This window comes from Streptococcus cristatus, assembly GCF_003943465.1.
In the GTDB taxonomy this organism is placed as follows: Bacteria; Bacillota; Bacilli; order Lactobacillales; family Streptococcaceae; genus Streptococcus; species Streptococcus cristatus_C.
In genome coordinates this window covers 1-56,857 of sequence record NZ_RJPR01000010.1, presented here as the reverse complement: position 1 = coordinate 56,857, position 56,857 = coordinate 1, and the positions used below count along the sequence as shown (strand labels likewise).

General features: G+C 42.1%; 66 protein-coding genes. 62 read left to right on the top strand and 4 right to left on the bottom strand.

Features of this window, described 5'->3' with window-relative positions; genetic code table 11:
- From D8793_RS09435 to D8793_RS09335, 21 genes are all read left to right on the top strand, one after another.
- Positions 1-423: a low molecular weight protein-tyrosine-phosphatase gene (locus D8793_RS09435; protein ID WP_125371657.1), complete on the top strand. Its 423-nt coding sequence runs from the start codon at positions 1-3 to the stop codon at positions 421-423.
- A 3-nt stretch (positions 424-426) separates the two neighbouring features.
- Positions 427-840, top strand: coding sequence for an MORN repeat-containing protein (locus tag D8793_RS09430; protein WP_125371656.1), 414 nt, complete (start codon positions 427-429; stop codon positions 838-840).
- Complete coding sequence (locus tag D8793_RS09425; protein WP_125371655.1) at positions 830-2,644, top strand: acyltransferase family protein; 1,815 nt, start codon at positions 830-832, stop codon at positions 2,642-2,644. The genes D8793_RS09430 and D8793_RS09425 overlap by 11 nt, the downstream gene beginning before the upstream one ends.
- Before the next feature lie 278 nt (positions 2,645-2,922).
- Positions 2,923-5,577, top strand: a complete 2,655-nt coding sequence (gene adhE / locus D8793_RS09420; protein ID WP_125371654.1) for a bifunctional acetaldehyde-CoA/alcohol dehydrogenase — start codon at positions 2,923-2,925, stop codon at positions 5,575-5,577.
- Positions 5,578-5,864: 287 nt separating this feature from the next.
- Positions 5,865-6,779, top strand: coding sequence for a helix-turn-helix domain-containing protein (locus D8793_RS09415; protein WP_125371653.1), 915 nt, complete (start codon positions 5,865-5,867; stop codon positions 6,777-6,779).
- Between the two features lie 1,775 nt (positions 6,780-8,554).
- Positions 8,555-9,295, top strand: coding sequence for an amino acid transporter (locus D8793_RS09410; protein WP_048766403.1), 741 nt, complete (start codon positions 8,555-8,557; stop codon positions 9,293-9,295).
- 5 nt (positions 9,296-9,300) lie between these two features.
- Positions 9,301-9,873 carry a CPBP family intramembrane glutamic endopeptidase gene (locus tag D8793_RS09405; protein ID WP_048766401.1) on the top strand — a complete coding sequence of 191 codons (573 nt, stop codon included), beginning with the start codon at positions 9,301-9,303 and terminating at the stop codon, positions 9,871-9,873.
- 14 nt (positions 9,874-9,887) lie between these two features.
- On the top strand, positions 9,888-10,307 hold the full coding sequence (locus D8793_RS09400; RefSeq protein ID WP_048766399.1) for an Msa family membrane protein: 420 nt from the start codon (positions 9,888-9,890) through the stop codon (positions 10,305-10,307).
- Positions 10,300-11,172, top strand: coding sequence for an ABC transporter ATP-binding protein (locus D8793_RS09395; RefSeq protein WP_048766396.1), 873 nt, complete (start codon positions 10,300-10,302; stop codon positions 11,170-11,172). The genes D8793_RS09400 and D8793_RS09395 overlap by 8 nt, the downstream gene beginning before the upstream one ends.
- On the top strand, positions 11,172-11,945 hold the full coding sequence (locus D8793_RS09390; protein ID WP_239665880.1) for an ABC-2 transporter permease family protein: 774 nt from the start codon (positions 11,172-11,174) through the stop codon (positions 11,943-11,945). The genes D8793_RS09395 and D8793_RS09390 overlap by 1 nt, the downstream gene beginning before the upstream one ends.
- Positions 11,946-11,947: 2 nt before the next feature.
- Positions 11,948-13,663 carry an ABC transporter ATP-binding protein gene (locus D8793_RS09385; RefSeq protein WP_062004925.1) on the top strand — a complete coding sequence of 572 codons (1,716 nt, stop codon included), beginning with the start codon at positions 11,948-11,950 and terminating at the stop codon, positions 13,661-13,663.
- A gap of 227 nt (positions 13,664-13,890) precedes the next feature.
- Positions 13,891-14,889: an acetylxylan esterase gene (locus D8793_RS09380; RefSeq protein ID WP_125371652.1), complete on the top strand. Its 999-nt coding sequence runs from the start codon at positions 13,891-13,893 to the stop codon at positions 14,887-14,889.
- 258 nt (positions 14,890-15,147) lie between these two features.
- Positions 15,148-15,846: an N-acetylmannosamine-6-phosphate 2-epimerase gene (locus tag D8793_RS09375; RefSeq protein ID WP_125371651.1), complete on the top strand. Its 699-nt coding sequence runs from the start codon at positions 15,148-15,150 to the stop codon at positions 15,844-15,846.
- Between the two features lie 14 nt (positions 15,847-15,860).
- Positions 15,861-16,997, top strand: coding sequence for an ABC transporter ATP-binding protein (locus D8793_RS09370; RefSeq protein WP_015604211.1), 1,137 nt, complete (start codon positions 15,861-15,863; stop codon positions 16,995-16,997).
- Positions 16,998-17,238: 241 nt separating this feature from the next.
- A complete protein-coding gene (locus tag D8793_RS09365; RefSeq protein ID WP_048766387.1) occupies positions 17,239-18,558 on the top strand; it encodes an ABC transporter substrate-binding protein in 1,320 nt (439 codons plus the stop codon).
- Positions 18,559-18,653: 95 nt separating this feature from the next.
- Positions 18,654-19,541, top strand: coding sequence for a carbohydrate ABC transporter permease (locus D8793_RS09360; protein ID WP_045498290.1), 888 nt, complete (start codon positions 18,654-18,656; stop codon positions 19,539-19,541).
- 16 nt (positions 19,542-19,557) lie between these two features.
- Positions 19,558-20,388 carry a carbohydrate ABC transporter permease gene (locus tag D8793_RS09355; RefSeq protein ID WP_045498288.1) on the top strand — a complete coding sequence of 277 codons (831 nt, stop codon included), beginning with the start codon at positions 19,558-19,560 and terminating at the stop codon, positions 20,386-20,388.
- Positions 20,389-20,413: 25 nt separating this feature from the next.
- On the top strand, positions 20,414-20,866 hold the full coding sequence (locus D8793_RS09350) for a NanQ anomerase/TabA/YiaL family protein (protein ID WP_125371650.1): 453 nt from the start codon (positions 20,414-20,416) through the stop codon (positions 20,864-20,866).
- A gap of 55 nt (positions 20,867-20,921) precedes the next feature.
- Positions 20,922-21,572: a DUF624 domain-containing protein gene (locus D8793_RS09345; protein WP_125371649.1), complete on the top strand. Its 651-nt coding sequence runs from the start codon at positions 20,922-20,924 to the stop codon at positions 21,570-21,572.
- A 33-nt stretch (positions 21,573-21,605) separates the two neighbouring features.
- Positions 21,606-22,523 carry a dihydrodipicolinate synthase family protein gene (locus tag D8793_RS09340; protein WP_125371648.1) on the top strand — a complete coding sequence of 306 codons (918 nt, stop codon included), beginning with the start codon at positions 21,606-21,608 and terminating at the stop codon, positions 22,521-22,523.
- 17 nt (positions 22,524-22,540) lie between these two features.
- Entirely contained in the window at positions 22,541-23,425 is an 885-nt protein-coding gene (locus D8793_RS09335; protein ID WP_125371647.1) for an ROK family protein, read from the top strand.
- A gap of 273 nt (positions 23,426-23,698) precedes the next feature.
- On the opposite strand, the gene D8793_RS09330 is transcribed toward D8793_RS09335, so the two are convergent.
- Positions 23,699-24,544, bottom strand: coding sequence for a MurR/RpiR family transcriptional regulator (locus D8793_RS09330; protein ID WP_005591322.1), 846 nt, complete (start codon positions 24,542-24,544; stop codon positions 23,699-23,701).
- 279 nt (positions 24,545-24,823) lie between these two features.
- On the opposite strand from D8793_RS09330, the gene D8793_RS09325 reads away from it, so the two are divergent.
- The 4 genes from D8793_RS09325 (at position 24,824) to D8793_RS09310 (ending at position 29,273) form a co-directional block, all read left to right on the top strand.
- Positions 24,824-25,519, top strand: a complete 696-nt coding sequence (locus tag D8793_RS09325) for a GNAT family N-acetyltransferase (protein ID WP_125371646.1) — start codon at positions 24,824-24,826, stop codon at positions 25,517-25,519.
- A gap of 272 nt (positions 25,520-25,791) precedes the next feature.
- Positions 25,792-27,276, top strand: coding sequence for a threonine synthase (gene thrC / locus D8793_RS09320; protein WP_125371645.1), 1,485 nt, complete (start codon positions 25,792-25,794; stop codon positions 27,274-27,276).
- Positions 27,277-27,384: 108 nt separating this feature from the next.
- A complete protein-coding gene (locus D8793_RS09315) occupies positions 27,385-28,662 on the top strand; it encodes an MATE family efflux transporter (protein ID WP_125371644.1) in 1,278 nt (425 codons plus the stop codon).
- The gene (locus D8793_RS09310; RefSeq protein ID WP_125371643.1) at positions 28,659-29,273 is read left to right on the top strand and encodes an HAD-IA family hydrolase; all 615 of its coding nucleotides are present in this window, start codon (positions 28,659-28,661) and stop codon (positions 29,271-29,273) included. Before D8793_RS09315 ends, D8793_RS09310 begins: the two co-directional genes overlap by 4 nt.
- Before the next feature lie 47 nt (positions 29,274-29,320).
- Here the strand turns inward: D8793_RS09310 and D8793_RS09305 are convergent, their stop codons facing one another.
- Positions 29,321-29,806: a YcxB family protein gene (locus D8793_RS09305; protein ID WP_125371642.1), complete on the bottom strand. Its 486-nt coding sequence runs from the start codon at positions 29,804-29,806 to the stop codon at positions 29,321-29,323.
- Between the two features lie 79 nt (positions 29,807-29,885).
- Positions 29,886-30,428, bottom strand: a complete 543-nt coding sequence (locus D8793_RS09300; protein WP_125371641.1) for a histidine phosphatase family protein — start codon at positions 30,426-30,428, stop codon at positions 29,886-29,888.
- 98 nt (positions 30,429-30,526) lie between these two features.
- Between D8793_RS09300 and polA the strand changes: the two genes are divergently transcribed.
- The 5 genes from polA (at position 30,527) to D8793_RS09270 (ending at position 37,111) form a co-directional block, all read left to right on the top strand.
- Positions 30,527-33,169, top strand: a complete 2,643-nt coding sequence (gene polA / locus D8793_RS09295; RefSeq protein WP_125371640.1) for a DNA polymerase I — start codon at positions 30,527-30,529, stop codon at positions 33,167-33,169.
- Between the two features lie 222 nt (positions 33,170-33,391).
- Positions 33,392-33,829: a CoA-binding protein gene (locus D8793_RS09290; protein WP_125371639.1), complete on the top strand. Its 438-nt coding sequence runs from the start codon at positions 33,392-33,394 to the stop codon at positions 33,827-33,829.
- A complete protein-coding gene (locus D8793_RS09285; RefSeq protein ID WP_125371638.1) occupies positions 33,830-34,327 on the top strand; it encodes a kinase in 498 nt (165 codons plus the stop codon).
- Between the two features lie 413 nt (positions 34,328-34,740).
- Complete coding sequence (locus D8793_RS09275; RefSeq protein WP_125371637.1) at positions 34,741-35,418, top strand: DUF6287 domain-containing protein; 678 nt, start codon at positions 34,741-34,743, stop codon at positions 35,416-35,418.
- A gap of 226 nt (positions 35,419-35,644) precedes the next feature.
- Complete coding sequence (locus D8793_RS09270; RefSeq protein WP_125371636.1) at positions 35,645-37,111, top strand: alpha-L-fucosidase; 1,467 nt, start codon at positions 35,645-35,647, stop codon at positions 37,109-37,111.
- Positions 37,112-37,304: 193 nt separating this feature from the next.
- Here the strand turns inward: D8793_RS09270 and D8793_RS09265 are convergent, their stop codons facing one another.
- Complete coding sequence (locus D8793_RS09265) at positions 37,305-38,138, bottom strand: DUF975 family protein (protein WP_125371635.1); 834 nt, start codon at positions 38,136-38,138, stop codon at positions 37,305-37,307.
- 147 nt (positions 38,139-38,285) lie between these two features.
- Between D8793_RS09265 and tgt the strand changes: the two genes are divergently transcribed.
- The 32 genes from tgt (at position 38,286) to D8793_RS09105 (ending at position 56,497) form a co-directional block, all read left to right on the top strand.
- Complete coding sequence (gene tgt, locus D8793_RS09260) at positions 38,286-39,428, top strand: tRNA guanosine(34) transglycosylase Tgt (protein WP_125371634.1); 1,143 nt, start codon at positions 38,286-38,288, stop codon at positions 39,426-39,428.
- Positions 39,429-39,901: 473 nt separating this feature from the next.
- Positions 39,902-40,315, top strand: coding sequence for a GyrI-like domain-containing protein (locus D8793_RS09255; protein ID WP_005591305.1), 414 nt, complete (start codon positions 39,902-39,904; stop codon positions 40,313-40,315).
- 261 nt (positions 40,316-40,576) lie between these two features.
- Complete coding sequence (gene rpsJ, locus D8793_RS09250; RefSeq protein ID WP_005591304.1) at positions 40,577-40,885, top strand: 30S ribosomal protein S10; 309 nt, start codon at positions 40,577-40,579, stop codon at positions 40,883-40,885.
- Between the two features lie 81 nt (positions 40,886-40,966).
- Entirely contained in the window at positions 40,967-41,593 is a 627-nt protein-coding gene (gene rplC, locus D8793_RS09245; protein ID WP_045498245.1) for a 50S ribosomal protein L3, read from the top strand.
- A gap of 24 nt (positions 41,594-41,617) precedes the next feature.
- A complete protein-coding gene (gene rplD, locus D8793_RS09240; protein ID WP_005591302.1) occupies positions 41,618-42,241 on the top strand; it encodes a 50S ribosomal protein L4 in 624 nt (207 codons plus the stop codon).
- Entirely contained in the window at positions 42,241-42,540 is a 300-nt protein-coding gene (locus D8793_RS09235; RefSeq protein WP_005591301.1) for a 50S ribosomal protein L23, read from the top strand. Before rplD ends, D8793_RS09235 begins: the two co-directional genes overlap by 1 nt.
- Positions 42,541-42,557: 17 nt before the next feature.
- Complete coding sequence (rplB, locus tag D8793_RS09230) at positions 42,558-43,391, top strand: 50S ribosomal protein L2 (protein ID WP_002894482.1); 834 nt, start codon at positions 42,558-42,560, stop codon at positions 43,389-43,391.
- 86 nt (positions 43,392-43,477) lie between these two features.
- Complete coding sequence (rpsS, locus tag D8793_RS09225) at positions 43,478-43,759, top strand: 30S ribosomal protein S19 (protein WP_000533766.1); 282 nt, start codon at positions 43,478-43,480, stop codon at positions 43,757-43,759.
- Positions 43,760-43,770: 11 nt separating this feature from the next.
- Complete coding sequence (gene rplV, locus D8793_RS09220; RefSeq protein WP_005591300.1) at positions 43,771-44,115, top strand: 50S ribosomal protein L22; 345 nt, start codon at positions 43,771-43,773, stop codon at positions 44,113-44,115.
- 12 nt (positions 44,116-44,127) lie between these two features.
- Positions 44,128-44,781: a 30S ribosomal protein S3 gene (gene rpsC, locus D8793_RS09215; protein ID WP_005591299.1), complete on the top strand. Its 654-nt coding sequence runs from the start codon at positions 44,128-44,130 to the stop codon at positions 44,779-44,781.
- 3 nt (positions 44,782-44,784) lie between these two features.
- Complete coding sequence (gene rplP, locus D8793_RS09210; RefSeq protein ID WP_005591298.1) at positions 44,785-45,198, top strand: 50S ribosomal protein L16; 414 nt, start codon at positions 44,785-44,787, stop codon at positions 45,196-45,198.
- Positions 45,199-45,207: 9 nt separating this feature from the next.
- Complete coding sequence (gene rpmC, locus D8793_RS09205) at positions 45,208-45,414, top strand: 50S ribosomal protein L29 (RefSeq protein ID WP_005591297.1); 207 nt, start codon at positions 45,208-45,210, stop codon at positions 45,412-45,414.
- A gap of 27 nt (positions 45,415-45,441) precedes the next feature.
- A complete protein-coding gene (gene rpsQ / locus D8793_RS09200; protein WP_002885836.1) occupies positions 45,442-45,702 on the top strand; it encodes a 30S ribosomal protein S17 in 261 nt (86 codons plus the stop codon).
- Between the two features lie 25 nt (positions 45,703-45,727).
- On the top strand, positions 45,728-46,096 hold the full coding sequence (rplN, locus tag D8793_RS09195; RefSeq protein WP_002894494.1) for a 50S ribosomal protein L14: 369 nt from the start codon (positions 45,728-45,730) through the stop codon (positions 46,094-46,096).
- Between the two features lie 77 nt (positions 46,097-46,173).
- Positions 46,174-46,479: a 50S ribosomal protein L24 gene (gene rplX, locus D8793_RS09190; RefSeq protein WP_005591295.1), complete on the top strand. Its 306-nt coding sequence runs from the start codon at positions 46,174-46,176 to the stop codon at positions 46,477-46,479.
- Positions 46,480-46,502: 23 nt separating this feature from the next.
- Entirely contained in the window at positions 46,503-47,045 is a 543-nt protein-coding gene (gene rplE, locus D8793_RS09185; RefSeq protein ID WP_005591294.1) for a 50S ribosomal protein L5, read from the top strand.
- A 17-nt stretch (positions 47,046-47,062) separates the two neighbouring features.
- On the top strand, positions 47,063-47,248 hold the full coding sequence (locus D8793_RS09180) for a type Z 30S ribosomal protein S14 (protein ID WP_001085697.1): 186 nt from the start codon (positions 47,063-47,065) through the stop codon (positions 47,246-47,248).
- A 189-nt stretch (positions 47,249-47,437) separates the two neighbouring features.
- Positions 47,438-47,836, top strand: a complete 399-nt coding sequence (rpsH, locus tag D8793_RS09175; RefSeq protein ID WP_002899666.1) for a 30S ribosomal protein S8 — start codon at positions 47,438-47,440, stop codon at positions 47,834-47,836.
- A 190-nt stretch (positions 47,837-48,026) separates the two neighbouring features.
- A complete protein-coding gene (rplF, locus tag D8793_RS09170) occupies positions 48,027-48,563 on the top strand; it encodes a 50S ribosomal protein L6 (RefSeq protein ID WP_005591293.1) in 537 nt (178 codons plus the stop codon).
- Positions 48,564-48,648: 85 nt separating this feature from the next.
- Positions 48,649-49,005, top strand: coding sequence for a 50S ribosomal protein L18 (rplR, locus tag D8793_RS09165; RefSeq protein ID WP_009659213.1), 357 nt, complete (start codon positions 48,649-48,651; stop codon positions 49,003-49,005).
- Between the two features lie 18 nt (positions 49,006-49,023).
- On the top strand, positions 49,024-49,518 hold the full coding sequence (gene rpsE, locus D8793_RS09160) for a 30S ribosomal protein S5 (protein WP_005591292.1): 495 nt from the start codon (positions 49,024-49,026) through the stop codon (positions 49,516-49,518).
- 13 nt (positions 49,519-49,531) lie between these two features.
- Positions 49,532-49,714 (top strand): 50S ribosomal protein L30, encoded by a 183-nt coding sequence (rpmD, locus tag D8793_RS09155; RefSeq protein WP_002894509.1) that lies wholly within the window; start codon positions 49,532-49,534, stop codon positions 49,712-49,714.
- A 151-nt stretch (positions 49,715-49,865) separates the two neighbouring features.
- Positions 49,866-50,306, top strand: coding sequence for a 50S ribosomal protein L15 (gene rplO / locus D8793_RS09150; RefSeq protein ID WP_045498220.1), 441 nt, complete (start codon positions 49,866-49,868; stop codon positions 50,304-50,306).
- A gap of 12 nt (positions 50,307-50,318) precedes the next feature.
- The gene (secY, locus tag D8793_RS09145; protein ID WP_005591290.1) at positions 50,319-51,629 is read left to right on the top strand and encodes a preprotein translocase subunit SecY; all 1,311 of its coding nucleotides are present in this window, start codon (positions 50,319-50,321) and stop codon (positions 51,627-51,629) included.
- A gap of 95 nt (positions 51,630-51,724) precedes the next feature.
- A complete protein-coding gene (locus D8793_RS09140) occupies positions 51,725-52,363 on the top strand; it encodes an adenylate kinase (RefSeq protein ID WP_125371633.1) in 639 nt (212 codons plus the stop codon).
- Between the two features lie 116 nt (positions 52,364-52,479).
- Positions 52,480-52,698 (top strand): translation initiation factor IF-1, encoded by a 219-nt coding sequence (gene infA, locus D8793_RS09135; protein ID WP_001029883.1) that lies wholly within the window; start codon positions 52,480-52,482, stop codon positions 52,696-52,698.
- Between the two features lie 24 nt (positions 52,699-52,722).
- Positions 52,723-52,839, top strand: coding sequence for a 50S ribosomal protein L36 (rpmJ, locus tag D8793_RS09130; protein WP_001808836.1), 117 nt, complete (start codon positions 52,723-52,725; stop codon positions 52,837-52,839).
- A gap of 17 nt (positions 52,840-52,856) precedes the next feature.
- Positions 52,857-53,222, top strand: coding sequence for a 30S ribosomal protein S13 (rpsM, locus tag D8793_RS09125; protein ID WP_005591288.1), 366 nt, complete (start codon positions 52,857-52,859; stop codon positions 53,220-53,222).
- A 17-nt stretch (positions 53,223-53,239) separates the two neighbouring features.
- Positions 53,240-53,623, top strand: coding sequence for a 30S ribosomal protein S11 (rpsK, locus tag D8793_RS09120; RefSeq protein ID WP_001118385.1), 384 nt, complete (start codon positions 53,240-53,242; stop codon positions 53,621-53,623).
- 45 nt (positions 53,624-53,668) lie between these two features.
- Complete coding sequence (locus D8793_RS09115; protein ID WP_125371632.1) at positions 53,669-54,607, top strand: DNA-directed RNA polymerase subunit alpha; 939 nt, start codon at positions 53,669-53,671, stop codon at positions 54,605-54,607.
- A gap of 11 nt (positions 54,608-54,618) precedes the next feature.
- Complete coding sequence (gene rplQ / locus D8793_RS09110) at positions 54,619-55,005, top strand: 50S ribosomal protein L17 (protein ID WP_005591286.1); 387 nt, start codon at positions 54,619-54,621, stop codon at positions 55,003-55,005.
- Positions 55,006-55,225: 220 nt separating this feature from the next.
- Complete coding sequence (locus D8793_RS09105) at positions 55,226-56,497, top strand: glutamate-cysteine ligase family protein (RefSeq protein ID WP_125371631.1); 1,272 nt, start codon at positions 55,226-55,228, stop codon at positions 56,495-56,497.
- Positions 56,498-56,857: the final 360 nt, after the last annotated feature.

Sequence of the window (56,857 nt, the reverse complement as noted above, 5' to 3'; positions counted from 1 at the left end):
ATGAAGAAAATTGTATTTGTTTGTTTAGGAAATATCTGTCGCAGTCCGATGGCAGAGTTTATTATGAAAAGTCTGACCGATGACCTACATATTGAGAGTCGTGCGACGTCCAGCTGGGAGCATGGCAACCCTATACATCAGGGGACTCAGGCTATTTTTAAGAAACATGCGATTTCTTATGACAAAGGAAAGACTTCTCAGCAGATTTCAGCGCAAGATTTTGCAGAATTTGACTACATTATCGGCATGGATGAAGCCAATATTCGAGATTTGAAGAAAATGGCGCCAGTGGATTGTCAGGATAAAATCTACCAGTTTGCTGATCTCGGTGTGCCAGATCCTTGGTACACAGGAGATTTCGATGAAACTTATGAACTGGTTTTGGCTGGTTGCCACAAGTGGCTAGAACGCTTAAATGGATGAAAAATGGATAAAATAAAGGAATTTTACGATAAATATAAAATCTATCTGACCCGTCAGAATCTAGAAATCCTAGCGGTGACTGTGATTGCCTTGTCAGCAATTTTAGTGTTTACCTCCAATATCCCTAGTAAGGGTGCGCTAACGCTGGATCAAGGTAAGATAAAATATGAAGGCAGTCTAGTTCACGGAAAGATGAACGGCGAAGGTACCCTTACTTTTAAAAATGGGGATAGCTATAAAGGGCATTTCAAAAATGGCACTTTTGATGGTAAGGGTACTTTTACATCGAAGGCTGGTTGGAAATATGAAGGTGAATTTGCCAACGGTCAGGCCAATGGTAAAGGAAAACTGACGACAGAAAGTAATGTCGTCTATGAAGGAAGGTTCAAGCAAGGAATTTATCAAAATGCGCATTAGATGGTTTTCACTGGTTCGGATTACTGGACTGGTCTTGGTGTTACTCTATCATTACTTTCAGGGAGTTTTTCCTGGAGGTTTTATTGGAGTGGACATCTTTTTCACTTTTTCAGGATTTTTGATTACTTCATTATTGATTGATGAGTTTACAAGAAGTCGGACGATTGATATTATGGGCTTTCTGAAACGGCGCTTTTATCGTATCGTTCCTCCGCTCGTTTTTATGATTTTGATCATCATGCCCTTTACTTTATTGATCCGTCGGGACTTTGTAGCAGGTATCGGGACGCAGATTGCAGCCGCTTTTGGCTTTGTGACCAATTTTTATGAAATGATGTCGGGAGGCAGTTATGAAAGCCAGTTTGTGCCACATTTGCTGATTCACACTTGGAGTTTGGCACTGGAAGTGCATTACTATATCCTTTGGGGCTTGGCTGCTTGGGGCATTAGCAAGATTAGCAAGTCAGTTGCTCAGTATCGGGGGCTGATTTCTCTGACTTCAATTGCTCTGTTTCTGTTCAGTTTCTTGGCTATGTTTATCGGAGCCTTTTTCAGCAAGAATTACTCCAATATTTATTTCTCAAGCCTGACCCATGTCTTTCCTTTCTTTGCTGGGACAGTGCTAGCGACTTTCTCTGGAGTCGGAAATGTGGGCGTTCAGATGAAGAAACTGGAAGAAAAGGTCGAAATCAAGCAAGTCTTGATCGCTTTAGCTGGCAGTTTTGTTCTTCTTCTTTTGCTCAGCTTTATTTTGAAATTTGACAGCTTGTGGACTTATTTATTTGGTTTCTTGATTTCAACACTTCTGGCTTGTGTCATGATAGCAGCAACCCGCATCTTGCACGATAAATTGCCAAATATTAAGGAGCCTAGTCCTCTCAACTTTATTGCAGACACTAGCTATGGAGTTTACCTCTTCCATTGGCCTTTCTATATTATTTTTACTCAGTTGATGAGCAATGGTTGGGCTGTGCTTTTGACTACAATCTTGAGTTTTGGTTTTGCGGCTCTTTCCTTCTATATCTTAGAGCCGACTTTAGCTGGACGGAAGCCTCGGATTTTTGGCAAGGAGATGAATGTAACATCCATCACCAAGCCGATTTTCTACAGTTTCATTCCGCTGACTTTTATCTTGCTTATTATCACCATCACAGCTCCGTCTGTGGGTGCCTTTGAGGAAAGCCTGATTGTCAATTCTTTGAACCAAGCCGATACGAAAATGCAGACAACCCGTAAGCACGCAGACCAAAAAACTGCGACAAATTATAACGTGGCAGAGGGAACAACTGTTATTGGTGATTCTGTCACTTTGCGCTCCGCTGAATGGATCCAAGAGGCTATACCTGACGCTCAAGTCGATGCAGTTGTTAGTCGTAATTTAGTGTCTGGTCTGGAATTTTTCAAGAACGATATTGCTAACCAAACACTGCTTCAAAACGTCGTCTTGGCATTGGGAACCAATCCGGTTGACAATTATGAAGAATTGCTGGATCAGTATATCGAGCTCTTGCCAAAAGGCCATCGCTTGATTTTAGTCACGCCATATGATGGCCGAACAGCCAATGATCCAAGTAGTATTCCTGTTAAGATGCGACAATACGAACTTGAACTTGCTAAGAAATACGATTTTGTATATGTAGCAGACTGGTATCAAGTAGCGATTAATAATCCGCAGATTTGGATTGGAACAGACTATGTCCATTATGGAGCAGATTCAGAGTCTATGGCAGAGGGAGGTAAACTCTACTCTAACATGATAAAAGAGGCTTTGGCTGCCGCTTCAAATGGCAGTGTTAAGCCATAGAACTAGCTCGGTTATTTAGCCGAGCTCATTTTATAACAAAAAAGAAAGCGCTAACACGTTTTTAGAGAAAAGTATGTGAAATTTTCGAAAATAATATAGAGACTTTTGTAAAAAAGCCTGAAATATCAGTGTTTAAAAAATAATCCCTAAAAAGTTTGTGAACTTTTGTTGAAAGTGTTTACAAATTTGTAGGAATAGAGTATAATTATATTGTGAAATAATTAACAAAGGTTAAAGTCTTCATTTAACCTTTTGGCAGAAACCATTGGAGGACTATAATGGCTGATAAGAAGAAAACTGTTGAACAAGAAGATAAAGTGCTAGCGGCTGAAAAGCATGTTGACGAGCTTGTGCAAAAAGGTCTCCTAGCTCTTGAAGAAATGAGAAAACTAAATCAAGAGCAAGTAGATTACATCGTAGCAAAAGCTTCAGTTGCAGCTCTTGATGCACACGGGATCCTTGCTCAACATGCGGTTGAAGAAACTGGTCGTGGTGTATTTGAAGACAAGGCAACGAAAAATCTCTTTGCCTGTGAACACGTTGTCAACAACATGCGTGGTGTGAAGACTGTTGGTGTTATCGAAGATGATCCTGTTACTGGATTGACAAAAATTGCGGAGCCTGTCGGAGTTATTTGTGGTATCACTCCAACAACGAACCCAACATCAACAGCAATTTTTAAAGCATTGATTGCCTTGAAGACACGTAACCCAATCGTTTTTGCCTTCCACCCATCTGCTCAAGAGTCATCTGCTCACGCAGCGCAAATCGTTCGTGACGCAGCAATCGCAGCTGGCGCACCTGAAAACTGTGTGCAATGGATTACTCAACCATCTATGGAAGCAACAGCAGCTTTGATGAACCACGATGGTATTGCAACAATTCTTGCAACAGGTGGTAACGCGATGGTTAAGGCTGCCTACTCTTGCGGAAAACCAGCTCTTGGGGTAGGTGCCGGAAACGTACCAGCTTACATCGAAAAATCTGCTGACCTTCGCCAAGCAGCTCATGATATCGTAATGTCTAAATCATTTGACAATGGTATGGTCTGCGCATCTGAGCAAGCGGTTATCATTGACAAGGAAGTTTATGACGAATTTGTAGAAGAATTCAAGTCATACCACACTTACTTTGTAAACAAAAAAGAAAAAGCCCTTCTTGAAGAATTCTGCTTTGGTGCTAAAGCAAACAGCAAGAACTGTGCTGGTGCTAAACTGAATGCAAACATCGTTGGTAAACCAGCTACATGGATTGCAGAACAAGCAGGCTTTAAAGTACCAGAAGGTACCAACATTTTGGCTGCAGAATGTGCTGAAGTAGGTCCAAATGAGCCATTGACTCGCGAAAAATTGTCACCAGTGATCGCTGTCTTGAAAGCTGAAGATAGAGAAGACGGCCTTACAAAAGCTCGTCAAATGGTTGAATTTAACGGACTTGGTCACTCAGCAGCTATCCATACAAAAGACGAAGAATTGGCTAAACGCTTTGGTACTGAAATCAAAGCGATGCGGATTATCTGGAACTCTCCATCTACTTTCGGTGGTATCGGGGACGTATATAATGCCTTCATTCCATCCTTGACACTTGGATGTGGTTCATACGGACGTAACTCAGTTGGTGATAACGTGAGCGCTATTAACCTTCTAAACATCAAGAAAGTAGGGAAACGTAGAAATAATATGCAATGGTTTAAAGTTCCTTCAAAAATTTACTTCGAGCGCAACTCTATCCAATACCTTCAAACATGTGAAGATATTGAACGCGTTATGATCGTTACTGACAAATCTATCGAAAAACTTGGCTTTGTTCAACGTGTGATCGATCAATTGAACGCCCGTAGCAACCGTGTAACGATCCAAGTCTTCTCAGGTGTTGAACCAGATCCAGACATTACAACTGTAGAACGTGGTGCGGAAGTGATGAAAGCATTTGAACCAGATACAATCATCGCTCTTGGTGGTGGTTCTCCAATGGACGCGGCCAAAGTAATGTGGCTCTTCTACGAGCAACCAGAAATCGACTTCCGTGACTTGGTTCAAAAATTCATGGATATCCGTAAACGTGCTTTCCGCTTCCCATCACTTGGTAAGAAAGCGAAGTACATCGGTATCCCAACGACTTCAGGTACAGGTTCAGAAGTAACACCATTTGCTGTTATCTCTGATAAGAAAAACAACCGCAAATACCCATTGGCTGACTACTCATTGACACCAACTATTGCCATTGTTGACCCTGCTTTGGTTGAGTCCGTTCCAGACTTTATCGCTGCTGATACAGGTATGGACGTCTTGACTCACGCGACTGAAGCCTATACTTCAAACTTCGCTAACGACTACACAGACGGTATTGCACTTCAAACGATCAAGCTTGTCTTTGAATGGTTGGAAAAATCTGTTAAGACAGCTGACCCAGAAGCTCGCGAAAAAATGCATAATGCGTCTACAATGGCTGGTATGGCCTTCGCCAATGCCTTCCTTGGTATGAGTCACTCAATGGCCCACAAGATTGGTGGTGTTCACCATACTGTTCACGGACGTACAAATGCAATCTTGCTTCCATACGTCATCCGTTACAATGGTACTCGTCCATCTAAGACAACTACATGGCCTAAGTACAATTACTGGAAAGCTGATGAGAAATTCCAAGACATCGCGAAAATGCTTGGTTTGCCTCACTCAACTCCAGAAGAAGCAGTTGAAGCATACGCTAAAGCTGTTTACGAACTTGGTGTTGCAGTAGGTATCAAGATGAACTTCAAAGACCAAGGAATCGATGAAAAAGCTTGGAAAGACAGCTTGCATGAAATCGCATTGCTTGCTTATGAAGACCAATGTTCACCTGCAAACCCACGCTTGCCAATGGTAGCTGACATGGAAGAAATCATGGCAGATGCCTACTATGGTTACGGAGAACGTCCAGGACGTCGTAAATAATATAGTTATCAACAACAGAGAGTGGGACAGAAATCGGTAATTCGTCAGAATTCGATTTCGTCGTCCCACCTCCGCACAGTTGAGTAGGGCTGTAAAAGCTGATGAAATCAGCCTAGTAGAGCCCACTCAACCACTGCGTCTTGCTCGATAATCCAAAGACAATTGAGAGGCTAGGACTTTTGTCCTAGACTCTTTTTGGGCGTGATTGGAGGAATTCTGATATAATAAAAACAGAAAACTTTGATAATTAGATTATTTTTTTCAAATAATAATGAGGGTTTTGGTTGATGAATGATGTTGGTAAAAGAATAGAGGAGTTACGCAAAAAGAAAGGTTTGAGCCGTCCGGCCTTTTGTGATGATGAGTCTGGTTTGTCTGTCCGCCAGTTGGCACGTATCGAAAAAGGAGAGTTTCATCCCACTCTGAAAACTCTGGAGCATATTGCAGAAAAATTGGAGATTCCAGCCTATATCCTCATGCCTGACTATCAAGAGTTGCCAGAGCGTTATAAGGAAATCAAGTATTTTCTGCTTCATCACCCTGACTATGGGGATAAGGAATTGCAAGAACAAAAAGATGCGTATTTTGATGAAATCTTTGAGGACTTTTATGACAATCTTCCAAGAGATGAGCAGATAATGATCGATTGCTTGCAGGCGATTGACCAGGTGCGGGCAGGCCAAAATTCATTATATGGTCAAGGTGTGTTGGAGAATAGTTTTGACAGTCTAGTCGACGTAGAACCGTTTCATACTAGTACATTATTGAAATCAAGACTTTATTTTCTCTGTGCATTAATGGATGGATTGAATTCAGGATTTATAAAAGAAACTACGCAAGAAGAAATTGTTCTTCTATTTAAAAAGCTATGTCATCAAATAGAAGAAACTGAATTAGAAGATTTATATTTATTGCGGGATGCTCTGTTTGCAGCACTGTGCTGTTTGGAGCTTGTTGGAGAGTTCTCCTATTTCAAGATGGCAGTAGATAAGTTAAATTATATTATGAATAGAACCCGAGATTTCCAAAAGAAACCATTAATTTTAATGGTTGAGTGGAAATATTATATTCAGTGTGATTTTAATGAGGCAAATCGTAAGTATCAAGAGGCGAAAATGGTTGCTCAAATATTTGGAAATGAGGAATTGATAACGAGTCTTGATATAGAATGGCAGGAAGATATAAAAAAATATATTCGATAATTTGTGAATAGTGACATCAATGTCTTGACAAAATAAAACTTTTGGCATTTTTATTAATAATTGCCAAAAGTTTTTTGTTTTGTTCGGATTTTACTATCTATTTGTTAAAAAAAGAGTGACATTTCTGTCATTGGTGATTTTTTGTTGCGCTGATATAATTATTTTTGTAAGTAAGACATCAGAGAGGAAAAACAAATGTTTAAATTTTTTAATTTGCTGGGTTTTATCGGTGGTTGGTGGGGGTAAATACAAAAAGTTACTGCACATTAATATTCGAACGATTCAATAATATACCAAATTTGTACAGAGTTGGCGTACGAGATGTATTAGTCATTCGACAGTCATATGATACCCTAATACAAGTGGAGATAAGAATCAATGGTTACTTGTTAGACTTGATTACGGTTAAAAGAAATATTCTTAGAGTTTATACTTTGAAAAATATCTCTCCTACTGCACGAATTACAGTATCAGATATCACAGAAGGACTTGATATGACTCTGAAATACAATCGTACATTTAGGGATTTTGATTTTTTTGAAAAATTAAAATAGGTTTGAAAAAGGAGAAGAGGCATGAGGCAGACAATTTATACACCAGTGTATAAAAAACGGTCATTCAAATGTAAGCATCCGTGTTTTGCATTTATCGTTAAATGATAGTAATTCACATAACATAAAGAACTTGGAGAACAAAATGCATGAAACATCAGTTAGCTAATCATTGGATTTTGGAAGACAGTGACTTCATAACGAAACAATCTTATCCAAAGCCATGGTTAAAAAGAACAAAATAGATTAAAGGAGACATAAAATGGCAAAACAAATTAAAAAAGCACCGAAACGCAATACCATTAACCTTGGTATTATCAGTTATACCTATACCCGTGGCCGTCATTCAATTTAAGGAGGAATATAAAATGGCAAAACAAATTAAAAAAGCACCGAAACGCAATACCATCAACCTTGGTATTATCAGTTATACCTATACCCGTGGCCGTCATTCAATTTAAGGAGGAATATAAAATGGCAAAACAAATTAAAAAAGTATCAAAACGTAATACCATTAACCTCGGTATTATCAGCTATACCTATACCCGTGGCCGTCATTCAATTTAAGGAGGAATATAAAATGGCAAAACAAATTAAAAAAGCACCAAAACGTAATACCATTAACCTCGGTATTATCAGCTACACCTATACCCGTGGCCGTCATTCAATTTAAGGAGGAATATAAAATGGCAAAACAAATTAAAAAAGCACCAAAACGTAATACCATTAACCTCGGTATTATCAGCTACACCTATACCCGTGGCCGTCATTCAATTTAAGGAGGAACATAAAATGGCAAAACAAATTAAAAAAGCACCAAAACGTAATACCATTAACCTCGGTATTATCAGCTACACCTATACCCGTGGCCGTCATTCAATTTAAGGAGGAATATAAAATGGCAAAACAAATTAAAAAAGTATCAAAACGTAATACCATTAACCTCGGTATTATCAGTTATACCTATACCCGTGGCCGTCATTCAATTTAAGGAGGAACATAAAATGGCAAAACAAATTAAAAAAGCATCGAAACGCAACACCATCAACCTTGGTATTATCAGTTATACCTATACCCGTGGCCGTCACGCAATTTAAGTAAGTAGCATACAATTGAAGGTCTTAGTTTTATTAATAGTTAATTTTATATTAACTATTAATAAAATGGAGCTTAATGTAAGTTATTTAAGCTCTATTTTATTAATAAGTGAATCAGGAGATGACAATGACACTATTTAAAGCAATATTTAAATCTGTTTTTAACAGAAGGGATGTTAAGATATTTTTAATTTTTATACTTCTTCCTTTATTAGTTCCACTTTTAACAGAATTTATGGACGGGACGAGCACAGGTTTGGCAGGGAATTTTTCAGAGTTTCTTGCTACAACCATTAGCACTCAATATCGTTTGATATTGCCTAACTTATTATTCTCACTCGTTATATCCTCTGTTTTTAAAGATGAAATTGATTCGGGGATTCTATTTCTATACAAAGACATCAATCGCTCACAGATTTTTAAAGCGAAGTTAGGCAGTTTATTAGTTGTATATGTTTTATTTCTACTAGGAACGGTTATGACAAGTGTGCTATCTTACTACGGTATATTATTCTCACAAGGGGCTGTTCCTGCTAATTTTATTTCTGAAAAAGTTCCAGATATTTTTTCGACAATTTTTTCATTGTTATCTACTATTAGTTTGAATCTGATTACACTACTATTAGTAGTAATGATTTCGGTGACTTCAAAAACGGTTCAAACAGTTTTAACGGGAGTGTTCTTTTCGCTAGCTGCCTCAGTTGCTCCTGTGTTGATTGGGATTAACTATTTGTTTCCAAACGGCTATGCAGACTTGTCCCAAGAGAATTTTCCACTAGCTTGCTTAGTTGCGGTAGGAATATCAGTTCTTTATATACTCTTCTTTTACATCAAAGGAAAACAGAAATTTAAACATATAGAATTTTAGGAAACATGATGAAATATAATCTTCTATCTTTAATGACACCAATCAGTTTAATTGGTATAGCATTTCTAGTCTATTCATTAGGAACTTCTATCGTATTTATAAGTTTTAGCCAACAGCTACAGTTGTCTTATCTTATTGCCCTCATTTGTTTTATGCCAATTGGATTTATGCTTATTCCTCATACTTTATCATTGAAATATGGTCTCTACTCAAAGGAAACAGATGTAGTTTTTCACTGGCAGTCCTATTTATGTCTTGCCTTGCTTATCTTTCTAGTCAATCATTATTTTTTAAAAAGCGATGAGTATTTTCATCAAATGGTGATTTCTATGTGCGAGGAGTTTCTATTTCGATTTGTCATCTATAAAGTGTTGAGAAACAATTATTCCCGCCTTTGGTCAATCATTATTGCGTCATTGTTATTCGGTATTTTACTTCATCTAAACTATCCTATGATAGACAATCTACTCATCAGAACCCCACTGGGTATTCTATTTTCAATTTTGGCGACAAAATTTGGTTTGGAGTACGCTATCGGTGGACATTGGATTTACAATCTTTATCAATCAATTATTTAATCTAAGGAGAAAAAATGTTATTACTTTTATTTGCTGTTGTGATTTATGCAGTGTTGGCACTTGCTACAAGTTACCTACTACCTTTTTTATCAGTACCTTTAGTTTTATTAGTTATTTATGCACTTCCTTTACTCTTGAATTTTATCGTTTATAAAGTTCAAAAAGGAGAATGGAAATTTTGGACAGCTCTTGTTTTACCAACTGTATCAGTGGCTGCGTATCTTTTATTTGCTTACCTGACCTCATCAAATGGTACTTGGATAGAGTTTGCTCAGATGAATATGATATCAGATGAAGATATGCAACTAGATATTGCACTGAACTTATTTGATGGTTCACAGATTTTGTTTATTAGTTTGCTATTTTACGGAGTGTCATTAGCATCGCATTTTATTTCAAATAAGGTTTCCAGTAAGGGGGTAAAACATGCTTAAAATTGAAAATCTGTCAAAAAAGTTTAAAGGAAATGATTTTTATTCTCTATCAGACGTCTCTCTTGAAATTGGGAAAGGAGAAATTGTTGGTTTAATTGGTAAGAATGGAGCCGGAAAATCGACTTTGATGAAAATGATGGCAAAATCTCAACGACCAACATCTGGGACAATAACCTATAGAGGTATTGATATTAATAGCAAAGATAATGTATTGGAAGATTTTGGGATTATGATTGATCCAGTTTTCTACCCAGAAATGTCTGTGATGGATAATTTAAAATTTTATCTCAAATTACACGGGAAGCAGGAATGGTACTCAAATATCGAAAAAACACTTCGTTTAGTAGAACTTTGGGAAGCTCGCAACCGTAAACCGAAAGGTTTCTCGTTTGGGATGAAACAACGGACAGCTTTAGCGATTGCTTTAGTAGCAGAACCTGATTTTCTGATTCTAGATGAGCCGTTTGTTGGCTTAGATCCTATTGGTGTTCAAAAATTAATTGATATTTTGAAACAGTGGTCAAGTGAACGTCAGATTTCTATGTTGATTTCAAGTCATCAGTTAGGTGAGTTAGAGGCCTTGTGTAATCGATATGTATATATTGAAGGTGGGAAATTGGTGGATTCGTTTGAAGGGAAAGAGCAGCCAAGTGTAGTTGTTCACCTACATCCTAGCGCAAATACTGCATTACTAGACAGTTACTTATCATCTGATGTGATGCTTGAGGGTAGGCTATTGGACATTTCTACAGCTAGTAGTCGCTCTACTTTAAATGAAATCTTTAAGGTTCTTGCGGAGAATGATATGATTGAATCGATTGATGTCAAAGAAAATCATCTCAAGGAAGTATTTATGAAAGGATAATGATGAAGAATATTTTTTCGGCAGTATTTGAATCGGTCTGGAAGCGAAAAGAAACGAAAATTTTTCTTGCTTTTAGTTTTTATCCACTCGTTTATTTAGCGGCTTCTTTCTTTGGAGAGTCTAATTTTATGCAAATTGCAAATGCGGATGGTAGTAAGGTTGCCTACATTGACTTTGCAGATATGATGCTTAATTCGATGGATATGATGATTTTGCCGACTTTAGCCCTATACTTTTTGACAATTTCTGTTTTCAGGAGAGAAACGGATGATCATACGATGTTTCTCTACAAGGATATTGATAGAAAATCTATTTACTTCTCAAAATATTTCAGTCTTCTCCTTATTCTTTCTATTTATTTTGCATTATTTTTTGCTTCTTCTTTGCTTGTTCATTACACACGAGTCGTACATATGGAGTTTGGGACAACTCAAATTGTATCGGATACACTTTACTATACTTTGTTAGAGATGGTTAGTATTTTCACAGTATTCTTAAAAGGAGTTTTAGCTATTTCTGTAGCATCCTTTGCCTCTTTACGTTTTGGGACTGGGACAACTATGACAATTGCCATTGTATTGACAGTAACAATGATGATTCTATCAGCGATAGGGGGCCCAATTGCAGCACTCTTGCCAACAGGTTACCAGCAGTTTATGCAGACAGTTGAAAACATCTGGATTGGATTGGTTGGGCCAGTGACGGTAACGGCAGTCTATGGTCTTGTTTTGAACACCTTAAGTATAAAAAAATTTAAAAGTCTGGAGTTTTAAGGATGGACAAAAAACTCTTAAAGTTGATTATCAAGTACCTCAATAAGCCAAAATTTCTTTTTGGCTTAGGATTGAGCTTTATTGGAACGATTATGAGTTTATTTATTCCACAATTTATGGGGAACTTACTGAATGAAGAATTTTTAATCACGCTCATATCTAACCCAATAACAATAGCGGTCTCCATCGCATCGCTCTTGCTCGTGTTTTCTGTCCAAGCTTTGTCACGCTATGTGATCGGCTTGTGTGGCAGTCAAGCTGTAAACAAGCTCCAAAAGCATATATATGCCTCCCTGTTAGTAACCTCTGTCAAGGAACTAGAAAATCATCCATCGGGTGATGTAGCTAGTCGGCTAACAAATGATATGTCTGTTATTTTGAACTTTATCACATCGGTATTGCCAAATCTTATTTTAAATGGGATTGTGATTATGGGTTCTCTCTATTTTCTAGTAAATATCAGTCTGCCCTTGACGTTACTGTCTTTCTTGCTATTTCCGATTTTATTATTTGTAATCATTCCGATAAATCATCGGCTAGAAAGTCACTACACAAACTATCAAGAAGGGCTGGGAGACATTTCTGGTCGAATTAGTCATCGTTTCACTCATATCCGTTTGATGAAATCCTTCAATGGCGAAAAGAGTGAAGAAGAATCCATGGCTCACTTTTTTAATCAATTAACCCACAACTTTAAAAAGATTATCGGCTTGTCCTCTATTCAGAATACCTTATCAAATGGGCTGACCATGACCTTTATCATTTTACTATTGGTGGTAGCTGGTTTGGAAGTCTCTAAAGACAATATGACCATGAGTACTCTGATGACTTTTGTTCTTTATCTGACACGGTTGATTGACCCCATCACAGATATCTCTGAATCTATGACGGATTGGACAGAGTTTCAGAGTGTTTCAAATCGTCTCATGGAGATGGTAGAGTTAGACAAAGAAGTAGGAGGAGAAAAAGGATTAGAACTATCTGGATCGAGTATCATCATGAAGAATGTTAATTTTTCTTATGATCAGGAAAATGTCTTAAACGATTTATCCGTCAATATTCAAGCGGGACAGCATACTGCAATTGTTGGACCAAGTGGTGCAGGGAAATCGACTATTTTTGCTCTATTGATGAAATTCTATCAAGATTATAAGGGAGAGATTCTCATTGGAAGTCAGAACTTAGCAGACTTATCTGAGGAGCAGCTGAGAAATATGGTAGCTTATATTCCTCAAGATAATACCTTGTTTCATGGAACGATCAGGGAAAATCTTCTCTATGGGAAAAATAAAATCGTCTCAGAAGAACGGATGAATGAAGTCTTAGAAGAATTGGGTTTGGTATCTTTGATAAGGGATTTAGACAAAGGTTTAGATACGGAAATTTCTGATAGTGGTACTGGGTTGTCCGAGGGGCAAAAGCAACGTTTTAATATTGCGAGGGCTTTATTGCTGGAGCATCCAATATATCTATTAGATGAAGTAACAGCCAGTTTAGACAGTGTGACAGAACAAAGAATCAGTAAAGCAATTGATAAGTTGACAGCAGGTAAAACACGCATGACGATTGCACATCGTTTGCATACAGTCAAGAAAGCAGATTCGATTCTTGTTTTGGATAAAACTGGACAGATTGTGGATCAAGGAACTCATCATCAGTTGCTACTTAGAAATCAACTCTATCAAGAATTTTTATCAAATGTACAAAGAGCAGGTTGAAAGGTGTGATTCTTTGTTCACCTCGCTTTCTTTGTTTTTAATAATGTAATCTCAAAAAAGAGGTCAGGGAACTTCTCCGACCTATTTTTGAAACTAGTTTCAAAAAGAAAAAGAATCACAGCAAAAACAGAAATTAAATTCTTAATATTGCAAAGGATTGAAAAAGGGAAGGCACTGTGCTATTATTTTTGTAAGGGTTTACAAAAATAATAGTGTTGGAGGATGAGATGCGCAATCCAGATTTATTAGCAGAAGCAAAGGCTTACAAAGGCAGAGATGAAGTTCCAGCGGATTTTGATGCTTTTTGGGATCGTCAGATTAGCAGTTTGAGTGGCTTGCCGGACTATCAGCTGATTGAAAAAGACTTTCAAATCGCTGGGGTGACCTGCCATGAGCTAGTTTTTGAGGGGACGAATCAAGGGCGAACCTATGCTCGTATAGTCCTTCCCAAATCGAGTAAAAAAGTTCCGATTATCTTTCATTTCCACGGTTATATGGGGCGTGGCTGGGATTGGTCCGATATGCTAGCTTATACGGTTGCTGGCTATGGTGTTGTATCTATGGATGTACGCGGCCAGTCAGGCTATTCTTTGGATGGAGGGGTGCCTGTAAGGGGCAATACGGTCAAGGGTCAGATTATCCGTGGGGCAGTGGATGGACCAGAGCGTCTCTTTTATAAAGATGTCTATCTAGATATTTACAGCTTGGTTGAGATTGTGGCGAGTTTGGACCTTGTGGACGAGGAGCATCTATCCAGTTATGGTGCTTCTCAGGGCGGAGCCTTGGCTTTGGTGGCAGCGGCTCTCAATCCGCGCATTAAGCAGATAGTAGCTATCTATCCTTTCTTGTCAGACTTCCGGAGGGTACTGGAGATTGGCAATACCAGCGAGGCCTATGATGAGCTCTTTCGTTATTTTAAGTTCCACGATCCTTTCCACGAAACGGAGGATGAGATTATTCAGACCTTGTCCTATATCGATGTGAAAAATATGGCTCACCGCATTCAAGGGAGCGTGCGGATGATAACAGGACTGGCTGACGATGTTTGTTATCCGATTACCCAGTTTGCGATTTACAACCGGCTGGAGTGTACTAAGGAGCACCATCTCATGCCAGAGTACGAGCATGAAGCCATGAATGTCTATGTCAATGATAGGGTCTTCAACTGGCTTTGTGGTTCAAAGATTGACCATCCTTCTTTGCTGGAAGCTTTTAAAGATTGGTAAAAATAGATAGTAGCAAGAAAGAAACCAAGCCTGAGGTTAGTATAATCTCAGGCTTTTTATGATAAATATTCAAAAATCTATAGTAACTTTTTTGTAGAAACACTTCTAATCCTGAAAGTAGTTTCAGCTTTTAAGAAAGGAAGTCGGTTTTTAGAAACTAAAATCTAAATCTCAAAACTTATTGAAAGCGCTTTATTTTTTGTATATAATGACATTATAAAAAGAACGGAGAAAACATAGAAAAAGGAGAGATTATTTATGTCACAGATTAGCAAAGATCAATTAATTGCAAAAATCAAAGATGGCATTATCGTTTCCTGTCAAGCTCTGCCTCATGAGCCCCTCTATACGGAGGCTGGCGGTGTCATTCCTCTCTTGGTCAAGGCGGCTGAAGAGGGCGGGGCAGTTGGTATTCGAGCCAACAGCGTGCGAGACATCAAGGAGATTAAGGAAGTAACCAAGCTCCCGATTATCGGGATTATCAAACGGGACTATCCACCACAGGAGCCTTTTATCACTGCGACCATGCGGGAAGTGGATGAGCTGGCTGCCCTTGATATCGAGGTCATCGCTCTGGACTGCACCCAGCGGGAACGCTATGATGGTTTGAAGATTGAGGACTTTATCCGCCAAGTCAAGAAGAAATATCCGCAGCAACTGCTGATGGCTGACATCAGTACCTTTGAGGAAGGCCTGGCAGCTGTAGCAGCTGGGGTTGACTTTGTCGGTACAACCTTATCAGGCTACACTTCCTACAGTCCTAAGGTAGACGGACCAGACTTTGAACTGGTCAAGAAGCTCTGTGATGCGGAGGTAGATGTGATTGCTGAGGGCAAGATTCATTATCCAGATCAAGCCAAGCAAATCCATGATTTAGGTGTCCGCGGTATTGTAGTAGGCGGAGCCATTACTCGACCAAAGGAAATCACCGAGCGTTTCGTTGCAGCAGTAAAATAAAGTGAGGTAAAGCAATGACGACCTTAAAGTTAAATAAGCTCTACAAAAAATATCCTAATAGTGATTTCTACTCTGTAGAAAATTTCGACTTGCAAATCAAAGACAAAGAATTTATCGTCTTTGTTGGCCCTTCTGGATGTGGGAAATCCACAACGCTGCGTATGATTGCGGGACTGGAGGACATCACTGAGGGCGAGCTCTACATTGATGAGACATTAGTCAATGATATTGCTCCCAAGGATCGTGATATTGCCATGGTTTTCCAGAACTATGCCCTCTATCCACACATGACAGTCTATGACAACATGGCGTTCGGATTGAAACTGCGCAAGTACAGCAAGGAAGATATCGACAAACGGGTGCAAGAAGCAGCTGAAATCCTTGGTTTGAAAGAGTTTCTAGACCGCAAACCAGCGGACTTGTCTGGTGGTCAACGTCAACGGGTAGCTATGGGACGGGCCATCGTCCGAGATGCCAAGGTTTTCCTGATGGATGAACCTTTGTCAAACTTGGATGCGAAACTGCGGGTGTCCATGCGTGCTGAGATTGCCAAAATCCACCGCCGTATCGGAGCAACAACCATCTACGTTACCCACGACCAAACCGAGGCAATGACCTTGGCCGACCGCATTGTTATCATGTCAGCGACGAAAAATGAAGCGGGCACGGGAACTATCGGTCGTATCGAGCAAGTCGGAACTCCGCAAGAGCTTTACAATGAACCAGCGAATAAGTTTGTTGCGGGCTTTATCGGCAGTCCAGCTATGAACTTCTTTGAAGTGATGGTATCTGGTCATCAACTGACTGATGGTGATCAACTCAATCTTACCCTGACAGGTGGTCAAGAGAAGCTTTTGACAGAAAAGGGCTACCAAGGTAAGAAAGTTATCTTGGGTATCCGACCAGAGGATATCTCAGCCGACTTGATTGTAGAAGATACTTTCCCTGGTGATGTGGTCGATGCGGAAGTTGTCGTGTCAGAGTTGCTGGGTAGTGACTCAGTGCTCTACTGTAAGGTGGGCAGCCAAGAGTTTTCAGCCAAGGTAGATGCTTCCAATTATCTGGAGCCAGGTTCGAAGCTTCGCTTCACCTTCAAACTACCTAAGAGTCATCTGTTTGATAGTGAGACTCAAAAACGAATTACTTTGTAAAACAACCTAAAATGAACTGACTGACTTTATTTTAGGATAAAAGAAAGGTCACAGAGAAGGAGTGATTGTACTTTTAAAAGTTTAGGATTTTAATCAAATATAGGTGGACGCTTGTCCAGAGGAATAACACAGGAAAAACGAGGCTGGGGCGCCTAATGAAATAGGTCCGTCCCACTCTCCAATAGGCAGGTAAAAGCTGTTTAGGTCAGCTTGGAATCTTAATTTTAAAGGAGAAAAACAAATGAAAATGAAGAAATTGCTTTGTTCATTGGTAGCGGGAGCCGCAGTTCTTACGTTAGCAGCTTGTAGCGGTGGTGGTAGCTCAAATAAAGCAGCTAGCTCTGGTGATAAATCTGGTAAGACAGAGATTACTTGGTGGGCATTCCCTGTCTTCACTCAAGAAAATGCCAGCGATGGTGTTGGAACTTATGAGAAATCCATCATTGAAGCATTTGAAAAAGCAAATCCAGACATTCATGTCAACTTGGAAACAATCGACTTCAAGTCAGGTCCAGAAAAAATTACGACAGCTATCGAAGCTGGAACAGCGCCAGACGTGCTCTTTGATGCACCAGGACGGATTATTCAATACGGTAAAAATGGTAAGTTGGCAGACTTGAACGACCTCTTCACAGATGATTTCGTCAAAGATGTTAACAACGATAACATTATCCAAGCCAGCAAGGCTGGAGACAAAGCTTATATGTATCCAATCAGCTCTGCTCCATTCTACATGGCAATGAATAAGAAAATGTTGGAAGATGCTGGTGTCCTCAACCTAGTTAAAGAAGGCTGGACAACAGATGACTTTGAAAAAGTTTTGAAAGCGCTTAAAGATAAAGGTTATACACCTGGCTCTCTCTTCAGTAACGGTCAAGGTGGTGACCAAGGAACTCGTGCCTTCATCGCTAACCTCTATGGTGGATCTGTTACAGACGAAAAAGTAACTAAATATACAACTGATGATCCGAAATTTGTCAAAGGTCTTGAAAAAGCAGTGAGCTGGATCAACAATGGCCTTATGATGAACGGTTCTCAATATGATGGTGGAGCAGACATCCAAAACTTCGCTAACGGCCAAACTTCTTATACTGTTCTTTGGGCACCAGCACAAAATGGTATCCAAGCTAAATTGTTGGAAGCAAGTAAAGTAGAAGTAGTAGAAGTACCATTCCCATCAGACTCAGGCAAACCAGCCCTTGAATACCTTGTAAATGGTTTTGCAGTCTTTAACAACAAAGACGACAAGAAAGTAGAAGCAGCTAAGAAATTTGTGAAATTCATCGCTGATGACAAAGAATGGGGACCTAAGAACGTTGTTCGTACAGGTGCTTTCCCAGTTCGTACATCATTTGGTAAACTCTATGATGACAAGCGTATGGAAACAATCAGTGGCTGGACTAAATACTACTCACCATACTACAACACCATTGATGGATTTGCAGAAATGAGAACACTCTGGTTCCCAATGTTGCAATCTGTATCTAATGGAGATGAAAAAGTTGAACCTGCTTTGAAGACATTTACTGAAAAAGCAAACGAAACGATTACTAAAAAATAAGCAAGTTTAAAATCCGCCCCTTTTTCTGTTGTCAGTCTCTAAAAATGGAAAAAGGGGTATTTTGTTAGAAAATCTTGAAAGAGGGGTACCTCATTGTGAAAGTCAATAAAATCAGAATGAAAGAAACCCTAATATCATATGCGTTTTTAGCTCCAATTCTTATATTCTTTACAGTATTTGTTTTAGCGCCTATGATAATGGGATTTATCACTAGTTTCTTTAATTATACAATGACCTCATTTACATTCGTTGGGTTTGATAACTACATTCGGATGTTCAATGATCCAGTTTTTGTTAAGTCACTCATTAATACAGTTATTATTGTAATCGGCTCTGTGCCAGTAGTTGTGCTCTTCTCTTTGTTTGTAGCTTCACAAACCTATGAGATGAATGCTGTTTCTCGCTCTTTCTACCGTTTTGTCTTCTTCCTACCGGTTGTTACAGGTAGTGTTGCCGTGACAGTCGTGTGGAAGTGGATCTACGATCCGTTGTCTGGTATTTTGAACTTTGTTTTGAAATCTGGCCATATCATCAACCAAAACATTTCTTGGTTGGGAGACAAACAGTGGGCCTTGGCTGCTATCATTGTTATTTTGCTGACAACATCTGTCGGTCAGCCGATCATTCTCTACATTGCAGCTATGGGAAATATCGATAATTCTCTAGTTGAGGCCGCGCGTGTGGATGGGGCGACAGAGATGCAAGTTTTTTGGAAAATCAAATGGCCGAGTCTCTTGCCAACGACACTTTATATCGCTATTATCACCACTATTAACTCATTCCAATGTTTCGCCTTGATTCAGCTGTTGACATCAGGTGGACCAAACTACTCAACTAGTACGCTTATGTACTATCTATATGAAAAAGCCTTCAAGCTATCTGAATATGGCTATGCAAACACTATGGGAGTCTTTCTGGCGATTATGATTGCGATTATCAGTTTCGCCCAGTTCAAGATCCTCGGTAATGATGTGGAATATTAAAGAAAGGAGCAGGAATATGAAACCAAAAAAATTTAATTCATTTAAAGTGTTCTCATCTGTTATTTTAGCACTTTTGACCGTGCTCTTTGTCTTTCCATTCTATTGGATTCTGACTGGCGCTTTTAAATCTCAGCCGGATACAATTATGATTCCGCCTCAATGGTGGCCACAAAACCCGACAACAGAGAACTTCCAGCAATTAGCCGTTCAAAACCCAGCTTTACAATGGATGTGGAACAGTGTCTTCATTTCTCTTGCGACCATGTTCTTGGTTTGTGCGACGTCATCCCTAGCTGGTTATGTTTTGGCTAAGAAACGCTTTTATGGGCAACGGATTCTCTTTGCTATCTTTATCGCGGCTATGGCCTTGCCTAAGCAGGTTGTCCTAGTACCTCTAGTGCGGATTGTCAATTTCATGGGAATCCACGATACCCTTTGGGCGGTTATTTTGCCTTTAGTTGGCTGGCCGTTCGGGGTCTTCCTCATGAAGCAGTTTAGTGAAAATATCCCGACAGAGCTTCTGGAATCAGCTAAGATCGACGGTTGTGGTGAAATCCGAACCTTCTGGAGTGTAGCCTTTCCTATCGTCAAACCCGGCTTTGCTGCTCTAGCTATCTTTACCTTTATCAATACTTGGAATGACTATTTCATGCAGCTCGTAATGTTGACCTCGCGGAACAATCTGACGATTTCGTTAGGGGTTGCGACTATGCAGGCTGAGATGGCAACCAACTATGGTTTGATTATGGCCGGTGCTGCTTTGGCGGCGGTGCCAATCGTAGCAGTCTTCCTCATCTTCCAAAAATCCTTTACCCAAGGGATTACTATGGGAGCTGTCAAAGGATAAGGCACTCAATAGAGGAAATAAAACTATGATTTTTGATGATTTAAAAAATGTGACTCGTTACAAGGGCCTTCATCCAAATCTGGATAAAGCGATTGATTATCTCTATGAGCACCGCAAAGACAGCTTTGACTTGGGACGCCATGAAGTGGATGGAGATAAGGTCTTTCTCTTGGTTCAGGAAAACACGCTCAATCAAGAGGCCAATGATCAATTTGAATATCATAAAAAATATGCAGATTTTCATCTGCTAGTAGCAGGGCATGAGTATTCTGCCTATGGTAGCCAGATAGTCGATGAGGCAGTGGCTTTTGATGAAGAGGCGGATATCGGCTTTGTTCATTGTCAAAATCGTTATCCTCTCTTGTTGGATTACCATAATTTTGCGATTTTCTTTCCAGGAGAAGCCCATCAGCCGAATGGCTATGCGGGTCTGGAAGAAAATGTCAGAAAGTATCTTTTTAAAGTGTTAATAGACTAGCCCTAGGTGAGCGAGATTTTTGAGGGTGCAAGGCTAGTAGAGAAAGGAGAAACTTATGTCAGATAAGGGAACAGGACTCATCAGAGCTATATTTGATACGGATAATTTCTTCATGCAAATCTGTGAGAAAATCCTAGATTTGATGACGGTCAATCTTCTCTTTCTCTTGTCTTGCCTGCCCTTGGTGACCATTGGGATTGCCAAGATCAGCCTCTATCAGACACTTTTTGAAATCAAGGGAAACCGTCGGGTAAAAGTAATCAGAACTTACACTCGAATCTTTCGAGAAAATTGGAAGCAAGGGCTCAAACTGGGCTTGCTGGAATTGGCTTTAGTCGGTATCAGTCTCTTTGACCTCCTGCTTTTTCGGACGCAGGAAGCTCTGCCTTTCCAAGTTTTAAAGGCGGTTTGTTTTGGAATTATTATTTTTACAATCCTGCTTTCTCTTTGCGTTTATCCCTTGGCTGGTAAGTTTCTCATGTCTTTTAGAGACCTTTTACAGACCAGCCTAGTGATTGTAAGTCTGAATTTTCCTTGGTTCTTTGTTATGATGGCGGTTATAGCCGCGATCCTTGTCATTATCTATAGTTCAGGCTTGGTGTTGCTGTTAGGATTTTCCCTCTTTGCCTTTATCGGTTTTGCAGGTCTGGCTTTTTTACAGCTTCCTATTTTGGAAAAAATCTTCGCTAAATATAGCAGTCTATAATCTACAATTAGTACATTTGGAGAAAATTTGAAAATGAAAGATTTAAAGAAATATCACGGTGTCATCCCAGCTTTTTATGCCTGTTATGACGAGGAGGGTGAAATCAGCCCGGAGCGGACTCGCGCTTTGGTGGAGTATTTCATCGACAAGGGCGTGCAAGGTCTCTATGTCAACGGCTCGTCAGGAGAATGTATCTACCAGAGCGTGGCCGACAGAAAAGTAATTTTGGAAGAAGTAATGAAAGTTGCTAAGGGCAAACTGACTATTATTGCTCACGTAGCCTGCAACAATACTAAGGACAGTATCGAGTTGGCAAAACATGCGGAAGCTCTAGGAGTTGATGCCATTGCGGCTATTCCGCCGATTTATTTCCGTCTGCCAGAATATTCTGTCGCTCAGTACTGGAATGATATCAGTGTGGCTGCCCCACATACTGATTTTGTGATTTATAATATTCCACAATTGGCTGGTGCAGCGCTGACTCCGAGTCTTTATAAGGAAATGCTGAAAAATGAGCGCGTGATTGGGGTGAAAAATTCCTCCATGCCAGTTCAGGACATCCAGACATTTGCAGCACTTGGTGGCAGTGACCATTTGGTCTTTAACGGTCCAGATGAGCAATTCTTAGGTGGCCGTCTTATGGGTGCTGCAGCTGGAATTGGTGGTACCTATGGAGCTATGCCAGAGCTCTTCCTCAAACTCAATCAACTGATTGCTGACAAGGAATTGGAAAGAGCTAAAGAGCTGCAGTTTGCCATTAACGACATTATCGGCAAGCTAACCAGTGCTCACGGCAATATGTATGCTGTTATCAAAGAAGTTCTCAAGCTCAACGAAGGACTGGCTATCGGCTCTGTCCGTGCTCCTCTGACACCAGTCGTAGAAGCAGACCGTCCAGTCGTAGAAGCAGCAGCGGCCTTGATCCAAGAAACTAAGGAGCGCTTCCTCTAAAAGAAAGAAGGATGCTTATGGGAAATTATGTTACGATTGACATTGGCGGCACCAATATCAAATACGGCCTGATCGACGACCAAGAAACGCTAGTAGAAGCCCATGAAATACCTACGGAAGCCCATAAGGGTGGTCCAGAGATTATGCAGAAAGTTGAAGGAATTGTTGCAGCCTATTTAGAAAAAGGAGCTCTGGCTGGGATTTGTATATCCTCAGCTGGCATGGTCGATCCAGACAAGGGAGAGATCTTTTATGCTGGTCCTCAGATTCCTAATTATGCTGGGACGCAATTTAAGAAGGTCTTGGAGGAGGAATTTTCTATTCCTTGCGAGATTGAGAACGACGTCAATTGTGCCGGTCTGGCTGAGGTCATGTCTGGCCATGGTAAGGGAGCAAAAATTGCGGTCTGTCTAACGATTGGGACAGGGATTGGTGGCTGTCTAGTAGCGGATGGGCAAGTTTTTCACGGCTTTAGCAACTCAGCCTGCGAAGTAGGCTATCTGCACCTGCCTGACGGAGCCTTTCAGGATGTGGCTTCGACCACAGCCTTGGTTCAATATGTCGCTGAATTGCACGGAGAAGATCCCTCTCTCTGGAATGGTCGCAGGATTTTCAAAGAAGCGACCGAAGGCAATAAACTCTGTATTGAGGGCATCGATCGCATGGTTGGCTATCTGGGTCAAGGCATTGCCAATATCTGCTATGTCGTCAATCCGGAAATCGTCGTCTTGGGCGGTGGTATTATGGGGCAAGAGGCCATTCTTCGACCGCGTATCCAAGCGGCTCTCAAGGATGCTCTGGTGCCGAGCATGGCTGAGAAGACCAAACTAGCCTTTGCCTATCACCAAAATACGGCAGGCATGTTCGGAGCCTACTACCACTTTAAAAATAAACATCAGTAATCTAAGAAAACCTGGGGAGTGACCTCAGGTTTCTTGCTTTTAGACAAACTGCTTCTGTAGACGGCTAGACGATATTTTAGAAGGAATTGAAATGACAGGAAAAATTCGGTGGATAGAGCTAAATTTTCAAAAAATTTAACTTTGCCCACTTGTCTTTAGGAGTAGATTTAAAAGGTTGCCCAAGCCTTTTAAGAAGTACCAGCCCTTTGAGGTTGAGCAATCAGTAACCCATCAAGGAGTTAAAAATAAGGCCAGGATTTTTGTCCTAGCCTTTTATTGATGCCTACGGTAATAGCCGTTAAGTTTGTGATTTTCCCAGTAACTATTGAAGATTTTTTCCTTTCTCTCTCGGTCAATTTCTAGGAAAAAGGCATAAAGTATGTCAATCATCAGCAACATTGGGAACTGAGCTGAGATTCGTTGGATGAACTGAGGTTTACTTTGCATTGCAACTGGGATGATTTCTGAAAAGTCTTCTTTAATCAAATCAGGCTGGCCAGTGATTAATACGGTCTTGGCTCCCATGCCCTTAGCATCAATCAGGCTGTCAATAATGGATGGGGTTTGGCCTGAAAGAGAAAAGCCGATAACTAGGCAGTTTTTGTCTAAAATGCTCGTTGTCCAAGCAAAGCCATCCGCATCTGTCAGAGCTTCACAAATAACCCCTAAGCGCATGAAGCGCAGTTTCATATCGCGAGCGACGAGCCCCGAGCTTCCCGTGCCAAAAAAATAGACACGATCCGCTTTTTCAATCAGCTGAGCAACGCGCTCCAATCTTTTTTCGTCAATCAAGTCCTCGGTTTGTTGCCGAATTTGAATATAGTTGCGTAGCACCTGGCGGGACGAATCATTTTTAAGATTTGTATGCTCCGTTTTGCTGATTTTCAGCTGTTGGAGATATTGGAAGTTGAACTCCCTATAGCCCTTAAAGCCACATTTTTTTGCAAAACGGGTCAAGGCCGCCTGTGAGATGTGTAAAGTTTGGGCTACTTCAAGGGAGGACAGATCACCTTCTATCTCTGTCGGAGTCAAAAAATAGTCGGCAATCTGTTTTTCGACATCGGTCATAATGTCGTAACAGCTTTCGATGATGGCCAAGATATTTTGCTGGTGTCTCATGATGGGTCACTTTCTTTGGTCAAAATAATAAAACATAATTTCATTATAACATAGTTTAGAGGGAATAAAGTGTTTTCACAGTCAAGAATTATCAGACCTCACTTTCCATTGGAGTATGAGCGATCAGTAGTCTCAATATTTCTAGATAATATGACCTCCTTTTTCTGAAGAGGTATTTCCTAAAGTTTGCGCCGAATGAAAAAAAAGTGCTATAATTTACACAAGTAATGTTCCAAGTCTTATTTTGGAGATCAGTAAAGTTATATTGTGAGGTTTTTTATGCGAATCAATGAACTAGGCCAGCCTATTGGAGAGGCTCTGTCGGACTTTAAGCCGGGGGATCTGCCCAAGCTGGAGCGAAAAGAAGGTCAGTATGTTGTCATTGAGCGGTTGTCCAAAGACAAGCATGGAGCAGATTTATACGAAGTATATGGTCCGGATTCACCCGCTGACATGTGGACCTATCTCTTTCAAAATGCTGCTCAGAGTCAGGAGGAGTGGGATAGTTTGCTAGATCGGATGCTGGCGGCTCAGGATCGTTTCCACTATGCCATTGTGGACAAGGAGAGCGGCAAGGCGCTGGGAACTTTCGCATTAATGAGAATTGACCGAGGCAATCGTGTGATTGAAGTAGGTGCTGTGACCTATTCGCCCAAGTTGAAGCGAACTAGACTGGCTACAGAAGCCCAGTACTTACTGGCACGCTATGTCTTTGAAGAGCTGGAGTATCGCCGTTACGAATGGAAATGCGATGCACTCAATCAGCCCTCAAGGCGGGCAGCAGAGAGACTTGGTTTCACCTATGAAGGCAGGTTTCGCAAGGCGGTCGTCTATAAGGGGCGCAACCGAGACACGGACTGGCTCTCCATGATTGACAGCGATTGGCCTGCCGTTAAGAATCGTTTGGAGAAATGGCTGAGCTCAGACAATTTCGACGAAAAGGGCCAGCAAATAAAAGCCTTGTCTGAGTTTTGATATTTGATTGAGTCTGGGACAAAAGTCCTAGCCTCTCAATTGTCTTTGGATTGTCGAGCAAGACGCAGTGGTTGAGTGGGCTCTACTACGCTGATTTCATCAGCTTTTACAGCCCTACTCAACTGTGCGGAGGTGGGACGACGAAATCGAATTCTAACGAATTACCGATTTCTGTCCCACTCTCTTTTTGTTTTTTAATTTTGATGAAAATGAAGAATTTTCTGATAAATTTTGATATAATAAAACGAACTACAGATAAAGGATGAGAGAGAATGACTTTAGTTTATCAATCAACGCGTGACGAAAAGAATAGAGTAACAGCCAGCCAGGCGATTCTGCAAGGTTTGGCAACAGACGGCGGGCTCTTTACGCCCATTACCTATCCGCAGGTCGATTTGGACTTTGCCAAGCTTAAAGACGCTTCTTATCAGGAAGTAGCCAAGCTGGTGTTGTCTGCTTTTTTGGATGATTTTTCTGAAGCAGAGCTGGATCATTGTATTACCAATGCTTACGACAGCAAGTTTGATGATGCGGCGATTGCTCCCTTGGTCAAGCTGGATGGTCAGTACAATCTAGAACTTTTCCACGGAGCGACCATTGCCTTCAAGGATATGGCTTTGTCTATCCTGCCTCATCTGATGACAACCGCAGCCAAAAAGCACGGCTTGGAAAACAAAATTGTCATTTTGACGGCGACTTCTGGTGACACGGGCAAGGCGGCTATGGCAGGCTTTGCGGATGTTCCGGGGACTGAAATCATCGTCTTTTATCCCAAAGATGGTGTCAGCAAGGTCCAAGAGCTGCAAATGACGACCCAGACAGGTGCCAATACGCATGTCGTTGCCATTGATGGCAACTTTGACGATGCCCAGACTAATGTCAAGCACATGTTCAATGACACAGATCTACGAGCTCGTCTCTTGGAGCACAAACTCCAGTTTTCATCAGCTAATTCCATGAATATCGGCCGTTTAGTGCCTCAGATTGTCTACTATGTCTATGCTTATGCTCAGCTGGTGAAGACGGGAGAAATCACAGCAGGAGACAAGGTCAACTTTACCGTTCCGACTGGGAACTTTGGTAATATCCTAGCGGCCTACTATGCCAAGCAAATCGGTCTGCCGGTTGGCAAGCTAATCTGCGCTTCGAATGAGAACAATGTCCTGACAGACTTCTTCAAGACTCAGGTTTATGACAAGAAGCGGAGCTTCAAGGTGACGTCTAGTCCGTCCATGGATATTCTGGTTTCCTCTAACTTGGAGCGTTTGATTTTCCATCTGTCTGGTAACAGCGCTGAGAAAACAGCTGCCTTGATGGCGGCTCTGAATGATCATGGACAGTATGAACTGACGGACTTTGATGCTGAGATTTTAGAGCTCTTTGCGGCTGACTATGCGACAGAAGAAGAAACAGCTGCTGAAATCAAGCGAGTCTATCAAGTCTCTAACTACATCGAAGACCCTCATACGGCTGTCGCGTCTGCTGTCTATCAAAAATACTTGGCAGAAACAGGTGATCAGCGCAAGACTGTTATCGCGTCTACCGCTAGTCCCTATAAATTCCCAGTTGTGGCTGTTGAGGCTGTGACTGGTCAAACAGGACTTAGTGACTTTGAGGCTTTGGACCAACTGCACGAACTTTCTGGCGTAGCCCTTCCACCAGCTGTGGACGGCTTAGAAATTGCCCCTGTTCGTCACAAAACGACGGTTGCTGCAGACCAAATGCAGGTAGCAGTCGAGGATTACTTGGAATTGTAAAAATGGCTTAGAAAGCCTAAAATCAGCTGGATATCTGGCTGATTTTTTCTTAGGATGCCCAATGAAAGAAAGAGAAGTAGCTTATGCTTAAGAGGGAGAATTTTCTCTATGACGACTTATAAAAAAATCATGAATATCGCCTTGCCAGCTATGGCAGAGAACTTTTTGCAGATGCTCATGGGCATGGTCGACAGCTATCTGGTGGCCAGTCTTGGGCTGATTGCGATCTCTGGTGTATCGGTGGCCGGCAATATCATTACCATTTATCAGGCAATTTTTATCGCGCTGGGGGCTGCTGTTTCCAGTCTCATCTCCAAGACTCTGGCTCAGGGAGACAAGGAGCGTTTGGCCTATCACACAGCTGAGGCTATCAAGCTGACGCTCCTTCTGAGTCTTCTGCTAGGTCTCCTTTCTCTGCTTTTTGGTAGGCAGATGCTGGATCTGCTGGGGACGGAAAAAGCGGTGGCTGAAGCAGGCGGTCTGTATCTGGCTCTGGTTGGTGGAACAATTGTCCTACTAGGCTTGATGACTTCCTTTGGAGCTCTGGTGCGGGTCACGCGCAATCCTAGATTCCCCATGTATGTTAGTCTTCTGACCAATGTCCTCAATGCCCTCTTTTCTGGTCTGGGGATTTACGTCTTTCGGCTTGGTATTGTCGGCGTAGCGCTGGGGACGGTGCTGGCTCGTTTGGTCGGTGTGCTCATTCTCTGGCGGGAGCTGGATTTGTCCACGATCCGCTGGCGCTGGGGTTTAGATGGCGAGCTCTTGCGCCTGTCTCTGCCGGCTGCTGGAGAGCGGCTCATGATGCGGGCGGGCGATGTAGTGATTATCGCCATTGTGGTCGTCTTTGGAACGGATGCAGTAGCGGGGAATGCCATCGGCGAAGTCCTGACCCAGTTTAACTACATGCCGGCTTTCGGGGTCGCGACAGCAACAGTCATGTTGGTCGCCCATGCGGTTGGCGAGGGCGATATGCAAGCGGTTGGTCTGATTCGTCAGCGGGCCTTCTGGCTCTCTTTTGCTTGCATGCTGCCCTTGGCTTTAGGGATTTTCGCCCTTGGTCGACCGCTGACCTTGCTCTATACGGACAATAGCGGAGCGATCACAGCCAGTCTTTCGGTCATCCTCTTTTCTCTGCTGGGCACTCCCATGGCAGCTGGGACCGTGATTTACACAGCGGTTTGGCAGGGTCTGGGCAATGCCAGACTGCCCTTTTATGCCACGACTATTGGTATGTGGCTGATTCGCATCGTCTCAGGATATTTACTAGGTGTGACCTTTGGCTTGGGTCTGCCGGGAGTCTGGGCTGGGACTCTCTTGGACAATGGCTTCCGCTGGTTATTTTTAAAGGTTTTATTTGACAGAAAAATGAGGGAAATCACATGACAATAGCGTTTATTTGGGATTTGGACGGCACCTTGCTGGACTCCTACGATGCTATTTTGGCAGGAATTGAGGAGACCTACGCTCACTATGGTCTGGACTTTGACAGGGCGAGTATTCACAGCTATATCCTAAAGCACTCTGTCCAGAAACTTTTGGAGGAAGTAGCATCTGAGAAAGGTCTGGACGCTGCCGAGATGAATGCCTTCCGTGGAGCAAGCCTAAAGGAGAAAAATGCTCAGGTTCACCTGATGGAAGGAGCAGCGGAGATACTGGCCTGGGCTGAGGAGCAGGGCATTGCCCAGTTTGTCTATACTCACAAGGGACTCAATGCCCATCAAATCTTGCAAGACTTGGGCATTCATGATTATTTTACAGAAATCATCACAACGGCCAACGGCTTTAAGCGCAAGCCCCACCCAGAAGGTGTAGACTATCTGCTCGAGAAATATGGCCTGGATAAGCAGGAAACTTACTATATCGGCGACCGGACGCTGGATGTGGATGTTGCCGGCAACAGTGGCATCCAGAGCATTAACTTCTGTGACTACCGACCAGAAATCAATCAGAAAATAGAGAAGCTGATGGACATCAAGCAATTATTTACAAGATAAAAAGCAGACCAGAACTGATCTACTGTCAGTCTAGCCTGCTTTTTCTTTTACATATGCTCAATGTGAAGTTCTAGCAAGAACTCAAGAGCCTCGGGCGTACAGTTCTTTTTTTCAATAGGGAAACCGTCAATTGGTCCCAACATGATATAAAAATCTTCCTTAGTATGAAAAACTTTGACGATGTCATCATAGCTATAAAGAAACTCTCCTCGTTTGCTTTTCACAGAGAATTTATCTTTCTCAAATATAAGAGTTTGCTCCATATCCTTCCAGAAAGGAGTTTTTTGATAGGCTTTCTTTATCTGAAAGTCCATGCCAAAGTATATTGCTGAGAATGTAATCAAAGATGCAAATAGCACGGTAAACACAGAAAATCGCTTCAGTTGCTCAGGTATAAAGGTCAGATAGAGCGACATGATTCCTATAAAGATGAGAATATTTAGTAAAAATCCTTTTCCACGTAAGAAAACAGACCAAGCAAATCGTTGATACACTTCCTCAGTCACAAGAGTTGGAATGGTTATTGGGAACATGCTTCACCTCCTAGTTTTTATTATTATACCATAGAAGAGAGATAAGATATAGCTGGCTCTTGCTAGGCGATACCATCTTTTATAGGAGGTGAGTGATTTTTTCGTTTTTATCTAAAACCAGCACATCTGGCATGCTTAGGCTGCGCCAGAAGTCATAATCAATGCTGGAGTCAAATGCGCTCAGCAAGATGCAAATCAGATTGCCGTGGGAACTGATGATAATTTCTTCGTTTTGATGTTTGCTTTCTAGCTCATGAAGAAGAGCTAAAGCACGCTGTTGAGCTTGCTGATTGGATTCACCATCAACAAGTGAAAATGTTGGCCGTGACCAAAGTTTCATGAGGGATTTTTCAAAGTCTTGATCCGTAATTACTTGACTGCTTAGCTTTCGCTCTATTAGCCGTTTGTCGGTTTGAATAGCGAGTTTCAGACTCTGAGCCAAAGGCTCAACCGTCTGAATGGCTCTTCGGTAAGGACTGGAATAAATGGCGGTAATGGGTTTGTCTGCTAAAAAGTCAAGCTGCGCCAAGGATTCTTGCCCTTTGTCTGATAATGGTCGGTTGATTTCATCAGGTGTATAGTTAGAATGCGCATGACGGATAAAATAGTAGGTGTTCTTCATAAGATGATTATAGCAAAATTTAAATCTCCATTCATTTTCTACCTATTTTCCACGCCGCCTTTTCTGTCTTTGTCCGCCTTTCGTGTTATAATAAACCTATGGAAAAAAAGAATAAGTTATTATTAATCGACGGTTCGTCCGTTGCTTTTCGCGCTTTTTTTGCGCTTTATAATCAAATTGATCGTTTCAAGAGTCCATCAGGCCTGCATACTAATGCTATTTATGGATTCCACCTCATGCTCAATCATCTCTTGGAGCGCGTGCAGCCGACTCATGTCCTAGTCGCTTTTGATGCTGGAAAGACGACCTTCCGGACCGAGATGTATGCTGACTATAAGGCAGGTCGGGCCAAGACACCGGATGAATTTCGGGAGCAGCTGCCCTTTATCCGAGAAATGCTGGACTACTTAGGCATTCACTACTACGACTTGGCTCAGTACGAGGCGGATGACATCATCGGAACCTTGGACAAGATGGCTGAAAAGACAGCTGTGCCTTACGATGTGACCATTGTCAGTGGCGATAAAGACTTGATTCAGCTGACCGATGATAATACCGTTGTGGAGATTTCCAAGAAAGGCGTGGCCGAGTTTGAGGAATTTACCCCAGCCTACCTCATGGAAAAGATGGGCATCACGCCAGAGCAGTTCATTGACCTCAAGGCGCTGATGGGCGATCAGTCGGACAATATCCCCGGCGTGACCAAGATCGGCGAGAAGACTGGCCTCAAGCTCCTCTTGGAGTATGGTTCTTTGGAAAATCTCTATGAAAACATTGACCAGCTCAAGGCTTCTAAGATGAAGGAAAACCTGATTAATGACAAGGACAAGGCTTTCTTATCTAAAACCCTAGCTACCATCAATACTCAGGCTCCGATTGAAATCGGGCTGGATGATTTGGTTTATAAGGGTCCGCAGATAGAGGCCCTGAGCAAGTTCTACGACGAGATGGGCTTCAAGCAGCTCAAGGCTCAGCTAGGAACTGGTCAAGAGCCGGTAGAAGTCAAACCAATTGAATTTACCAAAGTGACTGAGGTGACAGCAGATATGCTGGCACCAGAGCAATTCTTCTATTTTGAAATCTTGGGTGACAACTACCACAAGGAAGAGATTGTTGGTCTTGCCTGGGGCGATAGCCGTCAGATTTATGTCGGCACCAGCGATTTACTGCAGCAGCCTCTCTTTCAGGAGTTTTTGACAAAAATAGCTCTAAAAACCTACGATCTCAAGCGGACCAAGGTACTGCTCAGTCATTACGGCATTGAACTGCCAGCAGCAGCCTTTGATGCGCGCCTAGCCAAGTATCTGCTTTCGACGGTCGAGGATAATGAGCTGGCGACTATTGCTCGCCTCTACGGCCAAACGATCCTGCCAACGGATGACGAGGTGTATGGCAAGGGAGCCAAGCGTGCTCTGCCAGAGCAAGAGCAGCTCTTTGAGCATCTAGCTCGTAAGGTCCAAGTACTGCTGGAAACGGAGGAGCCGATGCAAGAACAGCTTCGCGCCCACGATCAGCTGGATTTGTTGCTTGAAATGGAGCAGCCGCTGGCCTTTGTCCTAGCCAAGATGGAGATTGCGGGAATCAAGGTTGAGCGGGAAACACTGCAGGGCATGCAGGCGGAAAATGAAAAGACGCTGGAAAGTCTGACTCAGGAGATTTATGATCTGGCTGGTCAGGAGTTCAATATCAACTCGCCGAAACAGCTGGGAACCATTCTCTTTGAGGATATGGGGTTGCCACTGGAGTACACCAAAAAGACCAAGACAGGTTACTCAACAGCGGTGGATGTGCTGGAACGTTTAGCACCGATAGCACCGATTGTGTCTAAGATTCTGGAATACCGTCAAATCAGCAAGCTCCAGTCCACTTATATCATCGGCCTGCAGGAGGCGATAGCGTCTGACGGCAAGATTCACACTCGCTATGTTCAGGATTTGACCCAGACTGGCCGCCTGTCCTCGGTCGACCCTAACCTGCAGAATATCCCTGTTCGCCTGGAGCAAGGGCGCCTGATTCGCAAGGCTTTCGTGCCAGAGTGGGCAGACAGCGTGCTTCTCAGTTCGGATTATTCCCAGATTGAGCTGCGGGTGCTGGCTCATATTTCGCAGGACGAGCATTTGATTGCTGCCTTCCAGCATGGAGAAGACATTCACACGGCCACAGCCATGCGGGTCTTTGGTATTGAAAAGGCAGAGGATGTGACGCCTAATGACCGCCGCAATGCCAAGGCTGTCAACTTTGGAGTGGTCTATGGCATTTCCGACTTCGGACTGGCCAATAATTTGGGCATTTCCCGCAAGGCTGCCAAGGACCACATTGAGACCTATTTTGAGCGTTTCCCTGGTATCAAGAATTATATGGAAACCATCGTTCGCGAAGCGCGTGATAAAGGCTACGTAGAGACCATTTACCATCGTCGTCGCTCTTTGCCGGACATCAATTCCCGAAACTTTAACATCCGAAATTTTGCGGAGCGCACAGCTATTAACAGCCCGATCCAAGGCTCCGCCGCAGACATTCTCAAAGTCGCTATGATTAATCTGGACCGAGCACTAACAGAGAAGAATTTCAAGTCTCGCATGCTCTTGCAGGTTCACGATGAAATCGTGCTGGAAGTGCCAAATGACGAGCTAACAGCCGTCCGCCAGCTAGTCAAAGAAACCATGGAAGCCGCGATTGAGCTAGCCGTTCCACTAGTGGCTGATGAAAATGCCGGCCAAACTTGGTACGAGGCGAAGTAAGACAAGATAGAAAGAGCGTCAAAAAACGACTGAAAATCAGGAATCTGGCCGAAGGAGTCATGCTCCCAGAACGGAATATCTATTTCCAAGGTTTTAGCTCGTATTCAGTTAGGCTTGCAAGATTTTGGAGAATTTATCTATTTTCCGAAGTTTTAGCTCATGTTCAGCTAATATATCATTGTTAAAAAAGTTAAAAATTATTTATAAAACAGGAGGAGCATTATGACTTACTATTTTCAAAATCCCAGTGACGGCGTTGTCAAGCGCTATCTGGAAAACAGCAAGGTGATTGCTGTTGTCGGTCTATCAGACCGTGAGGAAACGACCAGTAACCGTGTGTCCAAGGAGATGAAGGAGCGAGGCTATCGCATTATTCCAGTCAATCCGCGGGCAGCGGGCAGTCAGATTTTTGGTGAGACTGTTTATGCCAGCCTCAAAGATATTCCTTTCCCAGTGGATATTGTCGATGTTTACCGCCGCAGTGAGTTTTTGCCCGATGTGGCGCGTGATTTTCTGGAAGCAGATGCCAAGATTTTCTGGGCTCAGTTGGGCTTGGAAAATGAAGAAGCTGAGCAGATTTTGCGGGAGGCTGGTCGTGAAGATATCATTATGGATCGCTGCATCAAACGCGAGCATACACGCTTGATTCTAAGCGAATAAATGGCCAAGTTAGTCATCATTCGAGGCAATTCCGGCTCTGGCAAATCGAGTCTGGCTAAGAAACTGCAGGCACACTATGGTCAAGGGACTCTTTTGATTGCGCAGGACACAGTTAGACGGGACATGCTCAAGGAAAAAGTAGAGCCGGGAAATTTGTCTATTGACCTGACGGAGACACTGGCTTACTTCGGCTACGAACATGATTTGCTGGTCTTGGTAGAAGGTTTCTATGAGACAGATATTTATGGCCACATGCTGGAGCGGTTGCGGACTTTGTTTGGTCCTCAGACCCTAGCCTATTACTATGATTTGACTTTTGAAGAAACCGTCCGCCGCCATCAGACCAGAGCGAGGCAAGAAGAATTTACCCCAGCCGATATGAAGCGCTGGTGGAAAGACAGAGACTTCTTAGGCTGGGAAGAGGAATCATTCTTTAGAGACGAAGATTCCTTGGAGGCAGCCTTTGAGCGGATCGTTCATGATTTAGAGAAAATTTGAAACGAAGCGAGAGTGGGACAGAAATCGGTAATTGGTTAGAATTCGATTTCGTCGTCCCACCTCCGCACAGTTGAGTAGGGCTGTAAAAGCTGATGAAATCAGCGTAGTAGAGCCCACTCAACCACTGAGTCTTGCTCGACAATCCAAAGACAATTGAGAGGCTAGGACTTTTGTCCCAGCCTCGTTTTTGCATTAAAAAAGTATTTCATAAATTGCAGATAAATTTTGAGAAAAATATCACACAAAATATTGACAAAATTATTTCACAGGATTACAATTAGATTACAAAATATTTCTTTTGTTACAAAAAGTTTTAAAGAATATATTTTAGTGGGGTAAGATGTCCCCTATGCAAGCCAACATCGCTACTATCGTTTAGCAAATTGATGATAAACTGACAAGGAGATTTCATTATGAAACGTAGTAAACTTATTTTATTGACAGCTACTGCCTTGTGCTCTGCTTTCCTGCTCGCCGCCTGTAGCTCTAAGCCTTCCACGAAGGTGAACAGCAGTTCCACTTCCCAGACTTCTCAGATATCTAAGACTAGTAGCTCAGGCGAGTCCTCCACCAAACCATCAGCTAAGCAAAGTTCTGCTTCCAACGAAGCAAAAGCATCCTCTACTACTAAGCTTTCTAGCGACCAGAGTGTTTCCAATCAAGTTGAGAAACCTGTGGACAACAAGACTTCAGCAGATTCGAATGCGTCACCAACTCCAGCTGCCCCAGTGGCTCCAACAATTTCCGGTATGGATGTCAATGCTCTAGCAAATGGTGATTTCTCTAGCATTGCAGGTACTTGGCAGGATGATTTGGGTAATCAATTAGTCTTTGATGCAAATGGTTTGGTGTCCCATACTTACAGAGGAAATGAATCAAGCGACTACACTTTGACAAATAGTCAAGTATATGAAGGTAAGTTTGGAGCGTTTTTAGCTCATAAATCAGGGAATCAAGTGGCCTCCTTCACAGCCATTCCTAAAGGAGCTCGTCTTTATGATACTGGAAGTGAAAATCCGAAAGAACGCATTTTAGTGGGGCAAGATTTCACTTACGCATCTCAACATCCCTACTATCGCGTAGCGAATTGATGTGTTGAATGATGAGAATCGTGGTGCGAGTGGCTTTCCGAGGTGCTCGCCATGCTGACAATATAAAAACAAGGAACAGAGTTGATTGCTGTTCTTTTTCTTTGCTTTATTGGGAAAGTTTGCTCGTAGGGCTTTTTTGGATTATTATTTTGTAAAATGGCTCTTTCTTCTCCAAAAATTGGTACAATAAAAGAAAGCGTTTTAATCGAATGATGAGGTAGTAACGATGAAAATATCTTTAGAAGAAATTCAAAGAGTTGCCAACCAAGGTCCTTTCTATCCAGACTGGGACTCTCTTGCGACCTATCACGTTCCCCACTGGTTCAAAAGGACTAAGTTTGGGATTTTTATCCACTGGGGACTTTACAGCCTTCCTGCCTTTGGGAGCGAGTGGTACTCTCGAAATATGTACATACAGGGCACGGCAGAGTTTGACCATCATATCAAAACTTACGGGCCTCACAAAGATTTCGGCTACAAGGATTTTATCCCACTTTTTACTGCCGAAAATTTTCATGCGGACGAATGGCTGCGCCTCTTTAAAGAAGCGGGAGCCCAATACATGTTTCCAGTGGCAGAGCATCACGACGGCTTCCAGCTTTATGCTAGCCAGCTCTCTCCTTTTAATAGTGTAGAAATGGGGCCAAAGCGTGACATCTTGGGGGAATTGAGTCAGGCAGCCCAAAGAGAGCAAGTACATTTTTGTACCTCTTCCCATCGGGCGGAGCATCATTTTTTCTTTTCGCATGGAAAGGAGTTTGCCAGTGACATTGCCAGCGAAGTCAGTCGCGAGGAACTCTACTGGCCGGCTATGCCAGAGCCGGACCACCATGATTTGTTTGGTCAGCCTTATCCGAGTCAGGAGTTTCTAGATGATTGGCTCCTGCGTACCTGTGAGCTGGTTCGAGATTACCAGCCTGAGATTTTGTATTTCGATTGGTGGATTCAGCATGCAGCTTTTAAAGAGTATATAAAGCTTTTTGCGGCCTATTATTATAATTTAGGAGCAGCTTCTGGGAAGCCGACTAGCATCTGCTACAAGCATGATGCGCTGGCTTTTGGTGCGGGGATTGTGGAAGTGGAACGCGGTGGTTTCGCAGAGATCCAGCCTTTCACTTGGCAGACGGATACAGCTATTGCGCGAAATTCTTGGGGCTACACAGAGAATCTCGACTATAAGTCAGCTAAGGAAATCATCCAGACCTTGATTGATGTCGTGTCCAAAAATGGGAATTTACTACTGAATATTGGGCCAAAAGGAGACGGGGCGATTCCAGAAAAAGATCAAGAAATCTTGAGAGAAATCGGGGCTTGGCTCCAAGTGAACGGTCAAGCGATCTATGATTCACGCGCGTGGAGGCAATTTGGAGAAGGTCCGACACAAGTAGATAGTGGGCCATTTTCGGATGGAAAAAACATCCCGTATACAAACCAGGATTTCCGTTTCACGGCCAAGGGCGGAGCGGTGTATGCCTTTTTGATGGAGCCTGCAGTAAATCAGTGGCTGACGATTCAGGCCTTGGCTGACGAAAGAAAAAATCCCGCGTCTCGCTTTCATGGCATCATAGAGGAGGTGTCCTTACTAGGCTATGAGGAACCGCTTGAATGGGAGCAAACACCTCAAGGTTTGCGTCTCTTCATGCCGAGTGTGGCAGGCGACTTACCCTTGGTACTGAAAGTCCAACTGCGTTAAATCTAGACGAAAAATGAGGCTGGGACAAAAGTCCTAGCCTCTCAATTGTCTTTAGATTGTCGAGCAAGACGCAGTGGTTGAGTGGGCTCTACTACGCTGATTTCATCAGCTTTTACAGCCCTACTCAACTGTGCGGAGGTGGGACGACGAAATCGAATTCTAACGAATTACCGATTTCTGTCCCACCCTCATTTTACTTACCTAGTGATTTTAAATTTTCATAAAAGAGCACCCGAGCTGTTGTGATGTAAGGATAGGCCACAACTCCAGCGATTCCCAGTGTGATACCAATCAGGATATACCAGCCAATAAAGCTCAGATCCAGCAAGAAACGTTTCCATTTATAGCCTTTCATCATGCGTCTACTTTGCACAAGAACTTGCCAAGGACCTTGGTAGGTGCCTGTACTCAGCTGATCATAAAGGATGAAGTCGGTCTGAGAGTAAGCATAGTTGGCCATCAGGAAGACTGCCGTACCAGCCAAGACAATGAGAGTGCCGAGAAACATCATGGGCGCATAGCTGACGATTTGCTCCACCTCAGGACTAGCAGCTGTCAATTGGGACACATCGGATATTTTCCTATAAATAGCTAGCACCTTGTAACTGCTGAAAATAAGGAAAAATGAACCGACAAGGCTGATAGAATTCCACAACAAGAGGAGAATACTTTTAGTCAGTTGTGTGATAAAAATCGGTGAGAAAAGCTCGGCAGAAAAGATTCGGCCAATATCTGCAAAGCCAACCGTATCGCGTTTTTTCCGAACGACTTCTATCATGCTGAAGCTAGCAGATAAAAAGAGCAGGGCGATGATAAATTCTACGATTTGTGGAAAAATTTGACGGCCAAAAATCAAAACAAAGGCCTGATTGATCTCCAACTGGGGAACAATCTCCTCCAGATGACGGTTAGGTGACAGATAGGTAGATAAGATAGTTACTAGAGTTGGAATGGCAAAGAGCGAGAAAATGCCGTTGGTTTGATTTCGAATGGTTCGTGCTTGTGCACGGATTTCGCTTAAATTCATACAGACCTCCATTTCATGATTTTTATTATACCACATATCGTGACAGACAAGACTTTTTTTGGTAAAATCATACGGTATCTTATGAGCGCTTGGCGCTTGTTTTATAGAAGAAAATAGCTGGGACTGTCTTTCCCAGCAGGAGGAAACATGTCAGATTCACCGATTCAGTATCGTTTGATCAAAAAAGAAAAGCACACAGGTGCTCGTCTAGGAGAAATCATCACCCCGCATGGCACCTTTCCAACGCCTATGTTTATGCCGGTCGGCACTCAGGCTACGGTCAAGACCCAGTCACCAGAAGAGCTCAAGCAAATGGGTTCGGGTATCATCTTGGCCAATACCTACCACCTCTGGTTGCGGCCGGGAGATGAGCTGATTGCCCGTGCAGGTGGCCTGCACAAGTTCATGAACTGGGACCAACCTATTCTGACCGATAGTGGTGGTTTTCAGGTCTATTCTCTAGCTGATAGCCGCAATATTACAGAAGAAGGAGTAACTTTCAAGAACCACCTCAATGGTTCTAAGATGTTCCTTTCGCCAGAAAAGGCTATCTCCATCCAGAACAACCTAGGTAGCGACATCATGATGTCCTTTGATGAATGCCCGCAGTTCTACCAGCCTTATGACTATGTCAAGAAGTCTATCGAGCGGACTAGCCGTTGGGCAGAGCGCGGACTCAAGGCCCACACTCGTCCACACGATCAAGGTCTCTTTGGGATTGTTCAGGGAGCTGGCTTTGAAGATTTGCGCCGCCAGTCTGCTCAAGATTTGGTCAGCATGGATTTCCCAGGCTACTCTATCGGAGGACTGGCTGTTGGTGAGTCTCATGAGGAGATGAATGCGGTGCTGGACTTCACAACGCCTCTACTGCCTGAAAATAAGCCCCGCTATCTTATGGGAGTTGGGGCGCCAGATAGCTTGATTGACGGTGTTATCCGTGGGGTCGATATGTTTGACTGCGTCCTGCCGACTCGGATTGCCCGAAACGGCACCTGCATGACCAGCGAGGGACGTCTGGTTGTCAAAAATGCCCAGTTTGAGGAAGATTTCACGCCACTGGATCACGACTGTGATTGCTACACTTGTACAAACTACACGCGGGCCTATATCCGCCACCTGCTCAAGGCTGATGAAACCTTTGGCCTCCGCTTGACAAGTTACCACAATCTTTACTTCTTGGTAAACCTTATGAAGAAAGTTCGCCAAGCTATTATGGATGATAACTTGTTAGAATTCCGTGAAGATTTTATGGAACGCTACGGCTACAACCGCTCCAAGAGAAATTTCTAAGAGTCCTCATTTGAAATCGCAGGGGCTTTGTGCTATTCTACCGTGGTGCTGTAAATCACAGCGTTAGCTGTGATGCAAGAGGTTGCGACATAATCGATTACATTGCCACGAAACGCGCGTCGGTTTCCTATTTTTGCTTTGAGTTTGAATCCCTTTGTATCTTAGACTTGAGCATAAAAAACGCTCGTTAAAAACTTTCCAAACTATATCAATAAGAATTGGAAGGCTGGTCTTGGTCGAAGCCTACATGTTTTTCGTCTCTGGTTGAGACTGGTAAATTTAACGTTTTGTTTACTATGGGTGCCATTCTCTCTAGGAAAGAGGAGTTGATAGTGAACGGCGTGATATATCCTATACGCAAAGAGCGCTAATTCATTTTGTTGAGTGAAGTAGTAGCTTGGTAGTTAGAAGGTTTAGAGCTGAGGTCGATTGTTAGTCAGTCACCTTAGAAGTGAAAGTAAAAGGAGCAAAATATGTTTTTAAAAATAATCAGTAGTATCTCTACCAATAATTTTCAAGATCCAAACATGATGGAAAAAATTAACCATCTATGGCAGGAACACCAGAAAGAAGTAGAGGAGGCATTTGCCCAAGGGCTTCCGATTTATGCAGTTTATCATGATTATGCCAGCGACTACAAGGGTGATTACAGCTTGTCGCTCTGTAGTCTGTCTGATAAAGAAGACTGGGACTTTGACACTTCAGAGCAAACTTACCAAGTATTTGAGGTGGATACAAGTGATTCAAAAGGTTGCCTTCATACCTGGCAGCAAATTTGGCGGGCAGAAGAAGCAAGAGAACTGCAACGTCAGTATAGTATTGATTTTGAAAAATATGATCCAGATCAGACAGTATCTATCTTTATCGCTACCCCCAACAATGGGTAAGTTGTCAAACTGAGTTCTAGTTACATAAGAGGATCAGAACTTACTCCAAGAACTTAGGCTAGTAAAAAAGATTAAAAAAATTACTCAAATCCCTTGCAATGCTTGGTTCTTTGTGTTAAGATACTATGGTGCTGTAAAAAACAGCGTGTAGCTTTGATGCAAGAGGTTGCGACACGCTCGGTTGCATTGCCACGCAATCGCCTGTCGGTTTTCTTGTGGAGCTAGCCTATTATCTTAAATAGACGAAAAAAGGAGAAAAAGATGGCAAACAAAAAAATCCGCATCCGTTTGAAAGCTTACGAACATCGTACACTTGACACAGCGGCTGCAAAAATCGTAGAAACTGCTGCACGTACAGGTGCTGAAGTTGCGGGACCAATCCCACTTCCAACTGAACGTAGCCTCTACACAATCATTCGTGCGACTCACAAATACAAAGATTCTCGCGAACAATTTGAAATGCGTACTCACAAACGCTTGATCGACATCATCAACCCAACTCAAAAAACAGTTGACGCTTTGATGAAGTTGGACCTTCCAAGTGGTGTGAACGTAGAAATCAAACTTTAATCTAAAGCTTGGTATCTTGAGCATGAAAAACGCTCGTTAAAAACTTTTTGAAAAAAATTATAGAAAAGGAAACATTTTCTCATGACAAAAGGAATCTTAGGGAAAAAAGTGGGAATGACTCAAATCTTCACTGAAGCTGGCGAATTAATCCCTGTAACTGTTGTTGAAGCAACTCCAAACGTTGTTCTTCAAGTGAAAACAGTTGAAACAGACGGTTACAACGCAGTTCAAGTTGGTTTTGATGACCTTCGTGATGTATTGAGCAACAAACCTGCTAAAGGACATGTAGCGAAAGCTAACACGGCTCCTAAGCGCTTCATTCGTGAATTCAAAAACATTGAAGGCTTGGAAGTTGGTGCGGAAATCACAGTTGATACATTCGAAGCTGGTGATGTTGTTGATGTAACAGGAACTTCAAAAGGTAAAGGTTTCCAAGGTGTAATCAAACGCCACGGCCAATCTCGTGGTCCAATGGCTCACGGTTCACGTTACCACCGTCGTCCTGGTTCAATGGGACCAGTTGCGCCAAACCGTGTTTTCAAAAACAAACACTTGGCTGGACGTATGGGTGGCAACCGTGTAACGATTCAAAACCTTGAAATCGTACAAGTTGTTCCAGAGAAAAACGTTATCTTGATCAAAGGAAACGTACCTGGTGCTAAGAAATCTCTTATCACTATCAAATCAGCAGTTAAAGCTGGTAAATAATAAAGAAAGGGGAAATCAGTCACAATGGCAAACGTAAAATTATTTGACCAAACTGGTAAAGAAGCTGGTGAAGTAGTTCTTAACGACGCAATCTTTGGTATTGAACCAAACGAATCAGTTGTCTTCGACGTGATCATCAGCCAACGCGCTAGCCTCCGTCAAGGAACTCACGCTGTTAAAAACCGTTCTGCAGTATCAGGCGGCGGACGCAAACCATGGCGTCAAAAAGGAACTGGACGTGCTCGTCAAGGTTCTATCCGCTCTCCACAATGGCGTGGTGGTGGTATCGTCTTCGGTCCAACTCCTCGTTCATATGCCTACAAACTTCCACAAAAAGTTCGCAGATTAGCATTGAAATCAGTTTACTCTGAAAAAGTTGCTGAAAACAAATTCGTAGCTGTAGACAGCCTTTCATTTACAGCTCCAAAAACTGCTGAGTTTGCAAAAGTGCTTGCAGCATTAAGCATTGACACAAAAGTACTTGTTATTCTTGAAGAAGGAAATGAATTTGCTGCACTTTCAGCACGTAACCTTCCAAATGTTAAAGTTGCAACAGCAACAACAGCAAGTGTTCTTGACATCGCAAACAGCGACAAACTTCTTGTTACTCAAGCAGCTATCTCTAAAATTGAGGAGGTTCTTGCATAATGAATTTGTATGACGTTATCAAAAAGCCTGTCATCACTGAAAGCTCAATGGCTCAGCTTGAAGCAGGCAAATACGTATTTGAAGTAGACACTCGCGCTCACAAACTTTTGATCAAGCAAGCTGTTGAAGCTGCTTTTGAAGGAGTTAAAGTTGCTAATGTCAACACTATCAACGTAAAACCTAAAGCAAAACGCGTTGGACGTTACACTGGTTTTACTAACAAAACTAAAAAAGCTATCATCACTCTGACAGCAGATTCAAAAGCAATCGAGTTGTTCGGAGCTGCTGAAGCAGAATAATCTAAGGAGGAAATATCGTGGGAATTCGTGTTTATAAACCAACAACAAACGGTCGCCGTAATATGACTTCTTTGGATTTCGCTGAAATCACTACTAGCACTCCAGAAAAATCTTTGCTCGTTTCTCTTAAGAGCAAAGCTGGTCGTAACAACAACGGACGCATCACTGTTCGTCACCAAGGTGGCGGTCACAAACGTCACTACCGTTTGATTGACTTCAAACGTAACAAAGATGCTGTTGAAGCAGTAGTTAAAACTATCGAGTACGATCCAAACCGTTCAGCAAACATCGCTTTGGTTCACTATACTGACGGTGTGAAGGCATACATCATCGCTCCTAAAGGTCTTGAAGTAGGTCAACGTATTGTTTCAGGTCCTGAAGCAGATATCAAAGTCGGTAACGCACTTCCACTTGCTAACATCCCAGTTGGTACTTTGGTTCACAACATTGAGTTGAAACCAGGTCGTGGTGGTGAATTGGTTCGTGCCGCTGGAGCTTCTGCTCAAGTATTGGGTCAAGAAGGTAAATACACTCTTGTTCGCCTTCAATCAGGCGAAGTTCGTATGATCCTTGGCACTTGCCGTGCTACAGTTGGTGTTGTCGGAAATGAACAACATGGCTTGGTTAACCTTGGTAAAGCAGGTCGTAGCCGTTGGAAAGGTATCCGTCCAACAGTTCGCGGTTCTGTAATGAACCCTAACGATCACCCACACGGTGGTGGTGAAGGTAAAGCACCAGTTGGTCGTAAAGCGCCATCTACTCCATGGGGCAAACCTGCTCTTGGTCTTAAAACTCGTAACAAGAAAGCGAAATCTGACAAACTTATCGTTCGTCGTCGCAACGAGAAATAATCTAAAACAATCTATCCGCCAGCTCGGTAGCGCTGCCTAGCAGCGCAGGCCGCTGTGGTACTTATTTTAAAGGAGAAAACATAAAAATGGGACGCAGTCTTAAAAAAGGACCTTTCGTCGATGAGCATTTGATGAAAAAAGTTGAAGCTCAAGCTAACGACGAAAAGAAAAAAGTTATCAAAACTTGGTCACGTCGTTCAACGATTTTCCCAAGTTTCATCGGTTACACAATCGCAGTCTATGACGGACGTAAACACGTGCCTGTTTACATCCAAGAAGACATGGTAGGTCACAAACTTGGTGAATTTGCACCAACTCGTACTTACAAAGGTCACGCTGCAGACGACAAGAAAACACGTAGAAAATAAGGAGAACATAAATGGCAGAAATTACTTCAGCTAAAGCAATGGCTCGTACAGTGCGTGTTTCACCTCGTAAAACTCGTCTAGTTCTTGACAATATCCGTGGTAAAAACGTCGCTGACGCAATCGCAATCTTGAAATTCACTCCAAACAAAGCTGCTGGCATTATCGAAAAAGTATTGATCTCTGCAATCGCTAATGCTGAAAACAACTTTGGTTTGGAAAAAGCTAACTTGGTAGTATCTGAAGCTTTCGCAAACGAAGGACCAACTATGAAACGTTTCCGTCCACGCGCTAAAGGTTCAGCTTCACCAATCAACAAACGCACAAGCCACATCACTGTGGTTGTTGCAGAAAAATAAGGAGGTAACATCGTGGGTCAAAAAGTACATCCAATTGGTATGCGTGTCGGCATCATCCGTGATTGGGATGCCAAATGGTATGCTGAAAAAGAATACGCGGATTACCTTCATGAAGATCTTGCAATCCGTAAATTCGTTCAAAAAGAATTGGCTGACGCAGCTGTTTCAACTATTGAAATCGAACGCGCAGTAAACAAAGTTAACGTTTCACTTCACACTGCTAAACCAGGTATGGTTATCGGTAAAGGTGGAGCAAACGTTGATGCACTTCGTGCAAAACTCAACAAATTAACTGGAAAACAAGTACACATCAACATCATCGAGATCAAATCTCCAGATTTGGATGCTCACCTTGTTGGTGAAGGAATTGCTCGTCAATTGGAGCAACGTGTTGCTTTCCGTCGTGCTCAAAAACAAGCAATCCAACGTGCAATGCGTGCAGGAGCTAAAGGAATCAAAACTCAAGTATCAGGTCGTTTGAACGGTGCAGATATCGCTCGTAGCGAAGGATACTCTGAAGGAACTGTTCCACTTCACACCCTTCGTGCGGATATCGATTACGCTTGGGAAGAAGCTGATACTACTTACGGTAAACTTGGTGTTAAAGTATGGATCTACCGTGGTGAAGTTCTTCCAGCTCGTAAAAACACTAAAGGAGGTAAATAACCAATGTTAGTACCTAAACGTGTTAAACACCGTCGCGAATTCCGCGGAAAAATGCGTGGTGAAGCTAAAGGTGGTAAAGAAGTAACTTTTGGAGAATATGGTCTTCAAGCAACTACTAGCCACTGGATCACTAACCGTCAAATCGAAGCTGCCCGTATCGCTATGACTCGTTACATGAAACGTGGTGGTAAAGTTTGGATCAAAATCTTCCCACACAAATCATACACTGCAAAAGCAATCGGTGTACGGATGGGATCTGGTAAAGGGGCTCCAGAAGGTTGGGTAGCACCAGTTAAACGTGGTAAAGTGATGTTTGAAATCGCTGGCGTATCAGAAGAAATCGCTCGTGAAGCTCTTCGTCTTGCAAGCCACAAATTGCCAGTTAAATGTAAATTCGTAAAGCGTGAAGCAGAATAAGGAGAAAGCATGAAACTTAAAGAAATTCAAGATTTTGTTAAAGAACTTCGTGGTCTTTCTCAAGAAGAACTCGCGAAGCGTGAAAATGAATTGAAGAAAGAATTGTTTGACCTTCGTTTCCAAGCCGCTACTGGTCAATTGGAGCAGACAGCGCGTTTGAAAGAAGTGAAAAAACAAATCGCACGTATCAAAACTGTTCAATCAGAAGTTAAATAATAGACTTGGGAAAGGAGAAATTCTAAAATGGAACGTAATCAACGTAAAACCCTCGTCGGACGCGTCGTTTCTGACAAGATGGATAAGACAATCACAGTTGTAGTTGAAACAAAACGTAACCACCCAGTCTATGGTAAGCGTATTAACTACTCTAAGAAGTACAAAGCACATGATGAAAACAATGTTGCCAAAGAAGGCGATATCGTTCGTATCATGGAAACTCGTCCGCTTTCAGCTACAAAACGCTTCCGTCTTGTAGAAGTTGTTGAAGAAGCGGTTATCATCTAATCAAACCAGAAAGGAGAAAACTTAAATGATTCAAACAGAAACTCGTTTGAAAGTTGCTGACAACAGCGGTGCTCGCGAAATCCTGACAATCAAAGTTCTTGGTGGTTCAGGACGTAAGTTCGCCAACATCGGTGATGTCATCGTTGCATCTGTAAAACAAGCTACTCCTGGTGGTGCGGTTAAAAAAGGTGACGTTGTAAAAGCGGTTATCGTTCGTACTAAATCAGGTGCTCGTCGTAAAGATGGTTCATACATCAAATTCGACGAAAACGCTGCAGTCATCATCCGTGAAGACAAAACTCCTCGCGGAACTCGTATCTTCGGCCCAGTTGCTCGCGAATTGCGTGACGGCGGCTTCATGAAGATCGTATCATTGGCTCCAGAAGTACTTTAATCTAAAATCAAACAAGTCCCCTGGAAGTTTTCCAGGGTGCCCTCATGGGCGTAAGAAATTAAAGGAGAAACCTAATAATGTTTGTAAAAAAAGGCGACAAAGTTCGCGTAATTGCTGGTAAGGACAAGGGTGTTGAAGCACTTGTTGTTGCAGCTCTTCCAAAAGTAAACAAAGTTGTTGTTGAAGGTGTTAACCTTGTTAAGAAGCACCAAAAACCAAATAGCGAAAACCCTCAAGGTGCTATCGTAGAAAAAGAAGCACCAATCCATGCGTCAAACGTTCAAGTTCTTGACAAGAATGGTGTTGCAGGACGCGTTGGTTACAAGTTTGTAGACGGCAAAAAAGTTCGTTACAACAAAAAATCAGGCGAAGTGCTTGACTAATCACGAAGGAAAGGAGAAGTATAATGGCAAATCGTTTAAAAGAAAAATATCTTAATGAAGTAGTACCTGCTTTGACTGAAAAGTTCAACTACTCATCTGTTATGGCTGTGCCAAAAGTGGATAAAATCGTTTTGAACATGGGTGTCGGTGATGCTGTATCAAACGCTAAAAACCTTGAAAAAGCTGCTGAAGAATTGGCTCTTATCTCAGGTCAAAAACCACTTATCACTAAAGCTAAAAAATCAATCGCCGGCTTCCGTCTTCGTGAAGGTGTAGCGATCGGTGCTAAAGTAACCCTTCGTGGCGAACGTATGTATGAGTTCTTGGATAAATTGGTTACTGTATCACTTCCACGTGTGCGTGACTTCCATGGTGTTCCAACAAAATCATTTGATGGACGCGGAAACTACACACTTGGTGTGAAAGAACAACTGATCTTCCCAGAAATCAACTTTGATGACGTTGATAAGACTCGCGGTCTTGATATCGTTATCGTAACAACTGCTAACACTGACGAAGAGTCACGTGCATTGCTTACAGGCCTTGGAATGCCTTTTGCAAAATAATATAGGAGGTAAAACAAATGGCTAAAAAATCAATGATTGCTAAGAACAAACGCCCAGCGAAGTTCTCTACGCAAGCTTATACTCGTTGTGAAAAATGTGGCCGTCCACATTCAGTTTACCGCAAGTTTAAACTTTGCCGTGTTTGCTTCCGTGAATTAGCATACAAAGGACAAATCCCAGGCGTTACCAAAGCATCTTGGTAATTCCAGCTTCCAATTCCGTCATGATTCTTCGTTATCGGCTTTTTCCTAACTTTAGTTATGCCTACTATGCCTACAAGCCGATGCCTAGACTCACTTAGGAATTGAAACCTAGGAACATATTCTGAGCCTAGCTCAATCATTAACTAGCAAGTGCAGCTTGCAAACTACTAGTAAGAGGAGAAATATAAAATGGTTATGACTGACCCAATTGCAGACTTTTTGACTCGTATCCGTAACGCTAATCAAGCGAACCACGAAGTACTTGAAGTACCTGCATCAAACATCAAAAAAGGGATTGCTGAAATCCTGAAGCGTGAAGGTTTTGTAAAAAACGTTGAAATCATCGAAGATGACAAACAAGGCATCATCCGTGTATTCCTTAAGTACGGACAAAATGGTGAAAAAGTTATCACTGGTTTGAAACGTGTTTCAAAACCAGGTCTACGTGTTTACAAGAAACGCGAAGACCTTCCAAAAGTCTTGAACGGACTTGGAATTGCTATCCTTTCAACATCTGAAGGTTTGCTGACTGATAAAGAAGCACGCCAAAAGAACGTTGGTGGGGAAGTTATCGCTTACGTTTGGTAATATTTAGCTCCCAATTTCTTTGTGACTCTTCGTTATCGTCTCTTGCCTAACTCAAAAGTTATGCTTGCGAGACGAAGCATAGATTCACTTTGAAATTGAAACCTAAATGTTCCTTTAAATCGAGAAATCGATTTAAGCCCCGTGAAAACTGGTCGCTTGCGGCCTGACAATTTAACAGGAGAAAATAAACATGTCACGTATTGGTAATAAGGTTATCGTGTTGCCTGCTGGTGTTGAAATCACTAACAATGACAACGTTGTAACTGTAAAAGGACCTAAAGGAGAACTGACTCGTGAGTTCTCAAAAGATATTGAAATCCGTGTGGAAGGAACTGAAGTAACTCTTCACCGTCCAAACGATTCAAAAGAAATGAAAACAATCCACGGAACTACTCGTGCCCTTTTGAACAACATGGTTGTTGGAGTATCAGAAGGATTCAAGAAAGAACTTGAAATGCGTGGGGTCGGTTACCGTGCACAACTTCAAGGATCAAAACTTGTCTTGGCTGTAGGTAAATCTCACCCAGACGAAGTTGAAGCTCCAGAAGGAATTACTTTTGAACTTCCAAACCCAACAACAATCGTTGTTAGCGGAATTTCAAAAGAAGCAGTTGGACAAACAGCTGCTTATGTACGTAGCCTTCGTGCACCAGAACCATATAAAGGTAAAGGTATCCGTTACGTTGGTGAATTCGTTCGCCGCAAAGAAGGTAAAACTGGTAAATAATATTGATTGGCTGATCTTTTCAGCCAGCCAATTTATTTTCCGATTTTGTGCTAAGGCACGTCAATAAAAATAAGAGGTGAAAATTGTGATTACGAAACCAGATAAAAATAAAATCCGCCAAAAACGCCACCGTCGCGTTCGCGGAAAACTCTCTGGAACTGCTGATCGCCCACGTTTGAACGTATTCCGTTCTAATACAGGCATCTACGCTCAAGTGATTGATGACGTAGCGGGTGTAACGCTCGCAAGCGCTTCAACTCTTGACAAAGAAGTTTCAAAAGGAACTAAAACTGAACAAGCCGTTGTTGTAGGTAAACTCGTTGCAGAACGTGCAGTTGCTAAAGGTATTTCTGAAGTGGTGTTTGACCGCGGTGGATATCTCTATCACGGACGTGTAAAAGCTTTGGCTGATGCAGCTCGTGAAAACGGATTGAAATTCTAATAGGGAGGACACTAGAAAATGGCATTTAAAGACAATGCAGTTGAACTTGAAGAACGCTTAGTTGCAGTCAACCGTGTTACTAAAGTTGTTAAAGGTGGACGTCGTCTTCGTTTTGCAGCTCTTGTAGTAGTTGGTGACCGCAACGGTCGTGTTGGTTTCGGTACTGGTAAAGCTCAAGAAGTACCAGAAGCTATCCGTAAAGCAGTTGAAGATGCGAAGAAAAACTTGATCGAAGTTCCAATGGTTGGTACAACTATTCCTCACGAAGTTCTTTCAGAATTTGGTGGAGCGAAAGTATTGCTTAAGCCAGCTGTTGAAGGTTCTGGAGTTGCTGCTGGTGGTGCTGTCCGTGCCGTCATCGAATTGGCAGGTGTGGCAGATGTTACATCTAAATCACTTGGTTCAAACACTCCAATCAACATCGTTCGCGCAACTGTTGAAGGCTTGAAACAATTGAAACGCGCTGAAGAAGTTGCTGCCCTTCGTGGTATTTCAGTTTCTGACTTGGCTTAAGAAAGGGGAACTCATGGCTCAAATTAAAATTACTTTGACTAAGTCTCCAATCGGACGCATCCCGTCACAACGTAAAACTGTTGTAGCACTTGGACTTGGCAAATTGAACAGCTCAGTTATCAAAGAAGACAATCCAGCGGTACGCGGTATGATCACTGCTGTATCTCACTTGGTAACTGTTGAAGAAGTTAAGTAAGCCTTAGCTGAAAGACTTTTATTAAGATACATTAGGGGATTTGAGAATTTTCTCAGCCCCTAAAACTAAATATATGTATAGGCGAGTTTGTATCAGAGACACCTTTTCTCTGGTACGAGCGCTAGCATTTTACAAAAGAGGAGAAAAAATAATGAAACTTCATGAATTACAACCTGCTGCAGGTTCACGTAAAGTTCGCAACCGTGTTGGTCGCGGTACTTCATCAGGTAACGGTAAAACTTCTGGTCGCGGTCAAAAAGGTCAAAAAGCACGTAGCGGTGGCGGTGTTCGTCTTGGTTTTGAAGGTGGACAAACTCCATTGTTCCGTCGTGTACCAAAACGTGGTTTCTTGAATGTAAACCGTAAAGAATACGCGATTGTTAACCTTGACCAATTAAATGTCTTTGAAGATGGTGCAGAAGTAACTCCAGTGGTTCTCATCGAAGCAGGTATTGTAAAAGCTGAAAAATCTGGTGTTAAGATTCTTGGTAACGGAGAATTGACTAAGAAGTTGACTGTTAAAGCAGCTAAATTCTCTAAATCAGCTGAAGAAGCTATCACTGCTAAAGGTGGTTCAGTCGAAGTCATCTAAGAGAGGTGACCTATGTTTTTCAAGCTATTAAAAGACGCACTTAAAATAAAACAAGTACGGTCTAAGATTTTGTTCACACTATTCATCATCTTAGTTTTCCGTATTGGTACAACTATAACCGTTCCAGGAATTAATGCGAAAGCATTGAATAGTTTAAGCGATTTACCTTTCTTAAACATGCTTAGCTTGGTTTCAGGGAATGCCATGCGTAACTTCTCTGTTTTTGCTCTCGGAGTTAGCCCTTACATCACGGCTTCGATCGTGGTTCAGCTCTTGCAAATGGATTTGCTTCCAAAATTTGTAGAGTGGGGCAAGCAAGGGGAAGTCGGACGGAGAAAGCTGAATCAGGCAACTCGCTATATTTCTCTGGTATTGGCCTTTGTCCAATCCATCGGGATTACAGCTGGGTTTGCGACTTTGTCGAGAACCAAACTAGTAGCGAATCCAAATTGGCAAACCTATCTTTTGATTGGTGCCCTCCTCACGACAGGTTCAGTTATTGTGACCTGGTTAGGAGAGCAAATTACAGATAAGGGTTATGGTAATGGTGTATCCATGATTATCTTTGCAGGGATTGTATCTGGTATTCCTGGTATGATCAAAGGAATCTATGAAGATTACTTTGTTAATATCCCGAGCGATCGACTCAATTCGTCTTTGATTTTCGTTGGAATTTTAATTGTTGCGGTTTTGGTGATTATCTATTTCACAACCTTTGTGCAACAAGCTGAGTACAAAATTCCAATTCAATATACGAAGATTGCTCAAGGTGCCCCTTCAAGTTCCTACCTACCGTTAAAAGTGAATCCTGCTGGTGTTATCCCAGTTATCTTTGCAAGTTCGATTACAGCTGCTCCAGCAGCTATCTTCCAATTTGTAAGTGCTATGGGCTATAACGCATCATGGGTTCGGACGGCGCAGGCGCTTCTGGCGACTACAACCATCAGTGGTATGTTTACCTATGCTCTCTTGATTATTCTCTTTACTTTCTTTTATACATTTGTACAAATTAATCCTGAAAAGACAGCAGAGAATTTACAAAAGAGTGGAGCCTATATCCCAGGTGTTCGTCCAGGTAAGGGAACGGAAGAATATATGTCTAAATTGCTTCGCCGTTTGGCGACAGTTGGCTCACTATTCCTAGGAATTATCACAATCATTCCGATCCTAGCCAAAGATCTTTTCGGTCTGACCGATGCAGTTGCTCTTGGAGGAACTAGTCTTCTTATCATCATTTCAACAGGAATTGAAGGAATGAAACAGTTGGAAGGTTATCTTCTGAAGCGTAAGTATGTCGGATTTATGGATACTACAACAGAATAGAAATAGGTTGACTTAGTCAACCTTCTATTTTGTTTTTAAAAAAGTTTATTAAGTGTTTTAATAGATTGCTTTAAAAACAAAAAAGGAGACAAAACATGAATCTTTTGATTATGGGCTTGCCAGGTGCAGGCAAGGGAACACAAGCAGCCAAAATTGTGGAACAATTCCACGTGGCACATATTTCAACTGGGGATATGTTCCGTGCTGCTATGGCCAATGAAACAGAAATGGGTATTTTAGCGAACTCCTACATTTCTAAAGGCGAGTTGGTGCCAGATGAAGTGACAAACGGAATCGTGAAAGAGCGCTTGGCACAGGATGATATTAAAGAGACTGGTTTCTTGTTGGACGGTTATCCACGGACAATTGATCAAGCCCATGCTTTGGATCAAATCCTTGCGGATCTAGGCATCCAACTTGACGCAGTTATCAATATCGAAGTAAATCCAGATAGTTTGTTAGAACGTTTGAGTGGACGGATTATCCACCGTGAAACAGGGGAAACCTTCCACAAAGTTTTCAACCCACCAGTGGATTACAAAGAAGAAGATTACTATCAACGTGAAGACGACAAGCCTGAAACAGTAAAACGTCGTTTGGATGTTAATATCGCTCAAGGCCAACCAATTATTGATCATTACCGCGCTAAAGGACTCGTTCACGACATTCAGGGCAATCAAGAGATTGAGGCAGTCTTCTCAGATATCGAAAAAGTCTTGTCAAATTTAAAATAAAAGCGTTTTTCTCGCTTGCAATATTTGACAAGTAGTGATACAATGAGTTAGTCTGACTTATAATTGTTACCTCTGTGCTCAGAGGAATCTATCGAAATTTAGGGAGGTGCTTTTGCGTGGCAAAAGACGATGTGATTGAAGTCGAAGGCAAAGTAGTTGATACGATGCCGAACGCAATGTTTACGGTTGAACTTGAAAATGGACATCAGATTTTAGCAACAGTTTCTGGTAAAATTCGTAAAAACTATATTCGTATTTTAGCGGGAGATCGTGTTACTGTCGAGATGAGTCCTTATGATTTGACACGTGGACGGATCACTTACCGCTTTAAATAATCGAAAAACTTGGAGGGATAAGAAATGAAAGTAAGACCATCGGTCAAACCAATTTGCGAATACTGTAAAGTTATTCGTCGTAATGGCCGTGTTATGGTAATTTGCCCAGCAAATCCAAAACACAAACAACGTCAAGGATAAGATAGAAAGGAGAAAACATGGCTCGTATTGCTGGAGTTGACATTCCAAATGACAAACGTGTAGTCGTTTCACTTACTTACGTGTATGGTATCGGACTTCCAACTTCTAAGAAAATTTTGGCTGCGGCTGGAATCTCAGAAGATATCCGTGTCAAAGATTTGACATCAGATCAAGAAGACGCAATCCGTCGCGAAGTAGATGCAATCAAGGTTGAAGGTGACCTTCGTCGTGAAGTAAACCTTAACATCAAACGTTTGATGGAAATCGGTTCATACCGTGGTATCCGTCACCGTCGTGGACTTCCTGTCCGTGGACAAAACACTAAGAACAATGCTCGTACTCGTAAAGGTAAAGCCGTTGCGATTGCAGGTAAGAAAAAATAATATAGGAGGTAAAAGTCTTGGCTAAACCAACACGTAAACGTCGTGTGAAGAAAAATATCGAATCTGGTATTGCACATATTCACGCTACATTTAATAACACTATTGTTATGATTACTGATGTGCATGGTAACGCGATTGCTTGGTCATCTGCTGGTGCTCTTGGTTTCAAAGGTTCTCGTAAATCTACACCATTTGCTGCCCAAATGGCATCTGAAGCAGCTGCTAAGTCTGCACAAGAACACGGTCTTAAATCAGTTGAAGTTACAGTTAAAGGTCCAGGTTCTGGTCGTGAGTCAGCTATTCGTGCACTTGCTGCAGCTGGTCTGGAAGTAACTGCTATTCGTGATGTGACTCCTGTGCCACACAATGGTGCTCGTCCTCCAAAACGTCGCCGTGTATAATCATAAACAATTACACTGCTTTTCGTTTAAGAGGGAGTTAACTAAATGATTGAGTTTGAAAAACCAAATATAACAAAAATTGATGAAAATAAAAATTATGGCAAGTTTGTAGTTGAGCCGCTAGAACGCGGTTACGGTACAACACTTGGAAATTCGCTTCGTCGTGTACTTCTCGCCTCACTTCCAGGTGCAGCAGTGACTTCTATAAACATTGAAGGAGTATTGCACGAATTTGATACGATTTCTGGGGTCCGTGAAGATGTTATGCAGATCATTCTGAACATCAAGGGGATTGCTGTAAAATCTTACGTCCAAGACGAAAAGATGATTGAACTGGATGTTGAAGGTCCTGCAGAAGTAACTGCTGGAGATATTTTGACAGACAGTGATATCGAAATTGTAAACCCTGATCATTATCTCTTTACAATCAGTGAAGGTGCTCGCTTCAAAGCGAAAATGGCTGTGAATAGCGGTCGTGGATATGTACCAGCTGATGAAAATAAAAAAGATGATGCACCAGTGGGCACACTTGCGGTAGATTCTATCTATACGCCTGTGACAAAAGTAAATTACCAGGTTGAACCAGCTCGTGTTGGTAGCAACGATGGTTTTGATAAACTTACCCTTGAAATTTTAACGAATGGAACAATTATTCCCGAAGACGCTTTGGGACTATCAGCTCGTATCCTGACAGAGCATCTGAACCTCTTTACAGATTTAACAGAAGTTGCTATTTCAACTGATGTGATGAAGGAAACAGAGAAATCTTCAGATGATCGCATTTTGGAACGTACTATTGAAGAATTGGATCTATCAGTTCGTTCATATAACTGTCTGAAACGTGCAGGAATTAATACTGTCTTTGATTTGACAGAAAAATCTGAGCCTGAAATGATGAAAGTTCGTAACTTGGGCCGCAAGAGTCTTGAAGAAGTTAAAGTTAAACTTGCTGACCTTGGTCTTGGGTTAAGAAATGATAAATAAAGGAGGAATACATGGCTTACCGTAAACTAGGACGCACTAGCTCACAACGTAAAGCAATGCTTCGCGATTTGACTACTGACTTGATTATCAATGAATCAATCGTAACAACTGAAGCTCGTGCTAAAGAAATCCGTAAAACAGTTGAAAAAATGATTACTCTTGGTAAACGTGGTGACTTGCATGCTCGTCGTCAAGCAGCAGCTTTTGTACGTAACGAAATTGCATCAGAAAACTACAATGAAGAGACTAACAAGTACACTACAACTACAGCTCTTCAAAAATTATTCTCTGAATTGGCACCTCGCTATGCTGAGCGCAATGGTGGATACACTCGTATTCTTAAGACTGAACCACGCCGTGGGGATGCTGCGCCAATGGCAATTATTGAATTAGTATAATTTTTATCAATTTTGTTGAGTGTTATGATGATGGAGTTCTTATACTCTTAGTCTAGCTCTGGTCTACCGCTAGGAATTTTCCTAGCGGGAACACTCATCATCATGATGAAAGGGTAGACGCTTGTTTACGAAATTGCTTTTAGTGAAAAACAATTTCGTAAGCAGGCGTTTTTGATTTTTGAATGGGAAAAGAAAAACTTTCTTGAGGGAAGGAGAAGAAATGCAAGATTCGATTGCTATTTTGAAAGAACGATATTTGGCAAATATAAAAGAAAATCCAGACTTATATATTGGGATTGAGTTAGAATTTCCAATTGTGAATCTTCAGGGAGGAGCAACAGATACTCGTGTAACAAGGGAGCTGTTAGTAAGGCTAAATTCAGACTATGGCTTTATCGTAGAAAGAAGGGATTCAGAGGGCAATCCTATCCAGTTAAAAGCTTCAGATAGCGAAGATCGGATACTTTTTGAAGTGTCTTATAATATTTTGGAATTTGCATTTGAAAAAGCGAAAACGATTCAGGAAGTCGAAAGACGCTTTAATCATTACCTAGACACCATTCAAAAGATTTTGCGCAAAAGTCATCATGAGCTTCAGGGACATGGTTTACATCCATTCTGGAAGGAGAATGATAATGGTCCTGTTAAATATCCCCGCTATCAAATGTTAATGCAATATCTAGCTTTGAGTGAGAAAATTGGAGGAGATTTCTTCCATCGCCATCCTGATTATGGTAGCTATATTTGTGGGAGCCAGGTACAGTTAGATGTTTCACGGGCAAATTTCATACAGGTAATTAACACCTTTAATCAAATCGAGGCTGCCAAAGCTTATCTTTTTGCCAATTCAGAGTTGATGACAGAGGATTTCTTTACTAAAATATCTAGAGATCGTTTTTGGGAAGAATCGATGCATGGCCTGTTAGTAGAAAATGTCGGTGTTAATCCCCATGATTTCAAAGATGAGGAAGATTTTTTCAATTATTTAAATCATACAGCCATTTTCAATGTTGAGCGAGAGGGTGACACTTATTATTTTCCTCCTATCGTAGCCGGAGAGTATCTAAAGCAGGAGCAAATCAAGGGATACAATTTAAGTGGCAAGGAAAGTCTAGTAATCCCCCATGCAGATGATTTTTGTAATCACAGAAGCTACCAGTACCAAGATTTGACAACACGGGGAACGATCGAATTTAGGAGCACTTGTGCTCAGCCTCTCGATAGGACCTTTGCACCAGCAGCTTTTCATTTGGGATTGTTGGCTAATCTTGAGGAAGTGACCGCTTATCTTAAAGATTGTGATTTCTTCAAATTAGAGGGGCGTAACTATAAAAGGCTACGCAGAAAGTATTCGCAAATCGAATTAACACAAGCGGATCAAGACTCTATTCAATTATTTGCAGCTGATCTCCTTCAATTAGCAATTAAAGGTTTGGAAAAACGAAAAGAAGGGGAAGAGTGCTACTTGTTTCCGCTCATGAATGAGGGATAAAGTAATTTCTTTTTAACCTCTAATAGCAAGCCGTAGTAAATTTCTTCAAGTAATTAATTGGATTGTGTATTATATTAGTTTGAGTATGTTTGAATGAATTTAATTGTATTTGGAATATTTAATAGACTTTAGCAGCACGGTGATATAGTGGATAGGGGAGAGGTAAGAAGAGTTAACCTTTCCCTTTTAGTTATTGATTTATAGGTGATTTTAGAGGGGGTTGGAAGAAAAGATGAAAAAAAGATAAAAAAATTTCAAAAAGGTGTTGACAAGGGAGTGGATAGGTGATATACTGATATAGTTGTCGCTTGAGAGAGCGGTAAAGACCTTTGAAAACTGAACAAGACGAACCAATGTGCA

Bases quoted from the DNA above. Each gene is read 5' to 3' on its own strand.
- D8793_RS09305 (WP_125371642.1), bottom strand. From the start codon at position 29,806: ATGTTCCCAATAACCATTCCAACTCTTGTGACTGAGGAAGTGTATCAA.
- D8793_RS09365 (WP_048766387.1), top strand. From the start codon at position 17,239: ATGAAAATGAAGAAATTGCTTTGTTCATTGGTAGCGGGAGCCGCAGTT.
- rplQ (WP_005591286.1), top strand. From the start codon at position 54,619: ATGGCTTACCGTAAACTAGGACGCACTAGCTCACAACGTAAAGCAATG.
- D8793_RS09375 (WP_125371651.1), top strand. From the start codon at position 15,148: ATGTCACAGATTAGCAAAGATCAATTAATTGCAAAAATCAAAGATGGC.
- rplP (WP_005591298.1), top strand. From the start codon at position 44,785: ATGTTAGTACCTAAACGTGTTAAACACCGTCGCGAATTCCGCGGAAAA.
- rplE (WP_005591294.1), top strand. From the start codon at position 46,503: ATGGCAAATCGTTTAAAAGAAAAATATCTTAATGAAGTAGTACCTGCT.
- D8793_RS09425 (WP_125371655.1), top strand. From the start codon at position 830: ATGCGCATTAGATGGTTTTCACTGGTTCGGATTACTGGACTGGTCTTG.
- D8793_RS09180 (WP_001085697.1), top strand. From the start codon at position 47,063: ATGGCTAAAAAATCAATGATTGCTAAGAACAAACGCCCAGCGAAGTTC.
- D8793_RS09300 (WP_125371641.1), bottom strand. From the start codon at position 30,428: ATGAAGAACACCTACTATTTTATCCGTCATGCGCATTCTAACTATACA.
- D8793_RS09430 (WP_125371656.1), top strand. From the start codon at position 427: ATGGATAAAATAAAGGAATTTTACGATAAATATAAAATCTATCTGACC.
- D8793_RS09350 (WP_125371650.1), top strand. From the start codon at position 20,414: ATGATTTTTGATGATTTAAAAAATGTGACTCGTTACAAGGGCCTTCAT.
- D8793_RS09380 (WP_125371652.1), top strand. From the start codon at position 13,891: ATGCGCAATCCAGATTTATTAGCAGAAGCAAAGGCTTACAAAGGCAGA.
- D8793_RS09435 (WP_125371657.1), top strand. From the start codon at position 1: ATGAAGAAAATTGTATTTGTTTGTTTAGGAAATATCTGTCGCAGTCCG.
- thrC (WP_125371645.1), top strand. From the start codon at position 25,792: ATGACTTTAGTTTATCAATCAACGCGTGACGAAAAGAATAGAGTAACA.
- polA (WP_125371640.1), top strand. From the start codon at position 30,527: ATGGAAAAAAAGAATAAGTTATTATTAATCGACGGTTCGTCCGTTGCT.
- rpsQ (WP_002885836.1), top strand. From the start codon at position 45,442: ATGGAACGTAATCAACGTAAAACCCTCGTCGGACGCGTCGTTTCTGAC.
- D8793_RS09335 (WP_125371647.1), top strand. From the start codon at position 22,541: ATGGGAAATTATGTTACGATTGACATTGGCGGCACCAATATCAAATAC.
- D8793_RS09330 (WP_005591322.1), bottom strand. From the start codon at position 24,544: ATGAGACACCAGCAAAATATCTTGGCCATCATCGAAAGCTGTTACGAC.
- D8793_RS09105 (WP_125371631.1), top strand. From the start codon at position 55,226: ATGCAAGATTCGATTGCTATTTTGAAAGAACGATATTTGGCAAATATA.
- rplF (WP_005591293.1), top strand. From the start codon at position 48,027: ATGTCACGTATTGGTAATAAGGTTATCGTGTTGCCTGCTGGTGTTGAA.
- rplN (WP_002894494.1), top strand. From the start codon at position 45,728: ATGATTCAAACAGAAACTCGTTTGAAAGTTGCTGACAACAGCGGTGCT.
- D8793_RS09355 (WP_045498288.1), top strand. From the start codon at position 19,558: ATGAAACCAAAAAAATTTAATTCATTTAAAGTGTTCTCATCTGTTATT.
- rpsS (WP_000533766.1), top strand. From the start codon at position 43,478: ATGGGACGCAGTCTTAAAAAAGGACCTTTCGTCGATGAGCATTTGATG.
- rpmD (WP_002894509.1), top strand. From the start codon at position 49,532: ATGGCTCAAATTAAAATTACTTTGACTAAGTCTCCAATCGGACGCATC.
- D8793_RS09340 (WP_125371648.1), top strand. From the start codon at position 21,606: ATGAAAGATTTAAAGAAATATCACGGTGTCATCCCAGCTTTTTATGCC.
- D8793_RS09385 (WP_062004925.1), top strand. From the start codon at position 11,948: ATGGACAAAAAACTCTTAAAGTTGATTATCAAGTACCTCAATAAGCCA.
- D8793_RS09395 (WP_048766396.1), top strand. From the start codon at position 10,300: ATGCTTAAAATTGAAAATCTGTCAAAAAAGTTTAAAGGAAATGATTTT.
- D8793_RS09410 (WP_048766403.1), top strand. From the start codon at position 8,555: ATGACACTATTTAAAGCAATATTTAAATCTGTTTTTAACAGAAGGGAT.
- D8793_RS09405 (WP_048766401.1), top strand. From the start codon at position 9,301: ATGATGAAATATAATCTTCTATCTTTAATGACACCAATCAGTTTAATT.
- D8793_RS09345 (WP_125371649.1), top strand. From the start codon at position 20,922: ATGTCAGATAAGGGAACAGGACTCATCAGAGCTATATTTGATACGGAT.
- D8793_RS09265 (WP_125371635.1), bottom strand. From the start codon at position 38,138: ATGAATTTAAGCGAAATCCGTGCACAAGCACGAACCATTCGAAATCAA.
- rplD (WP_005591302.1), top strand. From the start codon at position 41,618: ATGGCAAACGTAAAATTATTTGACCAAACTGGTAAAGAAGCTGGTGAA.
- D8793_RS09285 (WP_125371638.1), top strand. From the start codon at position 33,830: ATGGCCAAGTTAGTCATCATTCGAGGCAATTCCGGCTCTGGCAAATCG.
- D8793_RS09290 (WP_125371639.1), top strand. From the start codon at position 33,392: ATGACTTACTATTTTCAAAATCCCAGTGACGGCGTTGTCAAGCGCTAT.
- rpmC (WP_005591297.1), top strand. From the start codon at position 45,208: ATGAAACTTAAAGAAATTCAAGATTTTGTTAAAGAACTTCGTGGTCTT.
- rpsE (WP_005591292.1), top strand. From the start codon at position 49,024: ATGGCATTTAAAGACAATGCAGTTGAACTTGAAGAACGCTTAGTTGCA.
- secY (WP_005591290.1), top strand. From the start codon at position 50,319: ATGTTTTTCAAGCTATTAAAAGACGCACTTAAAATAAAACAAGTACGG.
- rplV (WP_005591300.1), top strand. From the start codon at position 43,771: ATGGCAGAAATTACTTCAGCTAAAGCAATGGCTCGTACAGTGCGTGTT.
- rplX (WP_005591295.1), top strand. From the start codon at position 46,174: ATGTTTGTAAAAAAAGGCGACAAAGTTCGCGTAATTGCTGGTAAGGAC.
- D8793_RS09400 (WP_048766399.1), top strand. From the start codon at position 9,888: ATGTTATTACTTTTATTTGCTGTTGTGATTTATGCAGTGTTGGCACTT.
- D8793_RS09415 (WP_125371653.1), top strand. From the start codon at position 5,865: ATGAATGATGTTGGTAAAAGAATAGAGGAGTTACGCAAAAAGAAAGGT.
- tgt (WP_125371634.1), top strand. From the start codon at position 38,286: ATGTCAGATTCACCGATTCAGTATCGTTTGATCAAAAAAGAAAAGCAC.
- D8793_RS09140 (WP_125371633.1), top strand. From the start codon at position 51,725: ATGAATCTTTTGATTATGGGCTTGCCAGGTGCAGGCAAGGGAACACAA.
- rplC (WP_045498245.1), top strand. From the start codon at position 40,967: ATGACAAAAGGAATCTTAGGGAAAAAAGTGGGAATGACTCAAATCTTC.
- D8793_RS09370 (WP_015604211.1), top strand. From the start codon at position 15,861: ATGACGACCTTAAAGTTAAATAAGCTCTACAAAAAATATCCTAATAGT.
- D8793_RS09310 (WP_125371643.1), top strand. From the start codon at position 28,659: ATGACAATAGCGTTTATTTGGGATTTGGACGGCACCTTGCTGGACTCC.
- D8793_RS09235 (WP_005591301.1), top strand. From the start codon at position 42,241: ATGAATTTGTATGACGTTATCAAAAAGCCTGTCATCACTGAAAGCTCA.
- rpsH (WP_002899666.1), top strand. From the start codon at position 47,438: ATGGTTATGACTGACCCAATTGCAGACTTTTTGACTCGTATCCGTAAC.
- adhE (WP_125371654.1), top strand. From the start codon at position 2,923: ATGGCTGATAAGAAGAAAACTGTTGAACAAGAAGATAAAGTGCTAGCG.
- D8793_RS09270 (WP_125371636.1), top strand. From the start codon at position 35,645: ATGAAAATATCTTTAGAAGAAATTCAAAGAGTTGCCAACCAAGGTCCT.
- D8793_RS09315 (WP_125371644.1), top strand. From the start codon at position 27,385: ATGACGACTTATAAAAAAATCATGAATATCGCCTTGCCAGCTATGGCA.
- rpsM (WP_005591288.1), top strand. From the start codon at position 52,857: ATGGCTCGTATTGCTGGAGTTGACATTCCAAATGACAAACGTGTAGTC.
- rpmJ (WP_001808836.1), top strand. From the start codon at position 52,723: ATGAAAGTAAGACCATCGGTCAAACCAATTTGCGAATACTGTAAAGTT.
- rpsJ (WP_005591304.1), top strand. From the start codon at position 40,577: ATGGCAAACAAAAAAATCCGCATCCGTTTGAAAGCTTACGAACATCGT.
- D8793_RS09325 (WP_125371646.1), top strand. From the start codon at position 24,824: ATGCGAATCAATGAACTAGGCCAGCCTATTGGAGAGGCTCTGTCGGAC.
- D8793_RS09115 (WP_125371632.1), top strand. From the start codon at position 53,669: ATGATTGAGTTTGAAAAACCAAATATAACAAAAATTGATGAAAATAAA.
- D8793_RS09255 (WP_005591305.1), top strand. From the start codon at position 39,902: ATGTTTTTAAAAATAATCAGTAGTATCTCTACCAATAATTTTCAAGAT.
- D8793_RS09390 (WP_239665880.1), top strand. From the start codon at position 11,172: ATGATGAAGAATATTTTTTCGGCAGTATTTGAATCGGTCTGGAAGCGA.
- rplO (WP_045498220.1), top strand. From the start codon at position 49,866: ATGAAACTTCATGAATTACAACCTGCTGCAGGTTCACGTAAAGTTCGC.
- D8793_RS09275 (WP_125371637.1), top strand. From the start codon at position 34,741: ATGAAACGTAGTAAACTTATTTTATTGACAGCTACTGCCTTGTGCTCT.